We start from the raw sequence: 57,671 nt of genomic DNA on the forward strand, positions 1-57,671 counted from the left end.
TGGTAGACACATGACCTGCTTCACCATGGGAGCACACCATGCATTTAATTCTCCTGAAGATGAAATTTACTGGAAAGATGAGACTGTAAAGTACTGCCATGACTTCATAACCCATCTGGGAATAAAAGGAGAAGAGATCACCTTCATTGAATCATGGTGGGAAGGTGGAGGGAACTCCGGACCCTGCTATGAAGTCTGCGTGAGGGGAGTGGAACTGGCTACCCTGGTTTTCATACAGTACCGCACCTTACCTGGAGGGGAAAAGGAAGAAATACCCCTGAAGATAGTGGATACAGGTTATGGTCTGGAAAGGTTTGCCTGGATAAGCCAGGGTACACCCACTGCCTATGATGCATCATTTGGACCAGTTATAAAAGAACTTCAGGAAATGGCCAGTGTTGAGCTTAACCATCATATCCTGGGTGAAAACGCCCAGGTAGCAGGGATGATGGACATTGAAGACATTGCTGATTTGAAAGTGCTGCGCAGCAGGGTGGCAGAGAGATTGGGAATCACCGTGGAAGAGTTGAAAGAAGCCACCGAACCAATGGAAGCTATTTACGTTATTGCTGATCACACCCGATGCCTGGCATTTATGCTGGCGGATGGTGTTATACCCTCCAATGTTAAGGAAGGTTATTTAGCTCGTTTAATCCTCCGCCGAACAATACGCTTCATAAAAAAATTAGGACTTAGGGAATCACTGGGAAACATCATGAACATCCAGTTGAACTTCCTCTCCCAGACCTATCCTGAGATCCGCAACCACCAGGAGCACATTTTACGGGTAATTGAACTGGAAGAGAAACGTTACAGTAAAACCATTCGAAAAGGACATCAGATGGTTAAAAAAAGTATCAAATACTTGAAAAAGGATAAGAAGGATGAAATGCCCCTGGACATGCTAATTAAACTCTACGATTCCCAGGGACTGCCTCCAGAAACTGTGGAAGAAGTGGCCCGGGAACTGGACTTCGCAGTGAATGTACCGGATAACTTCTACACCTTGGTGGCAGCCGAACACTCAGAGGAAGCTGTGGAAGAAAAAGCACCAGTTGAACTGGACTTCCCGGAAACCAGTCTCATGTTCTACGATGACCCACAGCAAACAGAATTCACAGCCCGGTACCTGGGAACGTACCAGAACAACATCATACTGGATCAGACCATATTCTACCCCGAAGGAGGGGGACAACCATCTGATACAGGTTACCTGGATACAGGGGAAGAAAAAATCAGGGTCCTGCATGCTGAAAAGCTGAATGGAATTGTCTTACACCGGGTGGAAGAGGATAAACTGGAAAAACTCAAACACCGCACCGGGTCAACCCTTAAAGGAAAAATTGATTGGGACCGTAGAATTGCATTGGCCCGTAACCACACCGCAACTCACCTTCTGGTGGCAGCAGCCCGTAAAGTTCTGGGAGACCACATCTGGCAGGCAGGAGCACAAAAAGGTGTTAAAAAGTCCAGAATAGACCTTTCACATTACCAACGTATCAGTGAAGAAGAACTCCACCAGATCGAACTCATAGCCAACCAGTGGGTGATGGATAACATTCCCCTCGAGACCCAGTGGATGGACCGTACCGATGCTGAGAAAAAATATGGATTTATACTGTACCAGGGCGGAGTGGTACCCGGAACAAGTATCAGGGTAGTTCAGATCCCTGGTGTGGATGTGCAGGCCTGTGCAGGTACACACTGCAAATATACAGGACAGATCGGGCTGGTGAAAGTCAACAGGACCGAAAGGATTCAGGATGGAGTCGAACGCCTGGAGTTTTCTGCTGGTGTTGCAGCAGTAGAATCAATGCAAAATAATGATGCACTCCTTCATGAAAGTGCTGCTGTGTTTAAAGTAGAAGCAAATCAGCTTCCCAAGACCAGTGAAAGATTCTTCACTGAATGGAAGGCCTTTAAGAATGATATTAAACGTTTGCAAAAGCAGGTTGCTGAGCTTAAAACAGAATCCCTAATTAACCAGACCGAAGAAATCAATTCCTTATCCTTTTTATCAGATAAAGTGGATGCAGATATTGGTGAACTGGTTAAAATGGTCACCCAGCTCACCGATGATGGAGGAGTGGATCTGGTCGTTCTGGGTAACTCGGAAGGGAAAATTGCCGGTGCGGCATCCAAAAAGGCCATAGATAAGGGAATTAAAATCAATGAGATCATCAAGGAAGCTGCTGCTATTATGGGCGGTGGCGGTGGTGGAAGACCTAACCTGGCCCAGGGAGCAGGAAAAAATGGAGAGAAAATTTCTGAAGCCATTGAATCTGTACGAACTGCTGTGAAGGATAGGCTGGCCCAGAAAAATCTTAATGGATTTTAAGGAAATGAACTAAAACGTTGCTAAATCCATTAAAAGTTATTGAATCCATAAACGTTGTTGAATTTATTAAACGTTATAAAATTCAACAAATCAACTTTAAGGTGTTTTACTGGAATTTTACAGGTGAATTTAATTGAAAAAAAGCATTCCCGATATAAACCAGAAGATCAAAAATGGTGAAGCCACCATCCTCACTGCCGAGGAAGTAACCCGTCTGGTTATGGATGGTGAAGAACCTACAGTGGAAGACGTTGACGTGGTAACCACCGGTACCTGTGGTATCATGTCCGGAACTGCAGCCATATTCCACTTACCAGTTGCAGAACCCGGGTCATTTAAGAAATCCAGGAAAATCACATTAAATGGTGTTCCAGGATTTCCTGGACCATGCCCCAACGAATGGTTGGGTTCTGTGGATCTCATGGTTTACGGAACTTCCCACAGTATCACCGACCCACAGTATGGTGGGGGATTCCTGTTTAAGGACCTTCTCCGTGGCGAAGAAATTGAAATAGATGTAGAAGACATAGATGGAAATATCCTGAAATCATCTGCCACTTTGGATGATTTTGGAACCGCACAAATGATTGGAACTAGATTTGCCTTTAAAAATTATACTGCATTTATAAATCCCACTTCCCAACCAGTTTCATCCATATTTAACGCAGTGGACATGGATGGGCCTTTTAAGGGGATTTCATTCTCGGGTTGTGGTGAGCTCAACCCACTTCAGAACGATCCCCAACTCAATTCAATTCAGAAGGGAACTCGTTTGCTTATAAATAACTCTGAAGGATTGTTCATTGGCCCCGGGACCCGTAGCAGTCCTGAAAAACCGAACATGATGATAACTGCGGATATGAAGGATATGGATCCCCATTACCTGGGTGGTTTCCGTACTGGTGCCGGGCCAGAGGTTTATAACAGTGTGGCCACCGCCATACCCATCCTTGATGATGAAATTCTCAGGAAAACCTTCATCAAAAATGAAGACATTCGTCTGCCAGTTGCAGATATCAGGGGCCGTCACAGTGTCCTGAGCCAGACCACCTACCAAGTGTGGAGGAATGTTGATGAACGTCCAACTTATGAAAAAGAATTATGTCAAAACTGCCAGACCTGCATGGTTGAGGAAAGATGCCCCACCAGGGCATTCCAGAATCAAACCTTAAATCCAGTTCGATGTTTTGGTTGTGGAATGTGCGCCTATTCCTGCCCATTTGGAACATTCCAGATGGAACGGGGGCAGGTCCAGATAGACTGGGAAGGAAAGGTAAAAGAGTTAGAAGTAAGTTGCCGCCAGTCCGATATTAAACGAGCCCGTGAACTAGCCAGAGAACTTAAAAACAGGATTGAAAGAGGAGAATTTTTACTGAACAACAACCTTTAATTAATTCCATCCTCTTTTTCTCTTATTTTACCTATTTTATTCCCCTGTCTTATAATTCTCATCAGATATTCCTTAATTAATGCGTATTATCCTAATTTGTATCTAGATCATTGTCTTGATCATTTCAGAGTATTCGGATCATTTTTCAATTATCCAGATCATCATTCAAGTAAATCATTATCCAATCGATGCTATATTTTGGAGTATTTCATCAGTTAAGGAATCCCTATTCTTTAAGTTTATATCAAAAATCATTGCATCTTCCCTATTTTTTACCTTTAAAATAAATGGGTGCTTGGATCGCTGATGAATGATTGCAATGACTATTTTCTTGCTTTCCATTACTTCCCATACTGTTTGGGAAAAAGAACTACTGGTAAGTTCCATTGGAGCAATTTCATCAATGAAAATGTAATCGGATGTTTTAAGGGCATTTCGAAGGGCTAAAACTCCAATTTGATTGATATCATCTAAATTAACCCTATATTTACCCACACTTGGACCTTTGATGTTATGTGTGCTTGCCAGTAGCCCTTTCTGTTTGGAAGCTATGTCAATGATCTCAAAACCAGTTCGCCGACCCCCTTCTCTTATTTCTGGACAGTACATTCCCCCAGTAGAATAGCCCATATCCTTAATTTTCTTTTTAATTTTGTTTAATAGAGTGGTTTTACCAACACCAGGCGGACCAGTTATTAAAATGTTCATAACCCACAATCCATTGTTTATGGTTTAGTACTATTCTATCCTATCTTATTCTATCATATTCTATTTTCTTATTTCCTATTCTACGATTCCCACCATATAATTTCCTATTCTCTGATTTCACTCTGTAATTTCATTTTAAAAAAAAACATAATGAGACAATCTCTTCTAAAAATAGGAAAGGAATAAAAATGTTATATAATCTTCTGGATTTTGGTTGAAAAGAAAATGAATCCCATTACCAGACCCATAAGCAAAGCCAATATCAAAAATAGAATAACAGTTCTCCATATGGAACTCTTTTTTTCCTCAGTCCCATAATATGCATCCAGATCATATCCTCTTCTCACTGGCTTACCCTTTTTATGGTAATTTTCCTGATTATAATTCCGTTTATAACCTTTACTTTTATTATATCCCTTATCATAACCCCTATCCCCATCATATTTATTATAACTCTTCTTTTTATCATATCTTTTATCGTATTTATTGTGACCCCTTTCTGGATCACGACCCCCACTATACCTTTTATTATCATCATAATCTTGATGGTGAGATTCATCTTTATACTGATCATAACTACCTTTTTTATCATAGTCATGACTATAACCAGTATCTTGATTATTTATTTCATTATCATCCTTAGTTTGAGTATAATCTTCATAGGGATCTTTATTATAATCATCCCAATTTTGATATGGTTCTTTTTGATTTGTGTCCGATGAAAGGTTTTCTTCTTCCAAGTAATATGGTTCTGCTGAGCTTTCATCGTTTTGCAGGTATTCTCCCCTTAGATACTTATTTTTCAGAGGTTTATTCCCAGAATTATATACTTCCTTACCACAGTTAGGACAGTAACTCTTCCCCTTCCCTATTCGAGCACCACAATTTTCACATATCATCCTTAACCTCGTTTAAATATTCCAAATATGTTGAAGTGTTGAATTGCGATTTTCAATTGGGTTTTATTGTACAAATATAAACCATTATATTCAATTTCATAGGATTTGTGATTATTATTTTAGCTAAACATACATAAATCCTTTTCCAGTGGAAATAAAAAGAAGAGAATAGGAAAAATTGTTCAATTAAAGAATTTAAGATAATGTATTCTTGTAGATGTGTATCTGGTTATTCTTTTTAAAAAACTTCCATGCCACAAACCATTTAATAAGATTAACCAACAAATATTATAATTACAAAGGGGGGATCTTAATGGATAATGACAAGAGAAGAGAGATTATTGCCCAGTCACCAATAACCTTTGAGGGGTTGAGAAAACTCAACATAGGAGCAGGTTCATTGCACCTTATACAGGGGTTGATCATGATCGCTTTAGGTTTGTGGTTGACCTGGACCCAGAATATCTACACTTTTTATCTTAAATTTAAAATAATATCACTTTCACCTCCGGCTTTTCAGATTGCACCGGATCCAACTGTTGCATTCACAGTTGGTTATTTAGGAGTGATACTTGCTTCGTTTTTGTTAATTTCAGCCATTGCCCACTTTACAATTGCCTTTGTAAAGACTAAAAATTACAATGAAAACCTGAAAAAGGGAATGAACCCCTACCGGTGGTATGAATACTTTTTCTCCAGCTCTATCATGCTGGTAATAATCGCCACCTTCGTGGGAGTATGGGATCTATGGTCACTGGTAATGATCTTCGTCCTGAATGCCGTGATGATCATGTGCGGCTTTTTAATGGAAAAGATCAACTTTTACACCAAAGCAACTGACTGGTCCGCATATCTAATAGGAGCTCTAGCAGGATTTACACCCTGGGTAGTGTTGGCTGCATATTTCATTGCTGCACTGGGTTCAACCGAAACTAATCCACCCACATTTGTCTATGCCATCCTGTTAATCTACTTCATCATGTTCAACACATTCTCAATTAACATGGTCTTGCAGTACAAGGGTGTGGGGAAATGGAAGGACTATCTCTACGGTGAAAGGGTTTATATCATTCTCAGCCTGATTGCCAAAACTGCCCTGGCCTGGTTGGCATTTATTGGTATATTCGCACCCTAAAAAAGAGTAAAAAGATGTTATAACACTTTGGTACCCGTTTCTAGAGAGAGTTGAAATCAAGAGAAGATTGGAAATCAAGAGAGGGTTCAAAATCAAATATTTTTATACAAGACTAAATAAATGGATGGGCTTTGTATGGAAATTCTAAAATCAAAAAAGAAACTACTCCTGATAATAATTTTAGCCATAATCCTGATTGGTGCGGCTTATTTTGCTTATTACGTTTCTGATTATTATCATGCGGATACTAGAGCCCTAGCTGCACTTAACTCAACCGAATCTTACACTGTGTTAAACACTGCCGATTCAGTGACATTCACCCCTACTGCTAATTTGAGTACAACTGGAATAATCTTTTATCCCGGAGCTAAGGTACAGCCAGAATCATACTCGGTAATAGCATCCCAGCTGGCTGCAAATGGTTATACTACCATAATTGTGAAAATGCCATTTAACCTGGCATTTTTTGGTGTTAACCGTGCCGATGATGTTATAAAAAATCATCCCGAGATAAGTTCATGGGTAATTGGTGGTCATTCCCTGGGTGGTGTTTTTGCATCGGATTATGCTGTAAACCACCAGGATAAAATAAAAGGAGTAGTATATCTAGCCAGTTACCCTTCAACCAATGCTTCAAATGCCACATTTAAGGCACTTTCAATTAGGGGCTCACTGGATAACTTGACCAAAGCAGAGGACATCTCCAGTAATCTCGATAAATTCCCTAAAAACACCACCTTCATCACCATTCCTGGTGGCAATCACTTCAACTTTGGAGATTATGGTATTCAATCCGGGGATAACAACAGTACCATTACCCGTGAACAGCAGCAGAATCAAACTGTAAATGCCATACTGGAATTTCTTAAAACCATTTGAAGTCTGACCTCAAACCCCTTTGAATTGATTTTTAATGTTTTTAAAATAGAAAATAAAGGGAAATTGAAGGACATAATTAGAAAATAAAATAAAATAAACTAGAATGAAGTAAAAAGGTAAAAAGAAGTAAGGACTAAAAGGACTAAAAGGACAAAAAAGGATTAATAATGAACTAAGGAACTAAATAACTAAAAATGGAATGAAAATGAAATTAAGGTATTACCTTTAAATAATGTTCTTCATTAGTTCCGGCGTTAAACTCGATACTTGCTACCAGTTCCATCCAATCTTCAAATATTTTCCAGAGAACGTCATCTGAAGCATAAATACAGAAAACTGTTTTCTCCTCGTCTTCCATAACCACCCTTTCCACATCAGGGTAATCCCCTTTAATATCATTGAATATTTCATCAGCTGAAACCGGTTTATTTTCTTCAGTTTTTTCCATTAAAATCCCCTAACCTAATTTAACCCATATTGATAACTTATATGTTAAAGCTTCATAGGTAAACTTCCTAACTAACTTCCCTAACTAACTTCTATCATTTACTGCCCACAACACGCAAACTGGACACATTTATAGGAGGTACGATAAAAGGCCCGAGTTGGCGGGTTTTTTCGGAAGCGGCCTTTGAGTCTTTCAGTATGGAGAATATATTACCTGATAACATTGCATTCTTAACAGGATAAGCGATTTCTCCTTTCTCAATTTTAAAAGCGTTCATCCCTTCCACAGAGAAATCTCCAGATATGGGGTTGGCTGTGTGTGCCCCCAGAACATCGTTTACTAAAAGACCCTCTTTGATTTCTGAAAGTTCTTCAAAATCTTTATAATCCAGGATGAGGTTTGATAAACTCACCGCAGGCATGTCATTGAATGAAGCACGCATTCCATTACCAGTACTTACCACATTCCCCTTGTTAGCTGTTTGAATATCGTATAAAAAGTTCTTGAGAACTCCATTCTCTATTATGGTTGTTTTCTGACTGGGTGTTCCCTCACCATCACCATGAGAAGAGTAAAGGCCCCCTTTGATTGTCCCATCATCGTAGATGCTCAGGGAAGGTGATGAAACCTCGTTATCTATTTTATCAGCATAGATTGACCGGCCTCTTTGAACGTTATCCCCATTGATGGCCTGGGAAAAAGTGGAAAGTAAACTTGCGGTGGCATGATGATCCATTAAAACATTCATGTCACCGGTTTCAATTGTCCTACCACCCCTTGAATTTAAAGCAATTTCACAGGCTCTATTGGCAATCTTTTCTGGATCTATGTCCAGATTTCGGGATGAATCTGATTCACTGGCCGTGGAAACACCTTCACCATCAGCGACATTCACTGCTATAAATCCTGAGAAGTAGGTGGAGATATCTTCACAACTTACACCTTCTGAGTTGATGATCAGTGTTTTAGAGCAGTCTGCTGAGACACCACCTGAGGTTGGCTGGCAAGAATTCTCCAGAACTGTGGCTATCATGGATTTTCCTAATTCAATGGTGTCTTCCAGTTCCAGATTGTTGATTCTTTTATCAAAAACACCATTAATTGTGGGGTAATCTGATTTAGATGCGAATGCAAAGTTTTCATCAACCAAATTGGCTTGGGCATTGGAAATTGCCTTGGCCACTGTTTCGGTTATTTTTTCAGTCTGTGTGGTATATGCAAAACCCATTTTACCATCACAGATGACCCGGATACCCATACCCAGCGAGTATGATTCCTTGGCAAAGTCCACCTGGTCATTCTGAATGGTGGCATCCACACTCTCTGTAATATCAACATATATCTCTGCCTGATCAGCACCCTTAATGGCATAATCCAACGCTTGGTTAGCTAAATCGTTTATCATAATACAAACCTCTCTAACGCTTCTTTAACTCCATCCCCATATGGTTTTTGAGTCACATAATCTGCACTTGCTTTAAGTTCAGGGGCTGCATTGGCCACTGCTACCTTTAACCCGGCAACTTTTAAAAATTCCAGATCATTTTCACTGTCTCCCACTGCCAATATTTCTTCTGGCAGAATACCCATATCCCCAGCCACACGAACCAGTGAGGTACCCTTGTCCACTGCAGGATCGGTGATGTGCAGTGCAAACTTGGTATCGTAAATTTTCACATCAAAATCCTTCAGAGTATCTTTAATCAAATTCACGGGAAGGGTTCTGTAAAATGCAATTTCTGAAACCCTCTGATCTGAAAAATCCACTTTTTCGATGGGTTGTTTGGTTTTTAAAAATTCATAAGCCTCTTGACACTTTTGAATATCTCCAAGTACCATTCTACCCCGGGATGATTCTATAACTCCCCCATTTTCAGCCACCAGACCACCGGAAGTCCCTATAAATATAGAAAGAGTCTTGGTGACCGGGAGAATGTTACCTGTAACTATGATAACTGGTATGCCAAGTTCTTCTGCTGCACGGATTGATTCAATGGCACTGCAGCATAATCTTCTCTTACCATCGGTTATGGTTCCATCAACATCTACTGCTACTGCTTTGATCAAGTTACTTCACCAGATCTTTCCCAATTGTCCTTTGATTTTCAGATTGTCATTTAATTGTTATAAAGTGCCATTGGATTTTAAAATGAACCGTATCTATGGGCTATATTACAGGTTCCTTCCTTACTAACCATACATGCCCCAATAGGGTTAGTAGGGTTACATTCCTTCCTGAAAAGTTTACAGTCTTCAGGACGGGCCATTCCTCGGAGTATGGCTCCACAGATACAACCACTGACCACTTCAGGGATATTACCTACTTCAATGTCGAACTTCTCCCTGGCATTTGAATCACTGAATTCATCTTTTATTTCCATAACTGAATCAGGTATAGGTGGGAAACCCCTCCATTCCTTGGTGGTTATGTAAAAAACATCTTCAAGAAGTTTTTGAGCTTTTAAATTTCCTTCTTCCCGGACTGCTCGTTTATATTCGTTCTGAACCATGGCCTTACCTTCATGAAGCTGTTTTAAAATTAAGTAAACTGCTATTAAAACATCCATCGGATTGAAACCCGTTACGACCTGAGGTATTCCATATTTCTCTGAAAAAATATCATAGGGGCGATTTCCGATGATGGTTGAAACATGCCCCGGCTCTATAAGGGCATTGAGATTCACTTCACCGGATTCTATTAAAAATTTGAGTGCTGGAGGTATCATTCGGTGACAGGAGAGGACTGAGAAGTTTTCTGGTGGACCTGCAACTATTTCTGCAGCGGTGGTGGGGGCTGTGGTTTCAAATCCTGCAGCCATAAAAACCACTTCATTATCAATTTTTTGAGCTAATTCCACTGCGTTATTTACCCCATACACTATCCTTACATCTGCTCCTTCTGCTTTTGCATCGGCCAGGGATCCCGATCCACCCGGGACCCGTAACATGTCCCCGAAGGTGGCTATGGTTACTCCCTGTTTAGCCAGTTGGAGACATTCTTCCACTTCACGTGCTGGTACACAGCAAACTGGACATCCGGGTCCGGCTACCACTTCCACCTCTGGAGGTAACAGGGTTCTTATACCGTGCTGCATTATGGTATGTTCGTGTGATCCACAGACGTGCATTATCTTTACTGGTTGGGCAATGTTTTCAATGCGTTTTACAATTTCCTTGGAGAGATCTTTCATTGAGCTCATGTTGACACCTAAATACTCTGATACTGACCTTTTACGAGTTTGTGTATACATCCATTAAAATTTGGTTAATGATTTTTATGTTAATGAATTTAATAAGATATCTTAATGGATTATAAGATATCTTACTGACTATTTTTTATCATTCAATTGTTTCCCAGTTATGCTGTTTTAAATTATAGTCTGTTGAAATGTAGTCTAGTTTGAAATATAGTCTAAATATTGTTATATGGTTATGGGAAGTATTACAATTAAAATTTTAGTATGTGATCAGGAGTTACAAATTATAGAGTGGGAATACTACACATCTAGCGACAACATCCCATTCTTATCGGGTTTAATGGTTTATTTTCTAAAATTAAAGATTTAAATGAACTATCATTCCAATAAAAATTAATATCTGACCTTAAATAACCTTTTACTCCATTGAAATAAATATTCAAAAGGTATGGGGAGTACTAGAGTTATAGTTATATATGTAAAGTGTCAACTTATTCTTAGGCATACAATAAATGATGCCCTTTTAGAAAATTAGGTAATGGTCGTTAAAATGAATGCTGCTGTGGTTGGGCTGGGCGTAGAAGGTGTTAATGCCGTTGAATCTCTCCTTAATCATGATTATGAAGTTTATGCTTCTGATATTAACCGCGATGTTGAATTAAACTCCAATAAATCTTTGGAAGTAGATCTGGGATTTCATGATTTTTCAAAAATAGAAAGAGCAGACACAGTTGTTTTAAGCCCAGGATTATGGAATAACCCTATTTTTCAAAAATTAAAGTCTGATAAAAAACTTTTATCAGATATTATTACTTCTCATCGCTCATTATTTACCATAGGAGTTACTGGCACCAATGGTAAAACAACCACCACTATGATGATTGCCAGTATACTGAAAAAGGCGGGTATGAAAGTACTCATTGGTGGAAATGCAGGGGGAGGTTTTAAGGGTTATACTGAAGTTATTTTAGAAGCTGCATCAGGTAATTATGATATTCTTCTGGTAGAAGTCTGCGATATGACTCTGGACTTTTGCAGTTATAATTTTGACTTTGACCTGATTGTAGTGACAAATGTTGGTAGAGATCATCTTGAATTTCACCAGTCAATTGAAAACTACCTAAAAACCCTGGGAAATTTCGTGAAAGACAAGAAAGTTGTTTTAAACAGGACCACAGGAAGTTTAGGACCTTTAAGTGAGAAAGCATCTGAAACTCATTTTTTCACCAAAATTCCATATGAATTAAACTTATTCGGTGATTTCAATCGAGAAAATGCAGGTGCAGCATCCAAAACTGCCGAAATAGTGGGAGTTCCTGATGAAACCATTACAACTGCTCTTAAAAAGTTCAGTGTTTTGCCAGGACGGGCTACCATTATCGATCTCCCCCATTCCAGGATAGTGGTGGGTAAAACTGATAACGCCGATGCTACAGCAGCTGTACTTAATGAAGCAGACTTTCCAGTTATAATCCTTGGAACACCACGTAAAGGCGAAGTATGTCGTTTAGAAATTTTCAGAGAAGCTTCAAAGACCAATTCAAAGATCATTGCTATTTTCCCAGGACTGGATGACACCCTCGACGATGCTCGTAAGGTGCTGATGGAAGAAAAATACCCCGGAAGAATCCATAATTTAAGTAATGTGGATGATGTGGTTCAATTCGCAATTAACTGCTCCGAAAAATACAATAACATATTCATCGGCGGTAATGGACAACGAAAGATTATAGAAATAACTGAAAGTCTGAAGGAAGCCCTTTCAGCAAAATAGAATTAAATTATATCGTAATGATAATGATAATTAATATCACAGTGATGATCCCATTACTGGAGGATTAAAAAATGCGCAGATCTTTATTGAATCCTATACTGGCCTTTGGTGCTCTGATAATATTGATAATTGGTATTTCTTATGTTGGCAATACCATTGAAGGTTATGTTCCTCCACAAAAGCCACAAGAAATCACTTCAATATCCATTGGAGACACAGTTACCACGGGTATGGATGTAGTTGATGATTCTAAAATCAGGAAAGTGGCCTTTTTATATCACCCAGATTATTTAAATGAACTATTCCAGACCGGGAACTATTTACAAGCCATAACTGGACTCTTAACTGGATCAATAGAAACACCTGTTTCTGAATTTATTGGTGCCAACATATCACCCCAGGGAATAGCCCAGGGATTTGAAGGTCCTGGTTTTTTAAGTGTTCAGGGCCAGCAACTGGTGGTTACTGCGCCACAAACATTTGTATGGGGTTATAAAACCACTTATACCGTGGGAATCAAGACTTCAAATGGTTTAGAAATCAGAACAGGTGGAAAAAACGGTAAAGTAGTGAATGTAATCTCAGAATCAGATATAAACAATAATACTGTTCCCCATGATTATGTTAGTGTTAGCACCACCAAGAAATGGTATAGCAACGCAGATACAGGGGACTATATTATCATGGATTATTCCCTGAATGGGTTCAACGATGGACGTAACCCAATCACACCGGATAATATAAAGAAATTCTTCGGACAGAGTGTAGTGGATTACATGGAAAATTATCCATCTGGTTCCCCAATAATGGCATATAGTGGTTCTCAAAGTGAAACTACAGTTGCCAGTTACTCCGAATCGCTAGGATCTTACCCTGAGTATGGTGATGCTGCCCGTTCTTACAATGCCAAGCAATTCGCAACAGGATGGAACGGTACAATAATACCTCCAAAAACTTCATCCAGTGGAAAACTCAATATAGGCTACCAGCCAATCGCTGATCCAAACGCCACCAGTACTGGAGGGTATGCAACCCACGGAGTCTGTCCCGCAGGCAGATCACTACGTGGCGCAGTTACATCACTGGGCCTCGGATTACCCAGTGGTATGGCCTGGGGTGAACTGTCAGTTCCATATGGTGTCAGCCCCACCGAAGGAATTAAAATTTATAACAGCCAGAATTATCCTATAAAGATTTTAATGTGGACAGAAGGAAGTGATTCCAGTACTGTTATTTACACCAGAATAGTTAAACTTGGTTAAATTTAAACCCAATTAGATTAGTTAAACCCAATTAGATTAAACTCAGTTTGGGTAGGGTTAATTTAACCTAGTTTATTCCTTTTTAACCTTTATTTCACATTGAGTACAGGAGACTTTCCATGAAAGGAGTATCATGCATTATAACTGCAGCCGGCAAAAACAGACGAATGAGGGAGGACCTTCAAAGTAGGGGAATGGAGATAAAGCATAAATTACTTCTTGAGATCAAAGATGAAGCTTTAATAAGTTTCACAGTTAAAAAGGCCTTACAAACAGGGGCAGATGAATGTATCGTTGTTTTAGGTCATTTCATGGATGAATTGTATCCTACATTGAATGAAATACACGATTCACGACTGCGTATCATTGAAAACTTGGACGTGAATGTGGAATTATCCCAGACAGTTCTAAATGGAGTGGTTAACTCCAGATACGATTACTGTTTGTGTCTGGCAGGGGACCAGCCCACAGTAACCCAAAAAACTATGGAAAATCTCATCAATCAACTTTTAAACAGCTCGGAACCTGAGAATACGATTTCCATCCTGGCTCGTGGGAAAACAGGTTATTTGGATAGTGCTAAGGGTTTGGGAATGCCTTTTGCCTGTCACTCCTCATTATTAAAACGTTACCTTAAGGGTGAAGATGATAACCTGAATCCTATCCTGCGGAGAATGGTAGCAGATGGAGTGGCATTATATGCTGTGCCTGAAGAAAATGAACTGGAACTGGTCAATATAAATAGATATGATGATTATATTTTAGTTCGGGATAGAATTAATGAGTAGTTAAACGTTCAATACCTTAGAATCATTTTATTAAATGATTATTTTATGGAATAAGTGTATTATTAAACAATTTATTTTAATTTATTTTGAATAAAAACCTTTAAAAAAACTAGAATCCATAATAAAACTAGAAATAATAGGGAAAATGTTTTAAGCTCCATTTGTGGAGTTGTTATGTTCACATACGGAGTTTTTCCGTGTTATCGAATCTTTCCCTATTAAAATATTCTTAGTAAAAAATCAATATTTGTTAAATCTTTTCCAGAGCATTAACCACACAGCCAATGTTTTCTCCAGTAAGACCAATTACAACCTCATCTTCTTTTATATCGGAATACTGGCGAGAGCCGCTGCACCCCAGGGTGATGTTGGGTCTGCGACGTAGGAATGGACCCGCAACAGAGTCAGCACATATGGATTGTATGCCTGCAAAGTCCGCTTCCACTCTACCACCCATGGTGTATACAAGAGCTTGTGAGAGTTTCATTGCCTGAGCAGGGTTTCCTATAACTACAATAACATCTGGATCGAAGTTAGCTTTCTCCAATGGAGCATAAGCCAGGGCGTACATTATGGGGTCAATCTTGGGTATGTCTTCCATGGTTTTTCTGGCAGCACCAACACTGGAAAAACGACCCAGCCCATAGTAAAATTCACCGGTCTTTATTTTCTCAGGAGCTTCCATAAGTCCCAGTGCTGCTGCTCCACCTTTACACTGCTGCTCGTTAGATGTTGCATAAAAAATATCCCCACTACTGGCCTTAAAAACAAATTCACAGTGCCTCATATTTTCATCTGATTTAGGTATACCTTCGGGAATGTCTTTCTCATCTAAAATGAATTTAATGGCAACTGGAGATCTTTTAAGGCCCAGATTCTCAATTAATTTCTGTGATATTAAATAATATTCCCCTGATTCGCAACCACACGTATCTTGTTCACTCATAATAGTTCACCTCAAACATAGATTTGAAGGTGCCAACTAAAAATTTTTTCTATATAAAATTCTAACCATGAATTAATTGTCCAGATTATAACAAGAATTAATTGTCCAGATTATAACAAGAATTAATTTGTTTAGATACCAACCTGATAAAATTAAGATAGGAATAACTAATTAAAAACAGAAAATAAGAATAAATAATGAAATGTGGGGAATTAGAATAAAAAACTAAGAATAATGAAAGTTAAATAGTTTTTATTCCTTCTACAATCTCAGAAATCTTTTCTTTGATGTTGGAAGTATTCTCCACCACGGTCCCGGTTACTATGATATCTGCACCAGCTTGAGCTACTTTTTTTGCATCTTCACCAGTTCGTATACCTCCACCAACCAGTACCATGTGGTTGGTGAACATTTTAACCTTCTGAATCATTTCATCAGGAATTATCTGTTCTGCCCCGGAACCTGCTTCCAGATAGAATAATCTCATTCCCAAAAACTCTGCAGCCATGGCATAAGCTGTGGCAATATCTGGTTTGTTACGGGGGATTAATTTAGCATCTCCCACCCATCCTGCAGTTCCACCCGGTTGGACAATCACGTATCCCATGGGGATGGTTTCGATTCCAATCTTTTTAATTTTTGGAGAGCCCAGTGCCTGTGCACCAATAATCCAGTAAGGATTGGTTGAATTGAGTAAGCTCATGAAAAATATGGCATCAGCATAAGTGCTCACCCCGGTGGTGTTACCTGGGAACAGGATGATGGGAACTTCCAGGTTTTCCTGGAGTATTTTTGCAGTTGCGTCCAGATCCTGGGAGTCGGTGGTGGATCCACCCAGCATAATACCATCAGTACCCCCAGCAACCGCTTCTGTAGCAATTTCCAGGGCCTTTTCAGGGTCCTGTTCCTCTGGATCAAGAAGGGTTAGGTGAACCTTCCCCTTCTTCAGGGATTCTCTTAAATATTCTTCAACTTTCATCAAGATCACACCCTAAATTAGTATTAAATGTGTAAAAAACCATGAATATCTCAATCATTTTGAAAATGTATTTAAACACAGTTATTGATTACGTGTGGCTAAACACTCCATGAATGAATAAAATAAATAAAAAAATGGATTTTTACCCCAATTCCGAGAAGAAAAAAATCTCCACAGAATAAGGGGAGAGGAGTATTATCCTCTTGGTTCTTTGGCTTTGAATCTCAAGCCCTTGTATCCACACTTACGACAGGTCTTGGCTGTTGGTGGGTTTCGAGCGTTACATTTGAGACAAATCTTGATCTTGAATATTCTGTTTTCTGCTTCTTCGAATCTAGCCATTATTTAGCCTCCTATGAATTCATTCTGAATATCTACAACTTCCCTGCTACTACGAGCCTGGGAATAAGCCTCTAAGAGCTCATGATTAAGCTCCAGAAAATGAGGTCCCCACTTGAAGTGGGACATAATCTGAATAGCATTATCTTTAAGCCCCACTATATATAAGGTTGCTGCCACAGCCTCAGCAGTGGACAGTATACATGGTTTACCATAGTTGGTGGGATTGGCCGCCACCAGGAAAGGAAGGGAACGGTGGGTCGAAGTGCCCCTGAACATGGCCGATGACTTGTCAATCCGCTTCCATGAGCAATCAAGCCCTACAATACCTTTTTTAACAACTAACTCATGGTCTTCTGGTGACACTGACTTTGTTGAAAAGGGATCCAATACTAAAGCCCCTCGTGGTATCTGGTTAAGACGGCTGACCATCTGGATCTGATTCAACTTGGCCAGTTTACGAGTGGTGCATTTTTTTGGATCGCACTGTTCTGCGTGGTATATAACTACTTTATGAGGCATAGAATCAAAATTTAAAGATTTTAATTGTTATTCAATTGAATTTTTTGGGGTTATTATAATTTCTTATCAGCCAATTTAAGTTAACACTCCACAATAATAACCTTAAATTATCTATTTGAATTTATGGTATTTAGTCTTTTTAGAAAAATTTCAAAATAAAATGTTATTATATAAAAATCCATTATCTCCATTACAAATCCATTAATATAAATATAATTCCATAAATTAATTTTATCATATATTAGATGTTTTCTCGTTCATTGTCCAGTATTCGTGCCATAACCATGCCTGGATTTTTCAGCTCTTCCAGATCATAGTAACGTCCCCCTGCAGCCAGGGCCAGTTCCATATTTATTTCATGACCATAACGCACTGATTGCTCAAAGTTAATTACCAGTGTGTGTATTTCCTTTTCTTTTATTTCCTCAGCAATTTTAAGGGCATCTTTCAAGGGCCCCTCTTCCAGGCCAATATTAGGCATACCATCCGAAAGTACAATGAGTAGTGGTACAAATTCTTCTTTTAATTTCTCCTTTTTAAGAATTTCCAGACCTTTTTTCATCCCTGCCGCCAGTGGAGTTGTTCCTCCCACCTGGATGTTGTCCACCTGCTCACGGAAGGATGTAGCTCTGCTGGTAGTTGGAATAATTATCTCTGCTTCCTGTCCCTTAAATCCAATAACACTTATCCTGTCCTGATGGCGATGTGCATCCTCAATAACAGTGTTTAAAATTCCCTTCAACCGGTTTGCTTTGCGATCAGAGAACATGGACCCACTGATGTCCACCACCATAACAATAGATGCTTTAGCACCATGTTTACGGATTTTATGACGCAAATCTTCACTTTTAACATTAATTTCACCATGAGAACCCAGAGCTGCTGCCCTTAAAGTTGCGTCAATTGCAATATCCCCTGAAGGGTCCTTGGGAAGTTTACTTTTAATATAACGACCTTTTTGAGTTTTTGAATCAATTCGCTTACCGTAAAGACGTTTTTTCTTTTTCCCCTTAATTTTAAGGAGTTTTTTCACGTCAACCTCTTCTTCCTGGGATTCAACAGCCTGTTCATCCTTTTTAAGTGTTTTAAGTTTCATTCCCCTCTTTTTCTGTTCACTTTCTATTTGTTCTGGGGCTTTTTTTTATCATCCCCTTTATTTTCTTCATCAGAAATTTCATTTACAGCATTTTTTATTTGCTTTTTTATTTTATCCTCATCCAATGATTTTTTATGGAACCTTTCCCCCAAAACCAGAGCTGTTGCCTCTTCAACATCAATATATTCAACTTCATGATGTTTATAATATGCTGCCAGTGTTTTTGATGTCTTTAAAATAGCAATATCCGCACGATGACCGTCTACTCCCATATCTACACAGAGTTGAGCTATTACTTTCATCATATCCTGTGAAACCTCAACTTCCTTGAGGAGTTTCCTGGCTTTGATAATATTTTCTAGTATCTGGTTTTGATATTTCTGGAATTCTTCCCGGAAGGTGTTTGGATCTTTCTCAAAGGATTCTCTCCTTTGCATGATCTTAACTCGGTCATCTATATCAAGGATGCTTTGAACCGAAATTTGCAAACCTATCCTATCGGATAACTGCGGTCTGAGCTCTCCTTCAGCTGGATTCATAGTTCCCACCAGTATGAAGTTGGAAGGGTGGACCAGTGAGATGCCCTCACGTTCCACAGTGTTTATTCCATAAGCAGCAGCATCTAATAACACGTCTACCAGGTTGTCATCCAGGAGGTTTATTTCATCAACATACAAAATGTTACGGTTTGCATCGGCAAGTATACCTGGTTCTAATGCTTTCATTCCCTCTTTTAGTGCCTTTTCAATGTTAATTGACCCCACTACCCTGTCTTCAGTGGCGCCTAATGGTAGTTCCACCACCCTCATTTTCTTCTCCTCAACCTGGATCTCTCCGGATTCATCCATCTTACAGGAATCACAGAAAGAGGTTGGATCATCAGGATCACAGTTAAAAGGACACCCTTTAACAACTTTTAATGGAGGTAAAAGATCTGCCAGAGCCCTTACTGCCGTGGTTTTTCCAGTTCCTTTATCACCCTTAATAAGCACCCCACCAATCGATGGGTTGATTGCATTCAATACCAGGGCTTTTTTAACTTTTTCTTGACCAACAATAGCTGAAAATGGGAAAATCAGGTTTTTCAATAGTCTCACCATCGCAATAGAAACATGAATTCCATTAATTAAATTTATGGATTTTTAAAGTGTTTTAAGTGTTATTACTATTATTTTTTATAGAATAAATAGTGTACCATACTGGTTCCAGTAAATCTTTATAGTTATCATCAATTGACATATATTCTGAGAATTACCCGGTTATACACATAAATATCCAGTTTATAATGATAAATATCCACTTATACACATAGATATCCAATTTAGGTGAGTTATCTTGAAAATTTAATTCCAAAAAACTAAATATTATTGATTACATAGAATGTATGGTGATATATAATGTGCACTGTAGGCGGCCCTATGGCTGACATTAAAATGAAAAAACTTAAAACTAAAAAATATCGTTGTTTAGACTGTGATAATGAATTTAAAGGTATTGGAAGAAGAGTTGTTTGCCCTTCCTGCCAGTCAGACAATGTAGAAGAAGTATAATCATCATAATAACTCGAACTCCCATGGTAGAAAAAATTCACCTTAAAAATAATGAAATTATTTTTTTAAAGGGAAGCTCAGGGACAGTTGGAGTGGCCAAGTTTGGAAAAACAGGACATATATTTATCGGAACTCCTGATAAAGAAGAAATTGTCATGTTTTTAGAGCCGGATGATATTATTGCTGTTTCTAGCCTAAAATCTGAGCCACAAAGCGAAGATGGAATAAGATCATTAATTTTTTTATTGAGGGAAATGGGAGCTCCTTTAGTGGTTTTGCCATCTGATCATCCCACTTCACAGAGATTATCCATGGTAGCCAGTTGTGGGGAAAAAGTTCGCCTGGATTGCCAGATCACACCCGGGACCCACCCTGAACAGGACATACTATGCGCATGTGATGATCTTTCAGGAGTAGAGATTAAAGGAGTTAATGGAGGATTAGAGGTTACTGGCCCCCTAAAAGAATTTAAAGTAGAAAAATTTTACAGTAGAAAATTTTCAAGGGGATACCACCATGACTGACTTATCCTGAAGACTAACTTAATATAAATATATGAACAATGAAGTGTTAGTTAATAACCAGTTTAATATAACATAATAAATAAATGGTATGGCACTTGACATCCCTATTTAATTTCCATATTTTCAAAGGATAATTGAGATAATCCATTCTTTGTTAAGGATAGATTCCTAAAATGGTTCCCAAATAAGGATACTTGTTTCAAATGATTTCTAAATAAAACTAATACACATATTAGCGAATTGAAATATTCATTTCAAAACTTTTAACAAGAGATAATATTTAGATGATTAACATGACTATTGCTGAATTTTACCAGATATTTGGCCAGGTTGTTTTCGCGGCTGGAATTCTTCTTCTGATTTTATTATCAGTCACCCTTATACTGGGCCGAATGCTAATTGAAAAAGACCGCCTGGTCTTCCCTAAACTATTATTATTCACCATCGACGTTTTCTACGGACTATTTAAAAAATTCTCAGAAAACCTGGGAGTAGATGCCAAGATCGTGGATCAAATTGGTGTTGAAGTCCGTAACAAGGTAAATGAAAAAATTTTCAGGAAAACAAAACCCAAAGACAAGATACTGGTCCTTCCACACTGCTTAAGACATAAAGATTGTGAAGCCACCCTCGAATCATCAGGATTAGTGTGTAAAAGTTGTAATCTCTGCGTAATTGGTGTCTTAAAGGATAAAGGGGAAGAAATGGGTTATGAAGTTTTCATAATACCAGGTTCCACTTTCCTCAAAAAGATAATCGAACAAAATCGTTTCAAAGCAGTTTTAGGGGTTGCCTGTTATCAGGATCTTAACCTGAGTATGATGAAACTCTCCAAATTTTCATGCCAGGGTGTGCCCCTATTAAAAGATGGTTGCGTAAACACCAAGGTTGACGCCCGCGTGGTTCTGGAAAAAATGGGAGTTGAACTGGGTAATTCCCCAAAAAAATCAGGAAGTTCCTGCAGTAATGAACCAGAACACCGTGGATCACTGTAATCCTCAAATTAACCCCTTTTTAGTGGATCCTATCAATCCTCAAACTTTCTCCTTTTTAAGTGGATGCTATAATTCTCAACTAAACTTTTTTTCTCCACTATACTTTTTTCAGGGATTGCTTAATCTTAAACTAAACTTTTTTTAAATTTTAAATCTGACTTTTAATATCCGATTTTTAATTAGATGCTTAAACCTCACAGATTATCTCTACAACAGTAGATTCTCTCATGTTCAGGGTGCAAAAACATTCCATAACCCATGGAAGATAATTGAAGCATAAGTTTTACCAGTTTTAAGGCGCAGATATCCAACTATTAATCCCAAAACAAGACCTATTCCCATTTTTGAGATCATGATCATGGCCAGATTACCCTTAGCCAGAGGGTGGAGCATTAGAACATCCACATATCCCAGGTGCCAAACCATGAATAGTATAGTCACGGTGATAAGTGTTAATCCGTTGGGATTAACCATTCCTCCAGATTCAGAGATCTTACCCCAGATATAACCCCTAAATAAGAGTTCTTCAAATACTGGAGTTATGATGCCAAATAGTAGGCCCATAACCAGGACATGGATCTCCCATTCAAATGTGTAGGGACTCACTGCCATGATTACCAGCAACGTTAACCCCAAACTATAAAATATCCTGGTTCTCAGGCGAATATCATCCCAATTAAGCCCCAAATTCTTTAAAGACGGTTTAAAGTATAGAAAAAGAATTATTCCCATGATTATATAAGCCGAACCATTTAATAACTGGAACAGAACTATGTTAGTTCCAGGTTGGACAACAGTCCAGAGGCCACAAAATATAACTGCTCTTAAAGCTTGTATAATGATCAATACTAGAATAATTCTTAGTACAAGTTTTAAAAAGTTGTTTCTGTCTGTTAAAGAATTAAAAAATTTCATTTAAATCTCCTTTCTCAATATTTTAATATGTTTAAAGTTCATTCTGCAGATTAGTCAGCCTGTAACAGCATTTAATCCGAATTTGATGATATCCAGTCATTTAAATGCCACATATGGTCAATCATAAGAATTCTTCAAATAATAACGATATTCTAAGGGTAAACCCCCAGGCCGGACCAGATTACCTGGTTATTTCATTCATAACTACTTTTTAAAGTTCATTGTTCGTTCATGGTTCAAAAATATTCCATAAACCATGGAAAATAATCGAAGCATATGTTTTGTCTGATTTAAAACGTAAAAAACCCACAATTAGACCTAAAACTAAAGATATTCCAATTTTCAAAATTATTAACATACCTGCATTGCCCATAATCATCGGATTTCGGATGAAAAAATCAATATAACCCAATTGCCATACTCCAAAAAGGAGTGTAACCGTTAAGAATGTTAAAATATCTGGGCTAATAATTCCATCTGATTCATGTAACTTACTCCAGATATAACCTCTAAATAACAATTCTTCAAATATAGGAGTTATTATACCGAATACAATGGAGAAAATAAGAACGCTGAGCTCCCATTCAGATATATACTGGCTTAAAATGAGTGTACTGAGTACTGAAAAACCAGTAATATAAACTATCCTTGTTCTCAGACGGATATTGTCATATTCCAATCCAAGATCATTTAAAGACGGTTTAAAGTATATAAGCAGGATTATGCCCACTATTATAAAACTTAAACCATTCCAAATAATCTTTAATGACACCGATGGTTGGGTAATGGCCGATGAAACTCCGAAAATGATGACTCTTAAAAGTTGTATACCCGCCAGGACCAATATTATCTTTAAAACCAGCTTCAGGAAGTTGTTTCTGGCTTCAGGAGTTTGGAAAATTTCCATGAAAATCCTCTCATCAATCTTCGTTATAAATAAAAATATCCTCAATTTGCACTTTAAAGAACTTAGCTATTTTAAAAGCTAAAATCAGGGAAGGATCATATTTCTCCTTTTCTATTGCAATTATGGTCTGTCGAGTTACGCCCAATCCCTTGGCAAGTTCTTCCTGGGTTAAATCCTGCGTAGCTCGATATACCTTGAGATTATTTTTCATATAAATCAGGACCCATATTTTTTATCGTAATACCCATAGAAGATGTAATATAACATTAAAAGGGCAACTGCTGCATAGGAAAGGGTAAATCCTGCCTGGGTAAAATCAGGGTACTCATTTCTCAGCATGATAAGGAACATTCCAATAAAAGCTATGGAAATGGAAAAAAGTACTATGGCCATCCTAGATGCCTTTTCACTGACTTTAGCTATTCTTTCATCTTCAAGGATTTCATCTGTATTTTTTTTGTAAATATATGATATCATAGTACCAATTACAATTGCCAGGATGGCGAGAAGGAGGTTTTCAGTGATAACAGATAAGCTCACTACAGTTGCAACGAATATGGCAACTATTATTCTTAGAATCTGATAATTTTTCATAATATCACCTTTTATTAGTTTTTACGCCTAAAATTTCCGATTGTAATATGCGCGAGATGTGAAGTACAGGATAAAACAGAATACTGCGGCTATAATCAGTGTATAACCTGCCTGTAATAATTGAGGGTAACTGTCTCTCAGGGCAATGAGAATGATACCAGCATAAATTATTACCGCTACAAAGATTCCGAAGGTCATTGTAGCTGCCTTCTCATTGATTAATTGAGTTCTCTCATCTTCCACAACAACACTGCTGTCTTTCTGGAAAATTTCCTGAAGATTATCTCTGTGGATGTAAAATACAGTGCATAATGCAATTAAAAGGATTATTGCCAGCAGAACAATGTAAATATTGCCCAGTATCAGACCGGCAACCCATAGGCCAGTTACAAACACTGAAAGTATTTTTAAAAATAACCCTGACTCGAATATGGACAGTATTTTTAATACTATCCCTGATTTTTGATTCAAATTATCACCTTCTTTCAAATTATCACATTCTACTATCTTCATCTATTTTTTATCCATCAATACTATCATCTTTTTTAAATAATCTCCATAGAGCCACGTTTGAAGCAAAAACTGTGGTAAGTAGCTGTAGAAACGGAGATATAAATATCATCAGAATCATCCATCCCATGAAGCTTAGTTTAGGGTCATAAAGGATCATTGGAATCCCCGTATTTACAAAATCTGCACCAGGATCAAGGAGTATTGTGCTTAGGGGCACCCAAATACACAGCATTAAGATAAATGTGAAAAGGACAGTATACAGTGAATATTTTAAAATTTCATTTAAGATTGTGCTTACATCTTTCTGATTGAACGCGGATTGTTTAGCTATGTACCAACCTACTGGAAATCCCAACAGTATGCAAAAAAAGGGAACACCCATCCCCACTCCAACAAAGAACATGTCAAAAATTATATAAATTACATAAAATTTCTTTTTGCTCATTTTAAGGAGTTTATTCATATTTTTCCCACCAATTCCCAATTTAATCGCATTATTAAAGATTTCCAAGATTTTATAGAAATTTTTTAATGATCACGATCCTTTAATTACCACAATCCATTTCTTAGATCACAATTCATCCCATGTAAAGTAAACTATACATTATGTTATATAAACTTTACTAAAAGTAATGGGTAATTTACACTTAGATCTTCCTAAATTTAGATTAATAATGAGCAAAAAAGAGATATAACCCCACATAAAATGACATTCCAATGGATGATACATTAAAATTTAGTATGGACTACAAAAGTGAATAATTGGAATTTACACTCATTTTATGACAAAAATAATCCGTTAAATTTTAAATTTGTTAAATTTTAAATCCTTAAATTTTAATCATGAAAATCAGTTGCAAATGCACTAAAATGAGCAACAAAAATAATAAAAACGTTTATGGTACAAATAGACAAATTTATCGTAGATAAACATAATAAAGTCCACAATTTGAATCTGGAAAAAAAGTTGTTTAAAAATAGATGTAGTTAGAACCAATAGATTTTTAGAACCCATTAGATTTTTAGAACCATTATTATCAGATTAAATTAACTTAATTAGTCGGACTTACTTAACTCATTCAATATCTCATTAGAAAGACGTAAAACTTTTTCTATTAATTTACGATATTTTTCTTCACTTTCTTTTAACTTCTTCTCCATTTGATGTTTGTATAAAGCCATTTCTATGGCACTTTGAATTTCACGGTCCTCAAATGGTTTCAGGACATAACCAAACGGTTCAGTTATCTTGGCCCTTTCCAAAGTTTTTTCATCAGAGTAAGCAGTTAAATAAATGAGGGGGATGTCAAAAAGTTCATGTATTTCCTGAGCTGCATCTATTCCATCCATCTCTCCTTTGAGCACAATATCCATCAGAATCATGTCTGGTTTCATTTCTCCTGCTTTTTGAATGGCTTCCTCACCTGTATCAAAAATTCCCAGAACATCGTACCCCATATTCTCCAGTCGATTTTTAACATCCGCGGCAACGATTATCTCATCTTCCACCAGCATAATACTTGTATTAGTCATAAAATCCCCCTCTATTGAAAGTTTAATTATAACATAATTTATCCAGTTAACTTTATATTCCATTATAGTTTAATTTTTACCTTAATGATTAGTTTTATTCTCCATTAACTTCCAGAGATCAATTTAAAGCGTTTATCTCATTAGTTCTTAGACTTATGGAAAATATTACATTCACCAAAATTCAAATACAGTGTTATATTTATCATTAATATAAATTATCAATTTCGATTACCGTACAGTGTTTGTAATTTATAATTTAAAAAGTTCCCATCATAATGCCTTAAAAATTATGAAAATGGGGTTTAAAATGATACAGTTAATCCAAATTATTTCAAATTAAATTGATTTCAAATTAAATTACTCATTTCAACAGAAGAAAATACTTTATTTAAAAAAAAATAAGGTGTTCAGAAGATGAATAAAGATGTTGATGACTTGCTTAAACTTATAAAAAAGCAGTTATACTCAGAAAAAGGTGATCTAGCGAAAGTTCGCCGGGATTTTGATGAATTTTATCTTTCTTTTAGTTCAAGAGGTCCAATGAAAATTACTTCCGAACCCGACTCACCAGTGCCCTCTTACTGGATAGTAACTCCCCACAGCAGTTACCAGAAGGTAATTTTATTCTTCCATGGAGGTGGTTTCAACCGGGGATCCACCTATGGACACCAGGATCTCTGTCAGAGGTTATCCAGATACACTGGTTTCTCAGTGTTCAGTGTTGACTACAGTTTAGCTCCTGAAAATCCATTCCCTGCCGCAATTGAGGATTGCATTCAGTCATATCTCTGGTTGCTTGATGAAGGTTTCAAATCCAGTGATCTGGTGATTGCAGGGATATCTGCCGGGGGAAATCTAACTTTATCCACTCTTCTTGCCCTGAAAAAGATAGGTGAAAAAATGCCTCTGGGCGGAATTTGCATGTCACCAGTTGTTGATTTTACATTTCCAGTAACATATACTCATTTAAAGGATGTTAACGATTGGATCAACTACGAACAACTTGATAAAATTCGAAACTCGTACTTAAATGGACAAAAACCCACTAATCCCCTGGTTTCACCAATATATGGTGACTTGAAGGGACTTCCACCACTTATGATGCAAGTAGGTAGTCATGAACTTCTCCTTTGTGATATCAATCGTTTCCGAGATTTAGCAGTTGAAAATGAAGTTAAAGTGAATTTAGAAGTCTGGCAGAATATGTTTCACTCCTGGCAATTGTTTTATTCCCATTTACCCGGAAATGACGGACCTTTAAGAAGCATTGGTGAGTTTGTAAAGGATTTAAAAGGCAAATAAGGATTTATAAACAAATAAGATTTAATAGGTAACTGGAGAGTTAAAAGGCAAATAATGGATTAATCAAGGGATTAAGTGCTAATAAATGAATGAATTAAAAATGTTTTTTAAATAAATCACTTATTATGATTACTTTTTAATAAATCACTTATTTTTACGATACACGCATATAATGACTGAGTATCCCCTTAATCTTAAATTTCACTACTTGATAGTTTTGTTTTTACCCCTCTTCAAATATTTTCACTATCTTATTATTTAATTATGTTTTACGTTTTTGAATCTAAGTTGATTGTTAGTACAATTATTTTGATAATTAAAAGTTTGATAAATAATAAAATCTAACTGTAATAATACTCACAAACAATACTAACTGAATACTGCAAAAAACTAACTGAACAAACTATCAGGGACTCAATTTGGTAGGTCCATATTGTTTTTTAGAAAGTTCTAGTTAGGAGGTACCATATTATGAGTAAAGTACTAATGTTATGTGCCAGCCCCCGGAAAGAAAGCAACACCATGCATGTCCTGGAAGAATGTGCTAAAACTATAGAAGAAAATGGTTTGGAAACCGAAATAATATCTCTACGCAAGAAAAAAATTCGTTCATGCATTGCCTGTGGAAAGTGCTCCCAATTACACCAGTGCGCTCTAAAGGATGGTCTCAATGAAATAATAGAAAAATTAAAGGACTCAGATGGCTTCATCATTGGATCCCCAGTGTACTTTGGAACTGCACGTGGAGAGTTAATGTCTGCACTGCAGAGGATTGGAATGGTGAGCATGTCTTCTGGTAATTTCCTATCCTGGAAAGTGGGAGGCCCCATAGCTGTGGCCCGTAGAGGAGGACACACCGCCACAATACAGGAGATGTTGATGTTCTTCTTCATTAATGACATGATAGTTCCAGGAAGTACATACTGGAACATGGTCTTCGCACATCAACCCGGAGAAGCAGAAAAAGACACAGAAGGAATGAAAACCGCCATCAAGTTTGCAGATAACGTTGCCAAATTGATATTAAAGATAAAATAAATGAATAATGAATATAAAAACCCTAAAACATCTGAAACCATAATAATAATCCAAAACCAGGATAATATTATAAAAACCCTTTAAAATAATAAAAACTCCTCAAGTAGGAAAGGATCCATTAAAATGGCCAAACAAGAACTTTATCGCAAATTTGCCCAATATTACGACCTCATCTACAAATGGATGGATTATGAGGGCGAAGCAGAATTTGTTGAAGAGATGGTGGAACTTCACAAGTTTTCTCCTGGAAATAATCTCCTGGATGTGGCCTGTGGTACTGGTAACCATGCCCAGTACCTTACACATTCATTCCAGGTGGTGGGTTTAGATATTAACCCAGAAATGATGGAGATAGCTCATGAAAAAGTCCCAGAAATGGAACTTGTCACGGGGAACATGCAAGATATGGACTTTGAAATGGATTTTGATGTTATTATCTGCCTTTTTTCAGCCATAAACTATAATACCAATTTAAATGATCTAAGTGAAACTCTTGAACGATTTTATAAGCATTTAAAAGTGGGTGGCGTTTTAATATTTGATTTAGGATTTTGTACTGAAAATTGGGATGAAGGCAGAGTTTTTGTGGATGCAGTAGCTGAAGAGGATATTCAACTGGCCAGAATATCACAAAGCCACCTGCGTGATGGAGTTTTCAATGCCAATTTCGTCTTTCTGGTGAAAGAAGATGGTATAATGGATTTTGAAGTGGACCAACATGACATAGGTGTGTTTTCAACCCCCGATGTCTGTACTATCCTTGATGCTCTTGGATTCGACTTTAATATCTATGGGGATTATGAAAACATATCATGGGATGAAAATTCTGGAAAAAGACCAGTTTTTGTCTGTGTTAAATCATGACCATGGGTTAATGAGTTTTCATCTTGAACGCCATGAATTTAGCAGATGTAATATGTTATAAGCTCTAAATATTAGGAGAATAGTGTAATTAATATGGGAATAGTGTATTGAACCACCATATAAGCAATACAATATATCTATGCTTCTAAATGAATAATATTTGAAAGGAATACTCGAAAATCAGCCTATAAGTTAAATCAATTTCCATAGGGGGATCATTATGAAGATTGCAATTGCAAGTTCAGACAGAGTAAACACTGATCACTTCGGAAGGGCCAGGGGATTTGCCATATATCAGTGGAATGGTGATGAAGCAAAATTCATGGAGTATATTAAAACCAACATCAATCCTGAAGAAAAACACCAATGGCAGGAAGGTTTGAGACTTTTAGAGGACTGTGAAGTTATAATTGCAGTTCAAGCAGGCATGAAGGCTAAATATGGAATCACAAAGGCTGATTTAAAATTAGTTGAGGATGAAGGGACTGTTGAAGAAGTTTTAAACCGTTTCATCAAACATGAAAAGTTCATGAGTAGCTTATGAAGTTTCGATTCAGAAGTTATCTCATGTCTAACATATTTTAAGATATGATGTGGAATTAGAATAAATAATAGAATTAATGCGAAAGTATAGAACAGGTGAAGGTTAATATAAAAGGTGGATGAAAGGTATGTTAGAACCTCAATATTTCTCATGGTAAGCTTATGAGGAATGATTTTTTATCTACTTTCAACCTTTGGCAATATTTATAAACCATGAATGAGATTTATAATAAATGATTCTAAACTTTTAGACTGATTGTGATTTTTCGAATTTATCTAGAACTGTGAGTTCTATAAAAATAGAAATCTTACGAGATAACACGCGAATATAATACGTAATAATAAGTGATTAATATGGCTAAAGCAAGACGCAGAAGAGTACGAGATACATGGAAAGATAAACAATGGTACACTATTACTACTCCTAAAGAATTCGGAGATGCTGAGATAGGCACCACCCCTGCAAGGGAACCAGAAATGCTCCTCAAAAGAAGGGTTGAATCTACCATGAGGGAGCTCACCGGTGATTTCAGTAAACAGTACGTGAAATTAAAATTCCAGATCAGTGAAGTTGCCGGAGACACCGCCACCACTAAATTCATCGGTCATCAGGTTACCAGTGATTACGTAAGAAGTATGATCCGGAGAGGAACCAGCCGTATCGATGCTATAGTTAAGGCTGAAAGTAAAGACGGGCAGAAAATGAAGATCCACGTCCTGGCAATCACCATCAAACGAGCCAAATCATCCCAACAGCGTTACATCCGGGAAACCGTGGAAAAACTGGTAGTGGATGCAGCATCACAGAAAAACTTCGTGGAACTGGTGGAAGACATTATAGGTGGAAAACTGGCCTCCTACGTTTACCATGAAACCAAGAAGATCTACCCTCTCAAAAGGGTGGAAGTAATTAAAACCAAAGTAATTGATGAAAAAAAATCCTAAATCTGGGAGATAGATGATTATCTGGGAATATGTGATCCTCCTGGTGATCATGGGGCTGATTACCTACAAGAGAAAGGCCCTGGATCTCCTTGGATCCATCTTCATGATCGTAATGGGTGTGATCATCATCTTCGCTGCCGGTGTAAACTGGCTTTTATTAATATTTTTATTTCTCATTCTGGGAGTTGGATTCACCCGATATAAACACGATTACAAAAAAGAGATCGGAGTTTATGAGGGAACTCGAACCATTAAAAACGTAGTCTCCAATGGAATTGTGGCCTTTGTAATGGCTGCCTTTGGTAACTACGCAGGATTCATTGGTTCCATTGCCACCGCCACTGCTGACACCATGGCCAGTGAGGTAGGAGTGGCTACCACCCCCCGTCTTATAACTAACTTTAAAAAAGTTCCTCCAGGTACTGATGGTGGAATTTCTGTTCTGGGAACATTTGCAGGAATTATTGGGGCAGGATTAATTGGTTTAGCTGCCTACATCTTAGGAATTTACCCGGATCTGGTGAGAACCATGGCAATAGCTCTGGTGGCAGGGACTTTTGGATGTTTCATAGACAGTCTACTGGGAGCAGTGCTGGAAATTAAGGGTTACTTATCCAATGAACATGTTAATCTTTTAGCTACCCTAGCCGGAGCTTTACTGGGCAATATCATGGTATGGCTGATATGGTGATAAAAATGAAGGGAATTATAATGATAATAGATGGGATGGCAGACCGCCCCCTGGGAGAATTAGGAGGTAAAACCCCCTTAGAAGCAGCTCAAACCCCCAACATGGACCGCATGGCAAAGTTAGGGGTTAATGGAATTATGGACTCCATAAAACCGGGAATAAGACCTGGGAGTGACACAGCCCACCTATCCATTCTGGGTTATGATCCCTACGAGGTTTACACCGGACGAGGACCCTTCGAAGCAGCAGGAGTGGGAGTGGAAGTGAGGCCGGGTGACATAGCCTTCCGCTGTAACTTCTCCACTGCAGATGAGAATGGTATCATCACTGACCGAAGAGCTGGAAGGATCAGGGAAGGCACAGCCCAGCTGGCAGAGACCCTTAACACCATGATATTAGAAGAAGATATTGAAGTCATATTCAAAGAATCCACCGGTCACCGGGCAGTTTTAGTTTTAAGAGGAGAAGGTTTATCAGACCAGATCTCTGATGCAGACCCCAAACACGATGGCAAAAAGGTTAAAAATGTAATCGGTTTGGATGACTCTCCAGAGGCTGAAAAAACCGCCATTATTCTTAACAAGGTAATCCAGAAATCTTATGAACTGTTGAAGGATCATCCCATTAATCTTAAACGCAAACAAAATGGAGAACCCCCTGCAAACATCGTTTTACCTCGAGGTGCGGGTGCTGTACCAAATGCTGACCCATTTAATGAGAAATATGGCATTAAATCTGCATGTATAGCCGAAACAGGGCTTATTCAGGGCATTGCACAGATAGCAGGTATGGACATCATAGAAGTGGAAGGGGCAACTGGTGGCGTGGATACCAATCTGGAAAATATCACCAGCAGCATCTTACAGAATGCTTCACTGGACTACGATTTTCTACTCATTAACATAGATGGTGCGGATGAAGCAGGTCATGATGGTAACCTAGAGGAGAAGGTTGAATTTATTGAAAAAGTTGATGCAGTTATTGGGAAGGTAATGGAACTGGAAGACGTTTACTTCATCCTAACTGCAGACCACTCCACACCTATCGCTGTAATGGATCACACTGGAGATCCAGTTCCTCTGGTAATTAGGGGCCCGGATGTTAGGGTGGACCAGGTAAACCAGTTCCATGAGCGTGCTGCTGCTAATGGTGGTCTTTGTAGGATAAGGGGTAGCGATATCATGAACATTCTTATGGATCTTATGAATCGATCCACCAAATTCGGAGCTTAGATCATGGGCCTAGATATTCCCAAACTCTTTGGCACCTCTGGAATACGGGGAAGAGTAGAAGAAGAAATAACTCCTGAACTGGCCCTGAACGTTGGAAAAGCCATCTCCACATATATTGGTAAAGGAAATAAAGTAGTGGTGGGATATGACACTCGAACTTCTAACCTGATGCTGGAAAGAGCAGTCAGTGCAGGTATCCTTCAGGGCGGTTGTCATGTTTTGAGTGTGGGAATGGTACCCACACCAGTGGTGGGTTACGCCACCATGAAATTAAATGCAGATGCAGGAGTGATGATCACCGCATCCCATAACCCCTCACCGTATAATGGGATTAAACTGTGGAACCCTGATGGAATGGCATACCTGCAGGAACAGGAAAGGACCATAGAAAAAATAATCCATGAAAATAACTTTTATAAAGCATCCTGGGAAGATATTGGGCAAATCACCGATATAAGTCCAGTTGTGAACAATTATATTGAAGATCTCTTGGGTTTAATGGATATTGAACCTGGTTTGAAGGTAGTTGTTGACTGTGCCAATGGTGCGGCAGCTTACCTGTCCCCACTCATTCTTAGAAAGGCTGGTTGCAATGTTGTTAGTTTAAATGCTCAGCCAGACGGTTTTTTCCCAGGGAGAAAACCAGAACCCTCAGAGGCCAATCTAACCGAACTGATGAAAGTGGTGAAGGTCACTGGAGCAGACTTAGGAATAGCCCATGATGGTGATGCCGACCGAATGATAGCAGTGGATGATAAGGGACGAATGGCAGATTTTGATAAATTATTAGCCCTGGTATCAGCAGAAATAGGGGGCTGTGTGGTTACCACCGTGGATGCTTCTGCCTGTATTGACCGTGCCCTGGAAGAAGTGGGAGGCACCGTAGAACGAACCAAAGTGGGTGACGTGCATGTGGCCGAGATGATCCACATGTTGGGTGCAAACTTTGGTGGTGAACCTTCCGGCACATGGCTACATCCCCAGTTCTGCATGTGTCCCGATGGAATATTATCCGCTCTACGGGTAATTGAATTAGTTCAAAATAAAGGACCCCTATCTCAGCTTTTAGACGATATTCCCAGTTATCCTACCATAAGAGATAAAATTGACTGCCAGGAAGATCAAAAGAACCCTATTATGCGCAAAGCAGAGACTGATCTTTCCCTGATTTATGAAGATGTGGCAGATATTAACCTTAAAGATGGAGTTAGAATATCATTTGATGATGGTAGCTGGGTTCTGGTAAGGCCTTCTGGAACAGAATCATTCGTCAGGATAACTTTAGAGGGAAAAACTGAAGATAAAGCCAGAATGATACATGAAAAAGCAGCAGAGTTCATCCATGATTTACTGTAAACTCTAATCTCTGAAAACTTAAAATAGACTCTCAATCCACCTGATATCCCAAATAAGTTTTTGGCCTACCTGAAAACTTAAAATAAACTCTTAAGCCATGGATTCTAAAATAAGCTCTTATGCCATGGAAAATCCAAAACAAGCTCTTAGTTTATTTAAAACCTAAAATAAACTCCTAATTTCTATAAAATCCTAAAATTTAAAAAAATAAATATATTAACGATTCATAATCCTATTTTAACAATAAAAAAATAATGTATAAAGAGGAATTAAAATGAGGGCAGTTATACTTACCGCAGGTGAAGGGACCAGGATGCGACCCTTAACACTCACCCGGCCAAAAACAATGCTTCCTGTAGGGGGAAAACCTCTCCTGGAGTATAATGTAGAAGCATTACGGGATGCAGGGATAAAAGATATTACCATGATAGTGGGTTACCAGATGGAAGCTGTGATGGAACATTTTAAGGATGGAAAAACCCTGGGAGTTAACATCACCTACATAACCCAGGAAGAACGTCTGGGAACTGCCCACGCCATAGGACAGGTAGCGAGTATTGCAAAAGAAGATAAAGATGCCATCATCGTTACCAATGGAGACATAATCCTGCAAAATAAGTTGATTAAAAGCTTGATGGATAAATATCACAATTCACATGCACAATCCATTCTGGTTCTCACCGAAGTTGATGATCCTTCTTCCTTTGGAGTGGTAGAACTGGAAGGGGATCACATCAAGGATATCGTTGAAAAACCAAAACCTGGTGAGGCCCCCAGTAACCTTATAAACGCTGGAATTTACCTCTTTGACCCCAGTATTTTTCAGGCCATAGAAAAAACAGGAAAATCTGAACGAGGTGAATACGAAATAACCGATTCCCTTAAAATTCAGATCAAAGAGGGTAAAATGGTTTTAGGTCTGGTGTCCCAGGACAAATGGATCGATGTAGGACGTCCCTGGGAATTCCTGGAATTAAACGAACACTACTTAGAAGTATCCGAAACCCAGATTGATGGTGAAATTGAACCAGGTGTTACTATTCACGGTCCAGTAATAGTCAAAGAAGGAAGTATCATTCGTTCCGGAACTTACATCATGGGACCGGTTTACATTGGAGAAAACTGTGATATTGGCCCCAATACATTCCTGCGTAAACACACCTCAATTGGTAATGATGTTAACGTTGGAAACGCAGTTGAAATTAAAAATTCAATAATTATGGATGGAACAAATGTAAACCACCTCTCATATGTTGGAGACTCCATAATTGGGGCAAATTGTAACCTCGCCGCAGGAACCAACATTGCCAACCTACGTTTCGACGATGGTGGGGTGAAAGTAACAGTTAAAGGAGTAAGGGTCAACAGTGGCAGGCGTAAGATGGGAGTTATATTCGCTGATGGAGTTAAAACTGGTATTAATTCCAGTTTCAATCCCGGAGTGACCATTGGTTTAAATTCTTCAGTAGGATCTGGTGCCATAATCTATCGAGACATAGAGGACAATAAAATCGTTATACATCACCAAAAACAGGAAATGAAGGATAAAAAATAGTTAAAAATTATCAATAACCCCTTTTTTAGTTTGTTTGTATATTTTATTATTTTAATTACTTCAATTTTCCATTCATTTTAATTTTCCATTCAGAAAATATGTTTCTTATTCCAAGAAATGATTCCTATTCCGAGAAAATGATTCCATTTCAGAAGAGTATGAATTCTAAAATGAATGAATTTTAGTATATTTTCAGTGAATTTTAATTAGGATTTGGATATTACGGTCTTGGTGAAATGTTTTTATGAATGGAAATCATAATTAGGACTATGATTCATCCCAGTGTCCAGATTTTCCAGGGTGTTCACACCATTGGAAATGTTATTATAGGTAAGAATTCCTCCCTATGGTATAATGCAGTGATAAGGGGAGATATAGAAAGTATAACCATTGGCAGTTTTTCCAATGTGCAGGATAACTCTGTACTACACTCTTCAAAAGATTTCCCCCTGAAAATAGGAGATTATGTTTCAGTAGGCCATGCAGCTGTACTCCACGGTTGTAAGGTTGATGATAACTGTATTATTGGCATGAACTCCACTTTACTAAATGGTAGTCATATCCAAAAAAATAGTATAGTGGCTGCAGGATCTGTGGTTCCTGGAGGAAAGGTTTTCCCAGAAGGCCATCTGATAATGGGCGCCCCTGCCAGAGCAGTGCGCGAATTAGGTGAAGAGGAAATAAAAGATATAAAAAATACTGCTTTACGCTATTTAAAGCTTGCAGACCAAAATAAATAAACAATGACGGATTGATTTAATGGTTAAAATAAAAAATACAGTTAATGAACTTGATCCATACGTTCCAGGCAGGTCAAATGCAGATTTGGCCCGTGCTTACGGTCTTGATCCTGCTAAAATAATTAGAATGGGATCCAATGAAAATCCAATGGGACCTTCCCCAATGGCAATTAAAGCTCTGGAAGAAAATCTTCACACAATTAACACCTACCCTGAATCAAATATTGATGATCTAAAGGACAAAATCGCCTCTTATGCCGGTACGAGTCCTGAGCAAATAATTGTAGGAGGAGATGGAGCTGATGAGATCCTGGATGTACTGGCTAAAACCCTCATTGAACCAGGTGATGAGTACATTGTCCATCCACCATCCTACATGTACTACGAGTTCACCTTCAACATACACGGGGCAGTTCCAGTTTACGCACGCTGGGATATCGAGAACAACCAGCTGGACCTTAACTCGGTACTGGAAGCAATTTCCCCCCGTACAAAGGTTATTTTCCTCTGTACACCCAACAATCCCTCCGGAGGGTTGATTGATAAACAGGATATTCGAACCATTCTAGAAAGCACTGATGCCCTGGTAGTGGTTGATGAGGCTTACTGGGAGTTTTCCGGTGTTAACAACCTGGAACTCCTGGCAGAATATGACAATCTATTCATCCTCCGAACTTTCTCCAAGGTAATGGGGCTAGCTGGTATGAGGATCGGCTATGGGATATGTCACCAAGATTTCATCCAGTACATGCACCGTGTTAAACCCGTTTTCAGTCTTATTAAACTTTCTTACCTGGCAGCAGTCACCACTTTAGATGATCCAGATTACATTGAAAAATCCACCCAGTTATCCATCCAGAGCAGAGATTATCTGTACAGGGAAATGTCCAAATTCCCAGAGTTGAAGGTTTATCAGTCCTGGGCAAATTATATCCTGGTGGATGTCCGTGGTACCGGAATGAATTCCAAAGAGATCTCTGAAAAACTCATGAAAAATGGTATAATAGTCAGGGACTGCAGTTCTTTCCGTGGTTTAGATGAATTCTGGATACGAGTTAGTGTAGCGACCATGGAAGAAGATGAACAGTTTATTAATGTTCTGAAGAGCATCTTACAGTGAACATTTACTCAAGCAGATCTACAAACACAAGAATATCAAAGAACTCAAGCATATCTCAAATTCAATAACATCTGCAAGAATATTAAGGCTATCAAAAACGTTAGAATTACCATAACGTTAAAATTGATTTAAATTTAATAAACAAACTAACTGGAGGGTGTGAAATACCGATCCTGCTATTTGGAAGTCGTCATTTAGACCTTATAACTGGGGAAAAAACCACCACCATCCGAAAGATATGGAAAAATCCATTATCCCAAGGAGATCGCCTGCACTGTTACTGGAATCTGGTCTCAAAAGAGCGAAAAAAACTCTTTGAAGCAGAAGTAACTGATGTAGAAGTGGTTAAGTTTGCTGATCTTATCAATAATGATGAACTGGCCCGTGAAGAAGGTTTTAATGATGCTTCAGAGTTAGAATATGAATTCAGGAAGATGTACCCAGAACACACCAGTGATGAGTCACTTTTCCAGGTCATAAGGTTCTTTAAACTTCCCATGGAGGAATGGGAAGGGGCTAAAATAGATGAAAAGTCCATGATCACCAAAAGGGCAGACATACTCTTTGATGTGGGGAAATTCGACAAATCAGTGGTATGTTACAACGCCGCTTTAAAAATCGATCCAGACGATGTTTACATCCTGAACCGTAAAGGAGATAACCTTTCACGCCTGGGACAATTCCAGGAAGCCTTGAAATGTTATGATCAGGCCCTGAAACTGGAGCCAGATAATGAATATCTGCTGAATAACAAAGCAATAGCGCTTTTAAACTCCAACAGACCAGAAGAAGCACTTAAAACCAGTGACAAGGCCCTGAAGATCAATGACAAAAACTTGTTGGTACTGTACTGGAGAGGTTTCATTCTGGAAATGCTGGGACGTTTCCAGGAAGCATTAACCTGCTATGATGAAATCTTAAAACTGAATCCACAGGATTCAGAAGCATGGAATGCCAAAGGAAACCTTTTATCCCAAATAGATCAGGCAGAAAAAGCTCTTGAATGTTATGATCGTTCCCTGGAGTTATGTCTGGAAGATGAATCTGATTCTTCCACATGGAATCGTAAAGGCAATGCACTCATGGAACTAAACCGGTTTGATGAGGCTGTGGAGTGTTATGATAAATCACTTTCATTAGAACCCGACAATGAGATATTTTTGAGTAACAAGGGAGTGGCATTCATGGAATTGAACCAGTTCGAGAATGCAGTGCTGTGTTTTAGAAAGGCCCTGATCTTGAATCCGGAAAATGAAGATGCACAGATTTTGATGGATGAATGTCTGGAAAATCTTTAATCATCCTATAATTAACAAATGCAACTCACTAACCGGAGTTAAAAGAAATAGATGAAATAGATTAAAAAAATAAAAAGAATAAATTAATTGATTCTTTTTTTAATTGATTTACTGTTTTTAATCACTGCCACTGAGCATACCACCAATGGCTCCTCCAACACCCATAAAGACTATGTTGGCAATTAAAGAAACTATTACTATGGTGAAACCAGTTACTACTCCGGCTGCAAGACCGGCTGCACCACCAAAGATAGTACCACCCACAATCAGCAAAATTGCCAGTACTATGGACCCGAATGCACCAGCTACTGTAGCATTCCACAGGCCTCCAATTATTCCTTCATGCACCCAGTATCCAACTATGAATCCTGCAATGAACAGTCCCAGGTTTACACCCCAGTACTGATTCACGTAAATCCCGAATAGATTACCCAGGATGACTGCTAAAATAAATCCCACAATTACAGGTCCCCATTTCACCATTTCTATCGCCCCACATGTTCATTTTTTTTAAATGTTTTTCCAAACTTTTTAGTATTTTCAAGATTCTTTTTACTAAAAAAATCTCTTTACTGAATTTTATATTTTATCACAGTAATTATTATCGATATTTTTTGCAAAATATTTTTTCATTATTTTTCTTTATAAAAAAATTCATATAAATCAGTTATAAAAAAATATATCAATCTAATTTCAATCACAATTATCCTTAAAAACCCTAATCAACCTTAAAAACCCTAATCAACCTTAAAAACCCTAATCAACCTTAAAAACCCTAATCAACCTTAAAAACCCTAATCAACCTTAAAAACCCTAATTAATCTACCATATTAAATCCCAATATCTTCATTCCATAATTTAAGGTTGCTTTCGATAAATGTTCCCAATATCTTTTTACAGGAATCCAAATTAAGGTTTAACAATTTCACACCGTTATCCTTCAAATATTGTTCCTGGCCCTTGAAGTTTTCATTTTCTCCCATAACCACCATAGGGATTTTGTATAGTATTATTGCCCCTGAACACATGGCACAGGGTGAGAGAGTAGTGTAAATTATACAATTTTGGTAATCTAATGATTTCATCCTGCCAGCGTTTTCCAGACAATCCATTTCAGCATGAAAAATGCTGGAGCCAAGTTGAATCCTTTTATTATGTCCCCTTCCTATTATTTCACCATTTTTAACCAGAACAGCCCCAATAGGAATTCCCCCATTATTTAAACTTTTTTCAGCCTCTTTCATAGCTTCGGTCATGAATTTTTGGTGTTTAATCCCCATATTTTACCTCTTTCATTATCATTATTAATTTCAGTATTCCATAAGTTGCAGTAAGACCATTAGGCCTGGAGTTATTTTAGTCTGGGTTATTTTAGTAATCCCCATCTTATTATTCCTAAACCTTATTCCTGAATTTTATTCCTGAATTTTATTCCTGAGTTTATTCCCTAAACTTATATTTTCTAAGTTAGTATTCATGTTAGGATATTATCAAAAAGCATAAAATAATCTGTAGGATGAAAAATTTAGTATTAAACTTAAGCAGTGGGACGTGTTAAACTTAAAGGACATGGTGTAAATTAACATACAGTACAGTTAAAAATTAGGGATATTATTTACTTGAAAATTTTTTAGTTCAAACATTTTTCCTGGAAATAAAGACAATCCTCCCTCCAGCTACAGTCTCCGCATATTTTTTGAACTTTTTTGGGAGATAAACTTCTCGCTAAATTTTTAAGCTGCACAGAGGAGATCACAGATCCTGATTCCAGATTCAAACTTTTAAGAACCAATGAGTCCATAGAACTAATAAGTTTAAGGGAGTCCATTTCGAGGTTACACACCCCATCTGAAAGATTAGGACAATATTCACAGATAGAATCAGCTTCAATGATAATTTTAATAAAAAAAGAAGGGTTTTTTTGGATTTTTTCTGTTATCAGGGTCATGTTTCTGGTGAATTCCTCACTGTAACCAAGTCCCTGAAAACCCTGCATACAGAGAATATGATGGGCTCTGATCCTTAAGGGTTCAGAACCGTCATCATCCTGGTTTTTTACCATGTGAAAAAATCCATAGAGATTTTCTTAATTATATAAAAATCTTTTCTGGTTTAATATTCTTCTTTGGGAGTTATTGCCTTGGTAAGGGCTGCTACACCACCTATCTTCACCATGTCTCCAATAATAAATGGCAAAAGACCCATGGTTATCAGGGTTAAGAAGGTGGGGAATGTTCCGTTAACCATATACATCCATAATCCAAGTCCCAGGAGACCTGGGATGTAGATAAAGGCAAAATTTACCAGGAATGTCAGTCCTAACATTGGGCGGAAATTTCGAGACTGAACATATTTATCAGTAACGTAGCCCATTACAAATGCCGTTAGAATGAAACCCAGGAAATATCCTCCGGTAGCACCTAAAAGTATTGCATAACCACCAGTGAGTCCTGCAAACCAGGGTACTCCCAGTAATCCAACTGCCAGATACATTACCTGGCTAATTCCACCCCACCTACGGCCAAGAACTACCCCTGCCATCAAAACAGCAAATGTTTGCGCTGTTACAGGTACCGGAGTCCAGGGAAGTGGTATTATTATTTGAGCCATTAGTCCAGTGATACAGGCCATGAAAAATGCCAGGATCACCTTGTTTACCACAGAAGTATTAGAACGCCAGGCGAAAAGTGAATATCTCTTCTGAAAATAATTATCAATGCTGATTTCCATTTTTATCACTCTTATAGTACAAATTTTGAATCTGTATACTGTAATTAAACATTCATAGAGCAGATATTGCTTATTTGCTTAATCTGCATACTTTAATATTTTAAAAATCTTCAGAAAGTTAGGTAAAGCTCCATTTAAGCTCCTTTATTTATTAGATTCAATGTTAAATATAAAGTTATCCTAATGAGTAATTATCTAACTACAATTTTTCACACCCATATCCTGCCAGGAATGTAAAAAGATGGTACTTTTAAAAAGATCATGGCATCTGTATTCAGTTATCATCATTAATATCACAAATATATTCACCCTTTTTATATTTAAGAATCCATTAATTTAAGCCACATCTCAAGTATCATCATAAATTTGGTAACAGAAAGAACATCAAAAATTGCCCATTAAGTCAAATACAGAGAATGCAGATCATTATATGCACATCTAATCACATAATCCCCTTAAATTTATAAAAAAATTCTTCGGTTTGCATATACTTAAAATATGAAATAAAAAAGATTATGGTGGATATGAAATGGATTAGATGATTGGATTATGTGAACTAGGCAATAAACTGAGGTTTTAGATAATAAATGGATGTATTATATGAAGGTTATTTCCATTAATTCCTCGGGATACGGCTCAAAAAAAGTTTGATCCTTTAGATATTTATTATTAAAGCGAATAATCCATGATTTGAGTAAATTCTGGATTAATAATAGGGGTAGCCGTCCCTGGCGATATTTTTCAAGGGATTCCAGGAAAAATGCCTTCTCTTGAGGAGAGAGATCCTTGGAAAAATAGCCAAACGCATGCATCAAAACATTGACATTGGATGAGGGTAGGGGATCGTTAAGAAGCATATTTTTCATATGATTTTCATATTTTTCAACTAAATCAGTTAAAATTGTCTTCTTTCTATCGGACACAACTCTTCCCAGTTTTTTAGATTGTATCTGGTTGTATGATGAAAATAAAAGCTTATTTTTTCGGTGAAACTCAATTAAATCACCAAAATTGCCATATAAAACATTTTCCCTGAAATCAGCCAGGGTATAAATTCTGGTGAGGAAATTTTCACGCAGATGATAGTTACGCAACCGACCCTCATCTTCCACTGGAGTGGAAGGGAAACATCTGAAAACCGCTGCCGCAAATAATCCAATACCATCAGGCCATGGTCTTGATATTTCACCTTTAGGATATACTTTAACTGCTTTTACACCACATGAAGGGGATTTGTTTTTTAAAATAAAACCATCAACCCCCTCAACTGACTTTAAAAATGAATCTGCAAATTCTAACATTTTGTCAGTGAAATTGTAGCCAGTAGACGGTTGGATCAGTTCTATTCTCTCTGGATCTTTTTCCAGGTGAATGGGATCCCTGGGTATTCCCAGTCCAATTCCCACCTCAGGACATACTGGAGTAAAATCAACGAATTTTTTAAGTTTTTCTACCAGGCTACTTCTTATAATAAGACCATTATAACGGCAGGGTTCAAATTCTATGCATTTACTTGAAACCAGATGTGGCCGTGGAAACTCCCTTGAAAACAAAAAACCACCCCCTAAGTTAATTAATTTTTATCTTTGCCCATTAATTTTTATCTTTGCCCATGGTTGTGAATTTATACGTTCACTATTTATCCTGGGAATAATCAGTAAATCCAATAATTTATTTTTTATAAATCAATCTTTATGTTTTTTTAGAATTTTACCATTAACTGTTATAGAATGGGTTTCCCTGTTTGGTTTCCAGTTGAAATTCATTTAAAAATCCTTAAGATTCCTTAAGATTCCTTAAGATTCCTTAAGATTCCTTAAGATTCCTTAAGATTCCTTGAAATTCCCCATTTTAGTTCAATCCTTAAGATATTTACACACCCATTAATCATTATTTCTTAGTTCATAACTTCACGGGTGAGTTCAGCTGCCTTCTGCCGGGATTGAATAAGAATCTTTTTACCTTTGGAAGTTATCTTATAATATCTCCTGATTTTTCCTCTTACATTTTCTTTTCTACTTTTTAGATAACCTTCATTCTCCAGTGAATGCAATATGGGGTACATAGTCCCCGGACTAATATCATAGCCGTGTTTTTCCAATTCATCCATCATTTGCACACCATAAATTTCCTCTTGGCTTGCATGATGGAGTATGTGTATCCTGATAAACCCCAAAAAGAATTTCCGATTTAAAGTCATTTTATACCTCTTTTGATTATTTGATTTTTCCATTAGTACAACTACCCATTACTATCGATAATCGATATCTAAATTAAATATCTAATTACAATATCTGCTTCCTATATTTGATATCAATATCTAATTACAATATCGTATCTAGATCTTGTGATTAAATATTTTTCCAAAAATTTTTTAAAAAAAATGAAGAGAATAATTTGAAAAAATAGAAATAAACATGATTTAAAAACACAATGACTTATTCGTTTTATTCCACTCAAAATGATATCTAATTAATTACAATAGTATTAAAATAGTATTCAAAGTTAATAAATAACATTGGAAGAATAAGACCATGCCACCATTTTACCAGACTAAGGGATGTAAATAATGGGATTTTAACAAAGTTATGATAAAACATTAAAGAAATAATAAAAAATAAAGAATGTAAATAGTTACAGGACCCCATATAAACAATTAATGGAGTTTAGCACGGTCATAAACGTTTTTAAGAGTTTCCATATCCACACTGGTATAAATTTGGGTTGTAGATAAGTTAGAGTGGCCTAAAAGCTGTTGAATAGCTCGAATATCCACACCATTTTTGAGCAGGTGAGTGGCAAATGAGTGTCGCAATATATGCGGAGTTACCTTCTTTTTAATGCCTGCCACCCGTGCATAATCCTTGATCATCATCTGCACATATCTAGGTGTTAAGTGGTTACCAGAGCGATTCACGAAAAGATACTCACTGTCACTGGTTCTTTTCTCCAGGAAATCCTCAATCATCACTTTGGTGGTATCGTCAAACAGGACAATTCGGTCTTTTTCTCCTTTTCCCCTGATCCTGAGGGTTCGCTCTTCCAGGTCCACATGGTTAATTTGAAGTGTGACCAGTTCCGATACCCTTAATCCCGAAGAATATAATAAAGCCAGTATTAACTTGTTTCTCAGCTTTAATGATTCAGATGTGGTTGAAGAGGAGTCCACTGGATCTTGAGTATCTAAAGCGTTGATAAGACTTTTAACCTCCTCTTCATTAAGAGATTTAGGAAGAGATTTGGTTCTTTTTGGAGTTTTAACTTCTTCCAGGAGGTGTATTCCACCAAACTCAAAGAATTTTTTGACCACTACAGTGACCAGGTAAATGTAATTCTGGGAGACGTTTTTTTCACGCTTCAGGTAACGTATGTAACGTTTGAAGCCCCTTAAAACCTGTCTTTCATCATATAATTCTTTTTCATCCATTAAGAACTTGTGGAAATTGTTTATTATTGATCTATATGTTTTAATTGTGTTACGGGAGTAGTTACGTATTTCCAGTTCGAATAGATAGTCTTCTATCATTTCAGGAATGTCAAAGGCTTCCAAAAAGTTTTTTTCCTGAGGGTAATCAGAAGCATTTCCCACGAATCTTTTGATTTCAGTGGGATCCCCCTGGGATGATTTCCAGTTTCCGTTGGAATAATGGTTCATAGTATCAATAATGAATTTTGTTATTGCTTAAACTAAAATCCGGGCTATTTTTATAACACTATTGCCCTTAGAATAATTAAATCTTTTCATTTTAGAACTTAGTATTGGATTAGTAGTATAAATTTCATAATAAAAACAAAAAAATAAACCCATAGAATAATGGGTTCTTAAAGGTAGCTACGGTCCACATGGTCGTTGGGGACACCTTTTCTAACCGAATGCATCTTCTGGGAACTGGAAAGATCATTATTCATTGCCTGTTCAAAGGATTGATAACGTTCCAGAATCTGGTCTTCGATTGATATGGCATTTTTAACTGCAAAGTTTATGTGTTTATCCTCAATTAAAGTACTTCCATCCATAACTGCCATATCTCCCGCCATTCGTACCAGACCACCCAGATCTCTAAGTCTTAAAGTTAATGCATTTTTCTGGTCATCAATGATACTGGCTCTTTTTTTAGCCTCTTCCACAATTATTTCAACGGCACTTTTGGTGGCATGGGGTATCTTCCCGTCCATTTCAATTTCCTGAGCCACAAACTGAGCTATTTTTGCCTGGTTCTCATCAGTATCCGGCATGGTAGTGCGCATCAATATTTCATATCCTTCTCCCTGGATACGGGAACGCAATGGGGGTAATATGTATTGAATATCCCGAATATTACAGGCAGCTACAAATATGAAGTCACAGGGAACATCTGCTACCTTCACCGAGCTTCCTGCACTCTGGGGATTTCTGCCCACAATGGGAAAGACCTTGTCCTGCATGGCACTTAAGATATAACGCTGCAGGGGAGCTAAATGAACGATTTCATCAATGAAAAGCACCCCTTCATGTGCTTCATGAACCGCACCCGGAACAACTCGCTCATATGGTTGTGTTCCTAGATCAGGGTGTCCTCCATATGGATCATGACGTACATCACCCAGTAACTCTGTTTCACTGGCACCGGTAGCCTGTATGAAACTCTTACGATCTAAGGGGACAATGATGTTTTTGGGTTTTTCTTCAACCATTTCCCTTCTTTTTTCAAGGGCGTGCTGATCCAGTATCTTGATTTTATCTCCATCGGCACGTTCATAAATCACCACTTCTTCCCTACCCTGATTCATACGGGTGGTGGTAACCCTCTCTTGGGGAATGTTTACCGGTCCGTTGTTCACCTCAAACATTCCTAAAAGATCGCCTAAATTTTTTCTGCGGGCGTTAATATGAGAATATTTGTCTGCTCCACATTGGGGGCATATACTTTGATAGGCGTTGGTGTAACTTTCACAGTTAGGGCAACGGAATCCTAGACGTTCTGCTACCAGTTCTGGAACTTCTTGAGGAGAGACCAGATCCCCTTCTGCTCTTTGTAAATCCTTTATCTCACTTTCTCTTTCTTTCCGGGTTTTAATTTCTACGAAAGGCCTTTCTGGCCTTTCAGGATTGTGAACAACTGTTATTTCTTCTTGTGGTTCGGCCAGGTGAACTGAGATAGCCTGAGCAATGAGAGATTTTCCTATACCTGGTGGACCCACCAGGAGGAGATTTCTACGTTGTTTAGCAGCTATTTTAACAAATTTTATAATTTCATCATGACCAATTACTCTTTCCATGGGATCTTGAGGTATTTGAATATCTGCTGTGCTCTCGATATCTCTTAAAAATTCTTTTTTCATGTTTATGTACATGATCTCCCCTCAAATTTTTTTAATCCATTGGGTTCAAGTGAAGTCTAACTGAATTTAAAATAAATGAATTATTTATAATAATTGAATTTATGATAACTAAAATAAACGATTTGAATGAAAATAAATGTTTGATAGCAACCGGTTGATTTGTCCGATTAGCTATCTTTAAGAGGGTAGTTTCGTAAGTTGATACTCATTATTACCCATTACTGTAAATTTTATTAGTTTATCTGGTAATGGGTTTAGCGGGTGATGATTTTAAGTGGGCTGGGTTTTTTTACAACTTCACTCATGCGTACTGCTACAACCTGCTTTAAACCTTTTTCTTTGGCAACATCAATGAGTCTCTGACTCACCACTCCATCAAATACCACAGCATAGGCACCCTCATTTTGCAAAGATTTTATCTCATCGTATAAGGATTCCACTTTAACTTCTTTGAGGATGTTCAAAGCATCATCCAGGATCTCAGCATTGCCTGAGCCTTCCACATCTTTGAGTATTCCCTTGAGTAATTTAACTTTATCCGGGGTTTTGTCTACCTGTTTTTTTTCTGGTTTATCCAGTTTTATTCCCAAGTCATGGTAAATCTGTTCCACTGGTATTTTATCCCTTAAAGCTACCATAACTTCATCTTTGGTGAGGTCTTCCACTTCTTTACCCCGTGGAGCACGGGTCACGTAATCAAGTTCCCCTACCTGGAGCAGCTCCTTGAGAATAAGGTCGCCACCACGGTCACCATCTAAAAAGGCGGTTACTGTTTTTTTCTTGGTGAGTTCTGCCACTGTTTTGGGTACGCTTACTCCTTCCACTGCTATGGCATTTTTTACACCGTATCGGAGCAGGTTTAAAACATCGGCACGTCCTTCTACCACCAGAATTGCATCGGAGGATGCTACATTGGGACCTGCTGGGAGTTTGTCATGGCCAAAGTCAGTGATTTCATGGATGCGCATGGCCTCTTTAACCTCTTCAATCATTTTGAGGCTTTCAGGGGTGACTTCTTCCATCATTCCCTTGTATAGTTCTTTGGCACGGTCCACTACTTTCCTTCTTTTAACAGCCCGGACATCTTCCACTTTGTTGACCTGTATGTAGGCTTCGCAGGGTCCAACTCTGTTTATGGTTTCTAGGGATGCAGCCAGGATGGCGGTTTCCACACGATCTAGACTGGATGGGATCACTATTTCTCCTTTGGATCTGCCTGCTTTGGAGTTTATATTTACTTTAATCCGACCAATCCTACCAGTTTTTTGTAGTTCCCTTAAATCTAAATCATTACTTAACAGTCCTTCAGTTTGTCCGAATATAGCACCCACCACATCCGGTTTTTCCACAATTCCGTTAGCATTTATTTGAGCATGAATAAGATATTTAGTTGTACTGATTTCTTCTTTAGTTCCCATTTTTGGGCCTCCATCAATGTATAGATACTGCTGATAAAATGAGGCTTAATCATGCAGCCTGAAGTATCAGTATCTGGATAATACTACTAATGATAGTAATACCATTGCCCACCAGATGGGTTTTCTTCAAGTTCCAGCTGTTCCAGGTGCCGAGGGAGGCTCTCGATATCCTTAATAAAACGACGGGTAATTCCCATCAGAGTGTTCCTGAATCGGAGGTCTGGATGGGAACCGAGGCTTTGAATATCCTCTGATAATCTTTTGGCAAGTTGATTGCCTTTTCGATCAAAGTCAGTTAATATAACTACTCTTGATGATGATTGAGCTGCTATCTCCGCTATTTCAAAGAGTTTAAGACCCGAACCGGAAACTTTTATGAAATTACCATTTACCCCTAGTTCTCTCAAGGCCTTTTCATCCTTTTGACCTTCAATCAGAACTGGAATTCCCTGTTCCCCACAGATTTTAAGCTCTTCAATTAAACTGGACAACTTTATAAAACTCATGTTAAAGCCCTTTTGATGGTGCTAATAAGTATCTACAGAATAATATAACCCATCTCCTATATAAAATTAGAGTAATCAACAATACTTCTTTCCCACTAAAATTGTTTAAGCACTATTATATGGCTTAATATAATTAACAGTAACTTTTTTACTGATTTCAGGTTTTTTTAAATCATTATAGTAATTTTAGATATGTCATGTTAATTTTAGAGTGTTTATGTGCATAAAGTTTTATAATATTCCCAATAAAGAATTTATACATGGAGTTACACATGAAATTTAAAATAAAAAATTGTACTACAAATAACTGGAGGGCCTAAATTGGCAAAAGGTCTCATTAGAATAGTTTTAGACATATTAAAACCACATGAACCAACTTTACCCCATTTTGCTAAATTTTTAAGCGAAGTAAGTGGCGTGGAAGGGGTTAATGTTACTCTCATGGAAATTGACAAGGAAACAGAAAACATTAAAGTCACTATGCAGGGCAACGACCTGGACTTTGATGAAATAAGTAAAGCCATTGAACAGTACGGTGGTTCCATACACAGTGTAGACGAAGTTGTAGCTGGAAGAACTATGGTTGAAGAAGTAACAACACCTCAGGACTGATTTAATGGTCAGAAAAATGGAAATTTCTGCTGAATCATTGCTGAGAGATTTTTCATCCCATAAGATGGAAAAAAATATGGATTTTAATCTGAAAGATTTGGGTATCAGCACCTCCAACATTTCAGATGCCCTGAAAAATTTAACCGGCGAATATGGAGTTATTCCGGGTGTTAAACCAATCAAGGACGATCTGAAAATAAGTGGTAAGGTTGTTACTGTTAAAACACAACAGGATGATTGGGGAACCTCATTAAAAGCTGTTGAAACTGCTGAGGAAGGGGAAATAATTTTCATATGTTGTGATGGGGATGAAATTGGGGTTTGGGGCGAATTATTCAGTAAGTACGCTCAGGAAAAAGGAGTTCAATCCACAGTGATCTACGGCGCCATGCGCGATGTAGAAGCAGTGAAACAACTAGATTACCCTGTTTTTTCACGTTCTATTGTTCCCCATGCTGGAAAACCCCGTGCTGAAGGAGAAATTCGCATCCCCACAGAATGTGGAGGAGTTAAAGTTAACAACGGAGACTGGATCTTCGGAGATGATGGTGGAGTAGTAGTGATAGCTGAAGAAATTTTACAGAAGGTAATTTCAAAAGCACTTAAAATTAAAACGAATGAAGATGAAATACTCCATCAAATTGAAGACGGAAACTCTTTATCCGATATTTTAGGTATTTGATTGTTACGAATTAAACTTGTGAAATTTTTAGATTTGACCTTGTCTGATTAATTAATCATTTGCTTAATTTGATTTAAAGTGGTGATTAAATTCAAAAGCAAATTGTTTGATTATATCAGATTTAAGGATCGATTAATTTTTATAGAGGGTGTTTAATGCAGGATACTTATGAAATCATTCTGAAACATAAATGGAAGATCATTGCTACCTTTGCAGTAGCTGCTTTTTTGATATTCGCCATGACATTTCTCATAGGTTTCAATGATGTCATTACAACCCTTGAAAAGGCTAAATGGGATTGGATTGCCCTAAACTTTGTTCTGGAAGCAGGTATTATTTTGGTATGGGCTTGGAGGTGGAAGCTTATTCTGGATGTGGTGGACACTTCACCTAAATTCACCACCCTTTTAATGATGCTCCTGGCCAGTTTGTTTGGTAACAACGTCACTCCCAGTGCTGCAGGAGGAGAACCATTACGGGCTTATCTTCTAAGGGAAGTAGAAGGAGTGCCATTTGAAATTGGATTTGCAACCTCCACCGCAGACAGGGTATTTGAATTTCTTCCTTTCGTTTTAATATCCATTATCGCTGCTCTGTTCTTGCTCAGCTGGGACATACCTCCATTAACTCGAATATTCGTCATCGCCATGATTATCGTGTCCATAATAATATTCGGGATACTCATCTATGCCGGTTTCAGGAAAGAAATCACTCAAAGAATTATCATATCCCTTGCTAAATCCATTTACCCAACTGCGCTTCGTTTAAGTAAAAAAGACGTTTCATTTAATGAAATTAGAGAAAAAATAATATTTTACATTAACCGATTTTCTACTGGTTTTGTTACCGCATTACAGGATCGAAATGTGTTCTTCATAGCTTTCATTCTATCCTTTGTCATGTGGGGTTTGGATATGCTGAGAATGTACGTGTGTTTCGGAGCGTTAGGAGTATACCCTCCAGTATTGGCCCTGGTGATAATATACACCATTGGAATCTTGATCAGCCTCTTACCCTTACTCCCGGGTGCCTGGGGAATACGGGAAGCTACTTTAATCGGGCTTTTTGCAGTGGTTGGTGTTTCAGCAGACGTTGTGCTGGCAGCCAGCTTAATAGATCGTTTAGCCAGTTATATTATTCCCACCATACTGGGTGCTCTTGCAGCACTCTACTATGGACGTAAGGTTAAAAATAGAAGTGTTAACTTACCATCAACTGATTCTTAGAGCATAGATTAGTGAAAAGTAGGATACTTTTAGTGATCTTTTTTATAAATTTTTATAAAGCTATCGAAAGATTTATATAGGATGTTCTGAAGAATAAGGGTATATAAGATTTTCGGTTTAGTGCATGAAGAAACTTGGAAGCATACTACATTTGTCAAACAGAGAGCGAGTTATACTCCGATCGAACCAAACACCCGCTCTAGGATTGTCTGTTTTTAACTCCCGTAAGGAGAAAATAGGATTTATTCACGATGTCTTCGGACCCACCAAGGATCCCTATATCTCAGTGAAGATCCTTGCATCAATTTCTAAAAATTTTGAAAACAGAGTTGGAGATACACTTTATGTGCCTAAACAAGCCAAGAAGAAATGGGGGCGACGGAAACGAAGCAAGAAGTAGTTGAAAAAGTTCCTGAAACTGTCAAAGAAAAGGTAGAAGTTTCAGGGAAAGAACAGATGAAGCAGGATATGTCTGAGATTGAAAAGATCGAGACTAAATGTCCAGAATGCGGATCTGAGAAACTTATAAATGATCATGAACGTGGAGAAATCGTTTGTGGGGCATGTGGTCTGGTTATCGACGACAACCTGGTGGATATGGGTCCAGAGTGGAGGGCCTTCGACCATGAACAGCGTGATAAGAGGACCAGGGTAGGTGCACCTATCACTTACACCATACACGACAAGGGTCTTTCCACCATGATCGACTGGAGAAACAAGGATATCTACGGTCGGGACATTCCAGCCAGGAACCGGGCCCAGTGGTATAGGCTCAGGAAATGGCAGAGGAAAATCAGGATTTCCGGTGCAACTGAACGTAACCTGGCATTTGCATTAAGTGAACTGGACCGTGATTCATCCCGATTGGGACTTCCCAGAAGTGTGAGGGAAGCTGCATCAGTAGTATACCGTAACGCTGTGGAGAACAAACTCATCAGGGGAAGAAGTATCGAAGGAGTGGTGGCGGCATCACTTTACGCAGCATGCAGACGTTGCAATGTTCCACGAACCCTGGATGAAATTGCAGAAGTATCCCGGGTGAGTAAAAAAGAAGTGGGTAGAACCTACCGTTTCCTGACCAGGGAACTGAACATTAAACTACCACCCACCAGTCCAGTAGATTACGTACCCCGTTTTGCCAGTGAACTCAACCTCTCAGGAGAAGTTCAGTCCAAAGCCATAGAAATCATTGAAAAGGCCATGGAAAAAGGTTTAACCTCTGGAAGAGGACCTACAGGAGTTGCTGCCGCTGCATTATACATTGCATCAGTTTTACTCGGTGAGAGAAAAACTCAGCGTGATGTGGCTGATATAGCTGGAGTTACAGAAGTTACCATCCGTAACCGGTACAAAGAACTCACAGAACAGTTAGATATGGGTGTAACACTCTAATAGTGTAACACTCCCTAATTTGTTAACGTGAAATAGAGAAAGACCGAGATTAATACAAATATTTCTATTCTCCTCTATTTTCACAAAATTTTTATTTTCAAAATTAACCTATACCATTATATAAACTAAACTGCAAAATGAATAAAACACCAACAGATTCATGAACAATTTTTAATCAAATGAAAAAAGGAGACCTATTATGTCAGTAGACTTTTATAAAAAAATAATGGAAATATCAAAGGTAATGGAAGAAAAAGGTGACGGAATTAGTTACATCCGTAATAAAAGCGATGCTTACACCATTGGAACCAAAAAATACAGTGAAGAAATTGCCAAATACCTTGATGAAAACGTTGAATCATGGGAAGGTAGTGAAGCCCAGTTAACCAAAAAGAAAGGTAAAAATAAACAGTTAAACGGTAAAAAAGTAGGTTACCTCTGGAAAATCCCAGTTAAACAGGAAGAATAACTTCCTACTACCATACTTTTTTAAATTATTCTTTCTGATTTAATATTCTTAATTAATTCTAATTTCTTAATTAATTCTAACTAATTATTTCTTGAACCCTTCCTACTCTTCCGTCTTCAAGCCTAACCTTGATTCCATGAGGATGAGTGGAAGAACGAGTTAATAAATCTTTAACTATCCCTTTTGTTCTTTTTCCACTGCGTTGATCCTTTTTAAGTACAATGTAAACTTCAGATCCTACTTTAATATCTTTCCTGTTTTTACCGTTCTTTTGACTCATATTTACATCTCTAAATATTGTGATAAACTATCATAATTTAAGTGTCATAGCTTAATTAATCATGAACTAATAGTTTATAACCTAATTCATAACCTAATCCTTCTAAAGCCAATCATATAACCAATTGTATCCTATTTTAATTAACATGTGAAATAAAAATATTTAAATACTGATTTTTTTAAGTACTGAATTTTCTTTTAAATCAGGGCCATTAATATTTGGAATTATTGCAGGTGTTTCAAGTGTTTTTTGAGGACTTTATGTAAATTTTCTGCCCCTACTATCTCTTCAGAACCCATATCCCACTGTGAGGGGTATAGAATGAAAGGTTGGGTTTGTTCACCCCCTAACCCACCGTGACTACCCACTAATTCCTCAAAAGCTGCAACTTCATTAGATTCAGGATCATAAAAACTGTTAACCAGGATATCCGGAGCATACCTGAAACCATCAGTGCGCAAAAGATGTTTAAAGGCTCTTGGTCCAAATGGGGTTAATGGATCTTCCCCTTCAATGGTTCCATCTTTAAGATAATGAATTCCATCCTTCCCCACTGCCATTGGTCCTTGTTCCTTTGAATTGACCATTACAAATCCCACACCTTGGTGTTGAACCAGGCCCGGAATCAGATCAGGGTAGGTAGCCTTTATCTGTTCAAAAGTTAACCTTTCCAAATGTTCGGTTAAGTAGATTAATCCCAGATTTCCTGATGCCAGTACAATAACCTGAGCATTCTCAGAAGATATCTTCTTTTTGGGATGAATTTCCCCAATATCGTGACGTTGCAGGTAATCCAGAACTTTTCCCTTAATTACTGGAGCTTCATCAACCTTTTTTACTGCTGTATCAAACAGATATCTGCTTTCATCCACCACATGGTCGCTTCGATCCATTATATAACGTTTACTATCTTCTATGGGGCTCTGGAAAGCCTGGCCAAAGTGGTCTTCATTGGAGGAAAGTTCACTGTAGATCAGGGTTTCTGGGGGCATTAAATCCCGGACCAGATCCTCCAGACTCTGACCATACCTTTGCAGGAAAGTGGCTCCATTGGTTTGACCATGATCAGATTGAACCACCAGGTGGTAGGGGCGTGGTGCGTATTTTCGGGCGTTATCCAACCGATGAAACTGCATGTCCAGTTTTTTAAGAGCATAAAAAGCATCCCAATCCCGGGTTCCAGAGTGATGGGCTATTTCATCATATCCCAGGTAAGTTACATATGCAACATCAACTTTACCCTCAAGCATGTCCCCAATGACCACAGCTGTGGTTACTTCGCGTAGGAATACATTGGCTCCTGCTCTTACAAAGGGATAAATAAGACCTCTCTTTATACGGGGTTGGATATTTTTAATCCAGTGAACCAGCTGGGAGGCAAAGTCCAGTATAACATCCCATAGAAACAGGGCGACTATGCGGGCGAAATTTGATGGATAAGAGTAAACATAATACCATGCACGGGTATAGAATCTTCCCAGGTTTTTCAGCTGGCTGTAAGTGAAAATAACATCAACTGCATCTCCAGAGAACAGGTTTGTTCTGCTGGCCCCGTGGCAGGCTAAAAGTCCGTTTCCATCAGAGATTCTTTTTTCAATAACTGGGGCGTCAGATAATCCTGTTGAAACCATGATCTTATTGTTTTTATCTTTTTCCACCCACCTGAAAGCGGGAATATCCTGATTATTTCCGTGGAGGATTCCGGCCTGGCTGGCCCCTGTTTGACTCGAAAGGTCTGTTTCCCATGGTATCACTTCATGGGAGTCATCTTCTAACCACTTTTTAAGAGTGGGCATGGTCCCATTTTTAATGGCTTCCTTTAATATAGGGAAGGCCAGTCCATCTATTTCCAAGAAGATAACTCCAGGTTTTTCATTGAATTTGATTTTTCCCTTTTTTATCTTTCGGATAACATTCCGGTAATAAGTGGCATCATCATCAATGGTTAAAATTGCAGATAGGACCGCGGTTACTGCAGCCATGGCAATAGGGGCCAGTATTAGGGCAGGTCCCTGGATGGTGAATCCAGTTATTAATTCACTGGCCAGCCATATTAGGAATGCATTTAACAGCAATGCACCTATGCCCACCGTGAATACCATAAATGGTAGTAATATCCGTGCCAATAATGGCCAGAACAGGGCATTTAAAATTCCCACTACTCCTGCAGCGATAAATGCCGTAACCCAATCATCAAAATACAAGCCAATAGATAAATAATCAATGAACATGAATCCCAGAAATCCACCTAGCCACATAACCAGGGTTCTGCCTAACCAGTAGAACCTGGAATGGCCTTGAATCTGATCATACCAATCGATTGATTGTTTTTCTTTATCTTCCACTGGACTGATCCCCCATGTTAACTTCTCCCCAGACTGATCCTCAAGACATAACTTAACATTTCACCAACAAAATTTTCAAATAAAATTTATAGGAATATTTTCCATTACAGATTTGTGTATAAATATCACAATTTTTATCACAATTTTTCATTCAACCCCTTTTCATCACAAATTTAAAAATATATTCCCCTAACCTTAACTGGAATGATTTCTGATTACAGATATCTTCTGATTTCTGATTACAATACATCTTCTGGACATTTCAACGTGAATACTGTTATTTCAGGGGCACAGTTGATCCTCAACCAGAATACATTGGTCCCCAGGCCCCTGCTGGTGTACTGAACCATATCCCCCACCATATATTTACCAGCAGGATATTTAAAGAAATGGGGGCCACGGATGAATGTGCCCAGCCCGGGTATGAGGAATTGTCCCCCATGGGAGTGTCCAGATATTTGCAGGCTGAAACGTCCGGTGGTGGAGCTTATGTCTGCAAAGTCAGGTTCATGGGCCAGGAGTATGGCTGGTCCTTCTTCTGGGAGTTTTTCCATCACCAGATCAAGACGCTGTTTTCCTAACATCACACTATCCACTCCAGCTATGTGCAGAGGAGATTCATCATGATAGATAGTATGGAGATCATTGCTGACATCAATTATATCACACCGTCGCAATATTTCCCGTATTCTTCCAGCGTTCAGCCAGTGATCATGGTTCCCTAGAACTGCAAATGAGAATTCTTTAGGTTTTAACTTTTTTAATGAGTTTTCAAGGTCCTCGGCCACATCATCCAGTATGTAAGAAACGAAATCACCAGTTATAGTTACAGAATCTGGTTTTTCATTATTTACCATATTTATCACACCTTCAAGGTGTTCTGGTGTGATCCACTGGCCAAGATGTATATCCGAAAGATTTAACAGCCGATAATTGTGAAAAGCAGGATCAAGGTTGGGTATTGTAACTTCCACCTGTTCTATCTGGAAGTCTTTGTGGTCAAATTCTGGGTTGCCTATTTTATGACGCCAGTATGTCATTCCCCTCTGTAACTTCTGCCTGTATTTCAGGGCATTGGGATCTTTTTCTTCCATGTTTATACCTTTTTGTTAATTATATACTATTTTTGTTTTGAAGGACGGATAAATAGGGATGTTAAAAATCCTATAAAGAAAATAAGTGATACTGTGTCGAAAGCTGTTTTCATTGCATTGGCAAGTGTGGAATTGACAATTTTAAATGTGGTGGACGTTGGATTTAAACCCTTCAAATCTGTAGTTTGCATTTTATCTACCCACCCTACCAGGTTCTGGTGGATTTCTTCTGTGGTCACTCCAGGATAATTCTCCTGAACGGCAACAGCCAGCCCACTGAATGTTCCCAGTAAAAATACAACTCCTATAAGAGCAGTTCCAATAGAAGAACCTAAGTTTGCACCTGTGGAAATAATACCAGATGCATCTGACTGTTTGTCCTGACCGGCCGAGGATAATACTAGATTACCGGTAACTGGTAGGGCTAAGCCTAACCCCACACCTAACAAGGTGGTTCCAGGGATCAAATCAGTGATTTGAGTGTCTAAATTGAACTTGAATCGCAACAGAATACTTCCAGCCATGGCTACTAAAAATCCAATTGAAATCAGGTATTGGGGAGCAATTCGAGTTGATAATCTGGAGGAAGCTATCGAGAATATTAAAAGTCCAACTGTTAACGGTAACAGGGCTAAACCAGTAATGAATGCATTTGCACCGGTTACTATTTGCAGGAAAAC

General features: G+C 38.1%; 61 protein-coding genes (2 of these 61 cut by a window edge). 28 read left to right on the forward strand and 33 right to left on the reverse strand.

Translation table 11 applies throughout. The features are described 5' to 3' along the window. Together alaS and A994_RS09940 are read left to right on the forward strand one after the other, a co-directional pair. On the forward strand, window positions 1-2,338 hold the 3' portion of the coding sequence (alaS, locus tag A994_RS09935) for an alanine--tRNA ligase (protein ID WP_048204203.1). The gene continues 398 nt to the left of window position 1, outside the view; only the last 2,338 of its 2,736 coding nucleotides appear in the window; its start codon lies off the left edge, out of view; it ends in the stop codon at window positions 2,336-2,338. Window positions 2,339-2,471: 133 nt separating this feature from the next. After that, the gene (locus tag A994_RS09940) at window positions 2,472-3,728 is read left to right on the forward strand and encodes a methanogenesis marker 16 metalloprotein (RefSeq protein WP_004031417.1); all 1,257 of its coding nucleotides are present in this window, start codon (window positions 2,472-2,474) and stop codon (window positions 3,726-3,728) included. 177 nt (window positions 3,729-3,905) lie between these two features. Here A994_RS09940 and A994_RS09945 read toward each other — a convergent pair whose 3' ends face one another. Together A994_RS09945 and A994_RS09950 are read right to left on the reverse strand one after the other, a co-directional pair. Next, window positions 3,906-4,436, reverse strand: a complete 531-nt coding sequence (locus A994_RS09945; protein ID WP_004031419.1) for an NTPase — start codon at window positions 4,434-4,436, stop codon at window positions 3,906-3,908. A 191-nt stretch (window positions 4,437-4,627) separates the two neighbouring features. Further along, window positions 4,628-5,335: a zinc ribbon domain-containing protein gene (locus A994_RS09950; RefSeq protein WP_004031421.1), complete on the reverse strand. Its 708-nt coding sequence runs from the start codon at window positions 5,333-5,335 to the stop codon at window positions 4,628-4,630. A gap of 313 nt (window positions 5,336-5,648) precedes the next feature. Between A994_RS09950 and heR the strand changes: the two genes are divergently transcribed. Both heR and A994_RS09960 read left to right on the forward strand, forming a co-directional pair. Then, window positions 5,649-6,470, forward strand: coding sequence for a heliorhodopsin HeR (heR, locus tag A994_RS09955; protein WP_004031422.1), 822 nt, complete (start codon window positions 5,649-5,651; stop codon window positions 6,468-6,470). A gap of 135 nt (window positions 6,471-6,605) precedes the next feature. Beyond that, window positions 6,606-7,349: an alpha/beta hydrolase gene (locus tag A994_RS09960; RefSeq protein ID WP_004031424.1), complete on the forward strand. Its 744-nt coding sequence runs from the start codon at window positions 6,606-6,608 to the stop codon at window positions 7,347-7,349. Between the two features lie 211 nt (window positions 7,350-7,560). Here the strand turns inward: A994_RS09960 and A994_RS09965 are convergent, their stop codons facing one another. From A994_RS09965 to hypD, 4 genes are all read right to left on the reverse strand, one after another. Further along, window positions 7,561-7,797, reverse strand: a complete 237-nt coding sequence (locus A994_RS09965) for a hypothetical protein (RefSeq protein WP_004031425.1) — start codon at window positions 7,795-7,797, stop codon at window positions 7,561-7,563. 94 nt (window positions 7,798-7,891) lie between these two features. Then, entirely contained in the window at window positions 7,892-9,202 is a 1,311-nt protein-coding gene (locus A994_RS09970) for a TldD/PmbA family protein (protein ID WP_004031426.1), read from the reverse strand. After that, on the reverse strand, window positions 9,199-9,864 hold the full coding sequence (locus A994_RS09975) for a phosphoglycolate phosphatase (RefSeq protein ID WP_004031427.1): 666 nt from the start codon (window positions 9,862-9,864) through the stop codon (window positions 9,199-9,201). The genes A994_RS09970 and A994_RS09975 overlap by 4 nt, the downstream gene beginning before the upstream one ends. Window positions 9,865-9,941: 77 nt before the next feature. Beyond that, entirely contained in the window at window positions 9,942-11,048 is a 1,107-nt protein-coding gene (gene hypD, locus A994_RS09980; protein WP_081580338.1) for a hydrogenase formation protein HypD, read from the reverse strand. Between the two features lie 484 nt (window positions 11,049-11,532). On the opposite strand from hypD, the gene A994_RS09985 reads away from it, so the two are divergent. The 3 genes from A994_RS09985 (at window position 11,533) to A994_RS09995 (ending at window position 14,818) form a co-directional block, all read left to right on the forward strand. Beyond that, window positions 11,533-12,768, forward strand: a complete 1,236-nt coding sequence (locus tag A994_RS09985; protein WP_237739728.1) for a Mur ligase family protein — start codon at window positions 11,533-11,535, stop codon at window positions 12,766-12,768. A 71-nt stretch (window positions 12,769-12,839) separates the two neighbouring features. Further along, window positions 12,840-14,030, forward strand: a complete 1,191-nt coding sequence (locus A994_RS09990) for a hypothetical protein (protein WP_004031431.1) — start codon at window positions 12,840-12,842, stop codon at window positions 14,028-14,030. Window positions 14,031-14,149: 119 nt separating this feature from the next. Beyond that, window positions 14,150-14,818 (forward strand): nucleotidyltransferase family protein, encoded by a 669-nt coding sequence (locus A994_RS09995; protein WP_004031432.1) that lies wholly within the window; start codon window positions 14,150-14,152, stop codon window positions 14,816-14,818. 250 nt (window positions 14,819-15,068) lie between these two features. Here A994_RS09995 and A994_RS10000 read toward each other — a convergent pair whose 3' ends face one another. From A994_RS10000 to A994_RS13555, 6 genes are all read right to left on the reverse strand, one after another. Then, the gene (locus tag A994_RS10000; protein WP_004031434.1) at window positions 15,069-15,764 is read right to left on the reverse strand and encodes a DUF169 domain-containing protein; all 696 of its coding nucleotides are present in this window, start codon (window positions 15,762-15,764) and stop codon (window positions 15,069-15,071) included. A gap of 241 nt (window positions 15,765-16,005) precedes the next feature. Beyond that, the gene (locus tag A994_RS10005; RefSeq protein ID WP_004031436.1) at window positions 16,006-16,743 is read right to left on the reverse strand and encodes a phosphoglycerol geranylgeranyltransferase; all 738 of its coding nucleotides are present in this window, start codon (window positions 16,741-16,743) and stop codon (window positions 16,006-16,008) included. Window positions 16,744-16,938: 195 nt separating this feature from the next. Beyond that, entirely contained in the window at window positions 16,939-17,085 is a 147-nt protein-coding gene (locus A994_RS10010) for a 50S ribosomal protein L40e (protein ID WP_004031438.1), read from the reverse strand. Between the two features lie 3 nt (window positions 17,086-17,088). Further along, the gene (locus tag A994_RS10015) at window positions 17,089-17,604 is read right to left on the reverse strand and encodes a DUF367 family protein (protein WP_004031439.1); all 516 of its coding nucleotides are present in this window, start codon (window positions 17,602-17,604) and stop codon (window positions 17,089-17,091) included. Between the two features lie 241 nt (window positions 17,605-17,845). Continuing rightward, window positions 17,846-18,700, reverse strand: a complete 855-nt coding sequence (locus tag A994_RS13550) for a vWA domain-containing protein (RefSeq protein ID WP_004031441.1) — start codon at window positions 18,698-18,700, stop codon at window positions 17,846-17,848. A 23-nt stretch (window positions 18,701-18,723) separates the two neighbouring features. After that, on the reverse strand, window positions 18,724-19,797 hold the full coding sequence (locus A994_RS13555; RefSeq protein WP_237739729.1) for an ATP-binding protein: 1,074 nt from the start codon (window positions 19,795-19,797) through the stop codon (window positions 18,724-18,726). A 300-nt stretch (window positions 19,798-20,097) separates the two neighbouring features. Here A994_RS13555 and A994_RS13410 point away from each other — a divergent pair, with 300 nt between their 5' ends. The 3 genes from A994_RS13410 (at window position 20,098) to A994_RS10035 (ending at window position 21,769) form a co-directional block, all read left to right on the forward strand. Beyond that, window positions 20,098-20,250, forward strand: coding sequence for a hypothetical protein (locus tag A994_RS13410; protein WP_004031444.1), 153 nt, complete (start codon window positions 20,098-20,100; stop codon window positions 20,248-20,250). Between the two features lie 23 nt (window positions 20,251-20,273). Then, window positions 20,274-20,774, forward strand: a complete 501-nt coding sequence (locus A994_RS10030) for a hypothetical protein (RefSeq protein WP_004031445.1) — start codon at window positions 20,274-20,276, stop codon at window positions 20,772-20,774. A 293-nt stretch (window positions 20,775-21,067) separates the two neighbouring features. Continuing rightward, window positions 21,068-21,769, forward strand: a complete 702-nt coding sequence (locus A994_RS10035; protein WP_004031446.1) for a DUF116 domain-containing protein — start codon at window positions 21,068-21,070, stop codon at window positions 21,767-21,769. Window positions 21,770-22,000: 231 nt separating this feature from the next. Here the strand turns inward: A994_RS10035 and A994_RS10040 are convergent, their stop codons facing one another. The 7 genes from A994_RS10040 to A994_RS10070 all read right to left on the reverse strand — a co-directional run bounded on the left by A994_RS10040 (window position 22,001) and on the right by A994_RS10070 (window position 26,231). Beyond that, complete coding sequence (locus A994_RS10040; RefSeq protein ID WP_004031447.1) at window positions 22,001-22,684, reverse strand: CPBP family intramembrane glutamic endopeptidase; 684 nt, start codon at window positions 22,682-22,684, stop codon at window positions 22,001-22,003. 229 nt (window positions 22,685-22,913) lie between these two features. Then, window positions 22,914-23,591 (reverse strand): CPBP family intramembrane glutamic endopeptidase, encoded by a 678-nt coding sequence (locus tag A994_RS10045; RefSeq protein ID WP_004031449.1) that lies wholly within the window; start codon window positions 23,589-23,591, stop codon window positions 22,914-22,916. Window positions 23,592-23,604: 13 nt separating this feature from the next. Beyond that, on the reverse strand, window positions 23,605-23,802 hold the full coding sequence (locus tag A994_RS10050; protein ID WP_004031451.1) for a helix-turn-helix transcriptional regulator: 198 nt from the start codon (window positions 23,800-23,802) through the stop codon (window positions 23,605-23,607). A gap of 5 nt (window positions 23,803-23,807) precedes the next feature. Further along, window positions 23,808-24,185, reverse strand: a complete 378-nt coding sequence (locus tag A994_RS10055; protein ID WP_004031453.1) for a DUF2178 domain-containing protein — start codon at window positions 24,183-24,185, stop codon at window positions 23,808-23,810. A 27-nt stretch (window positions 24,186-24,212) separates the two neighbouring features. Further along, window positions 24,213-24,698: a DUF2178 domain-containing protein gene (locus tag A994_RS10060; RefSeq protein WP_004031455.1), complete on the reverse strand. Its 486-nt coding sequence runs from the start codon at window positions 24,696-24,698 to the stop codon at window positions 24,213-24,215. 7 nt (window positions 24,699-24,705) lie between these two features. Then, window positions 24,706-25,161 carry a hypothetical protein gene (locus A994_RS10065; RefSeq protein WP_004031457.1) on the reverse strand — a complete coding sequence of 152 codons (456 nt, stop codon included), beginning with the start codon at window positions 25,159-25,161 and terminating at the stop codon, window positions 24,706-24,708. Between the two features lie 593 nt (window positions 25,162-25,754). After that, window positions 25,755-26,231 (reverse strand): response regulator, encoded by a 477-nt coding sequence (locus A994_RS10070; RefSeq protein ID WP_048204212.1) that lies wholly within the window; start codon window positions 26,229-26,231, stop codon window positions 25,755-25,757. A 414-nt stretch (window positions 26,232-26,645) separates the two neighbouring features. Between A994_RS10070 and A994_RS10075 the strand changes: the two genes are divergently transcribed. The 12 genes from A994_RS10075 (at window position 26,646) to A994_RS10130 (ending at window position 38,915) form a co-directional block, all read left to right on the forward strand. Next, entirely contained in the window at window positions 26,646-27,533 is an 888-nt protein-coding gene (locus A994_RS10075; RefSeq protein ID WP_004031459.1) for an alpha/beta hydrolase, read from the forward strand. 471 nt (window positions 27,534-28,004) lie between these two features. Further along, window positions 28,005-28,571, forward strand: a complete 567-nt coding sequence (locus tag A994_RS10080; protein WP_004031461.1) for a flavodoxin family protein — start codon at window positions 28,005-28,007, stop codon at window positions 28,569-28,571. A gap of 123 nt (window positions 28,572-28,694) precedes the next feature. Continuing rightward, on the forward strand, window positions 28,695-29,435 hold the full coding sequence (locus A994_RS10085; RefSeq protein WP_004031463.1) for a class I SAM-dependent DNA methyltransferase: 741 nt from the start codon (window positions 28,695-28,697) through the stop codon (window positions 29,433-29,435). A 220-nt stretch (window positions 29,436-29,655) separates the two neighbouring features. Further along, complete coding sequence (locus tag A994_RS10090; RefSeq protein ID WP_004031465.1) at window positions 29,656-29,979, forward strand: NifB/NifX family molybdenum-iron cluster-binding protein; 324 nt, start codon at window positions 29,656-29,658, stop codon at window positions 29,977-29,979. Between the two features lie 353 nt (window positions 29,980-30,332). Further along, window positions 30,333-30,923, forward strand: coding sequence for a 30S ribosomal protein S3ae (locus tag A994_RS10095; protein WP_004031466.1), 591 nt, complete (start codon window positions 30,333-30,335; stop codon window positions 30,921-30,923). 13 nt (window positions 30,924-30,936) lie between these two features. Further along, entirely contained in the window at window positions 30,937-31,614 is a 678-nt protein-coding gene (locus tag A994_RS10100) for a TIGR00297 family protein (RefSeq protein ID WP_004031467.1), read from the forward strand. A 5-nt stretch (window positions 31,615-31,619) separates the two neighbouring features. Then, window positions 31,620-32,846 (forward strand): 2,3-bisphosphoglycerate-independent phosphoglycerate mutase, encoded by a 1,227-nt coding sequence (locus tag A994_RS10105; RefSeq protein ID WP_004031468.1) that lies wholly within the window; start codon window positions 31,620-31,622, stop codon window positions 32,844-32,846. A gap of 3 nt (window positions 32,847-32,849) precedes the next feature. After that, window positions 32,850-34,202, forward strand: a complete 1,353-nt coding sequence (glmM, locus tag A994_RS10110) for a phosphoglucosamine mutase (RefSeq protein WP_004031470.1) — start codon at window positions 32,850-32,852, stop codon at window positions 34,200-34,202. 274 nt (window positions 34,203-34,476) lie between these two features. Then, window positions 34,477-35,757 carry a bifunctional sugar-1-phosphate nucleotidylyltransferase/acetyltransferase gene (gene glmU / locus A994_RS10115; protein WP_004031471.1) on the forward strand — a complete coding sequence of 427 codons (1,281 nt, stop codon included), beginning with the start codon at window positions 34,477-34,479 and terminating at the stop codon, window positions 35,755-35,757. Between the two features lie 248 nt (window positions 35,758-36,005). Then, window positions 36,006-36,497 (forward strand): gamma carbonic anhydrase family protein, encoded by a 492-nt coding sequence (locus A994_RS10120; protein WP_004031472.1) that lies wholly within the window; start codon window positions 36,006-36,008, stop codon window positions 36,495-36,497. Window positions 36,498-36,516: 19 nt separating this feature from the next. Next, window positions 36,517-37,617 carry a histidinol-phosphate transaminase gene (gene hisC / locus A994_RS10125; protein WP_004031473.1) on the forward strand — a complete coding sequence of 367 codons (1,101 nt, stop codon included), beginning with the start codon at window positions 36,517-36,519 and terminating at the stop codon, window positions 37,615-37,617. A 164-nt stretch (window positions 37,618-37,781) separates the two neighbouring features. Further along, on the forward strand, window positions 37,782-38,915 hold the full coding sequence (locus A994_RS10130) for a tetratricopeptide repeat protein (protein WP_081580339.1): 1,134 nt from the start codon (window positions 37,782-37,784) through the stop codon (window positions 38,913-38,915). A gap of 117 nt (window positions 38,916-39,032) precedes the next feature. Here the strand turns inward: A994_RS10130 and A994_RS10135 are convergent, their stop codons facing one another. The 10 genes from A994_RS10135 to A994_RS10180 form a co-directional block, all read right to left on the reverse strand. After that, complete coding sequence (locus tag A994_RS10135; RefSeq protein WP_004031475.1) at window positions 39,033-39,398, reverse strand: DUF5518 domain-containing protein; 366 nt, start codon at window positions 39,396-39,398, stop codon at window positions 39,033-39,035. A gap of 347 nt (window positions 39,399-39,745) precedes the next feature. Further along, a complete protein-coding gene (locus A994_RS10140) occupies window positions 39,746-40,195 on the reverse strand; it encodes a nucleoside deaminase (RefSeq protein WP_004031477.1) in 450 nt (149 codons plus the stop codon). Window positions 40,196-40,545: 350 nt separating this feature from the next. Further along, entirely contained in the window at window positions 40,546-40,977 is a 432-nt protein-coding gene (locus tag A994_RS10145; RefSeq protein ID WP_004031478.1) for a DUF1284 domain-containing protein, read from the reverse strand. A 50-nt stretch (window positions 40,978-41,027) separates the two neighbouring features. Continuing rightward, on the reverse strand, window positions 41,028-41,645 hold the full coding sequence (locus tag A994_RS10150; protein ID WP_004031479.1) for a biotin transporter BioY: 618 nt from the start codon (window positions 41,643-41,645) through the stop codon (window positions 41,028-41,030). Between the two features lie 596 nt (window positions 41,646-42,241). Continuing rightward, window positions 42,242-43,198, reverse strand: coding sequence for a YbgA family protein (locus A994_RS10155; RefSeq protein WP_004031481.1), 957 nt, complete (start codon window positions 43,196-43,198; stop codon window positions 42,242-42,244). A 344-nt stretch (window positions 43,199-43,542) separates the two neighbouring features. Then, complete coding sequence (locus A994_RS10160; RefSeq protein ID WP_100222297.1) at window positions 43,543-43,845, reverse strand: PadR family transcriptional regulator; 303 nt, start codon at window positions 43,843-43,845, stop codon at window positions 43,543-43,545. Window positions 43,846-44,301: 456 nt separating this feature from the next. Beyond that, on the reverse strand, window positions 44,302-45,300 hold the full coding sequence (gene xerA, locus A994_RS10165; RefSeq protein ID WP_004031483.1) for a site-specific tyrosine recombinase/integron integrase: 999 nt from the start codon (window positions 45,298-45,300) through the stop codon (window positions 44,302-44,304). Window positions 45,301-45,467: 167 nt separating this feature from the next. Next, a complete protein-coding gene (locus A994_RS10170) occupies window positions 45,468-46,979 on the reverse strand; it encodes an ATP-binding protein (RefSeq protein WP_004031487.1) in 1,512 nt (503 codons plus the stop codon). A gap of 242 nt (window positions 46,980-47,221) precedes the next feature. Continuing rightward, window positions 47,222-48,385, reverse strand: a complete 1,164-nt coding sequence (gene dnaG / locus A994_RS10175) for a DNA primase DnaG (protein ID WP_004031489.1) — start codon at window positions 48,383-48,385, stop codon at window positions 47,222-47,224. Window positions 48,386-48,471: 86 nt separating this feature from the next. After that, window positions 48,472-48,891, reverse strand: a complete 420-nt coding sequence (locus tag A994_RS10180; RefSeq protein WP_004031490.1) for a toprim domain-containing protein — start codon at window positions 48,889-48,891, stop codon at window positions 48,472-48,474. A 321-nt stretch (window positions 48,892-49,212) separates the two neighbouring features. Here A994_RS10180 and A994_RS10185 point away from each other — a divergent pair, with 321 nt between their 5' ends. The 6 genes from A994_RS10185 to A994_RS10205 all read left to right on the forward strand — a co-directional run bounded on the left by A994_RS10185 (window position 49,213) and on the right by A994_RS10205 (window position 53,272). After that, window positions 49,213-49,503, forward strand: a complete 291-nt coding sequence (locus A994_RS10185) for a DUF211 domain-containing protein (protein WP_004031491.1) — start codon at window positions 49,213-49,215, stop codon at window positions 49,501-49,503. Window positions 49,504-49,507: 4 nt separating this feature from the next. Then, on the forward strand, window positions 49,508-50,185 hold the full coding sequence (locus A994_RS10190; RefSeq protein WP_004031492.1) for an RraA family protein: 678 nt from the start codon (window positions 49,508-49,510) through the stop codon (window positions 50,183-50,185). A 155-nt stretch (window positions 50,186-50,340) separates the two neighbouring features. Beyond that, on the forward strand, window positions 50,341-51,411 hold the full coding sequence (locus A994_RS10195) for a UPF0104 family protein (protein ID WP_004031494.1): 1,071 nt from the start codon (window positions 50,341-50,343) through the stop codon (window positions 51,409-51,411). 124 nt (window positions 51,412-51,535) lie between these two features. Beyond that, window positions 51,536-51,811, forward strand: a complete 276-nt coding sequence (locus A994_RS13080) for an H/ACA ribonucleoprotein complex subunit GAR1 (RefSeq protein WP_004031495.1) — start codon at window positions 51,536-51,538, stop codon at window positions 51,809-51,811. A 56-nt stretch (window positions 51,812-51,867) separates the two neighbouring features. Then, window positions 51,868-52,803 (forward strand): transcription initiation factor IIB, encoded by a 936-nt coding sequence (locus A994_RS10200; protein WP_048204215.1) that lies wholly within the window; start codon window positions 51,868-51,870, stop codon window positions 52,801-52,803. 199 nt (window positions 52,804-53,002) lie between these two features. Next, the gene (locus A994_RS10205) at window positions 53,003-53,272 is read left to right on the forward strand and encodes a hypothetical protein (protein WP_004031497.1); all 270 of its coding nucleotides are present in this window, start codon (window positions 53,003-53,005) and stop codon (window positions 53,270-53,272) included. 76 nt (window positions 53,273-53,348) lie between these two features. On the opposite strand, the gene A994_RS10210 is transcribed toward A994_RS10205, so the two are convergent. From A994_RS10210 to A994_RS10225, 4 genes are all read right to left on the reverse strand, one after another. Beyond that, window positions 53,349-53,552 carry a YwbE family protein gene (locus A994_RS10210; RefSeq protein WP_004031498.1) on the reverse strand — a complete coding sequence of 68 codons (204 nt, stop codon included), beginning with the start codon at window positions 53,550-53,552 and terminating at the stop codon, window positions 53,349-53,351. A 224-nt stretch (window positions 53,553-53,776) separates the two neighbouring features. Continuing rightward, the gene (locus A994_RS10215) at window positions 53,777-55,897 is read right to left on the reverse strand and encodes a phage holin family protein (RefSeq protein ID WP_004031499.1); all 2,121 of its coding nucleotides are present in this window, start codon (window positions 55,895-55,897) and stop codon (window positions 53,777-53,779) included. Window positions 55,898-56,136: 239 nt separating this feature from the next. After that, window positions 56,137-56,991: a metallophosphoesterase gene (locus tag A994_RS10220; RefSeq protein ID WP_004031500.1), complete on the reverse strand. Its 855-nt coding sequence runs from the start codon at window positions 56,989-56,991 to the stop codon at window positions 56,137-56,139. A gap of 26 nt (window positions 56,992-57,017) precedes the next feature. After that, on the reverse strand, window positions 57,018-57,671 hold the 3' portion of the coding sequence (locus A994_RS10225; RefSeq protein ID WP_004031501.1) for an MFS transporter. The gene runs 879 nt beyond the window's last position; the window shows 654 of its 1,533 coding nt (coding positions 880-1,533); its start codon lies off the right edge, out of view; it ends in the stop codon at window positions 57,018-57,020.

The organism is Methanobacterium formicicum DSM 3637 (assembly GCF_000302455.1).
GTDB classification, from domain to species: Archaea; Methanobacteriota; Methanobacteria; order Methanobacteriales; family Methanobacteriaceae; genus Methanobacterium; species Methanobacterium formicicum_A.

What these genes read in the sequence shown, in the direction of transcription:
- A994_RS09945 (WP_004031419.1), bottom strand. Translation starts at nt 4,436, where the DNA reads ATGAACATTTTAATAACTGGTCCGCCTGGTGTTGGTAAAACCACTCTA.
- A994_RS09950 (WP_004031421.1), bottom strand. Translation starts at nt 5,335, where the DNA reads ATGATATGTGAAAATTGTGGTGCTCGAATAGGGAAGGGGAAGAGTTAC.
- heR (WP_004031422.1), top strand. Translation starts at nt 5,649, where the DNA reads ATGGATAATGACAAGAGAAGAGAGATTATTGCCCAGTCACCAATAACC.
- A994_RS09960 (WP_004031424.1), top strand. Translation starts at nt 6,606, where the DNA reads ATGGAAATTCTAAAATCAAAAAAGAAACTACTCCTGATAATAATTTTA.
- A994_RS09965 (WP_004031425.1), bottom strand. Translation starts at nt 7,797, where the DNA reads ATGGAAAAAACTGAAGAAAATAAACCGGTTTCAGCTGATGAAATATTC.
- A994_RS09970 (WP_004031426.1), bottom strand. Translation starts at nt 9,202, where the DNA reads ATGATAAACGATTTAGCTAACCAAGCGTTGGATTATGCCATTAAGGGT.
- hypD (WP_081580338.1), bottom strand. Translation starts at nt 11,048, where the DNA reads ATGTATACACAAACTCGTAAAAGGTCAGTATCAGAGTATTTAGGTGTC.
- A994_RS09985 (WP_237739728.1), top strand. Translation starts at nt 11,533, where the DNA reads ATGGTCGTTAAAATGAATGCTGCTGTGGTTGGGCTGGGCGTAGAAGGT.
- A994_RS09990 (WP_004031431.1), top strand. Translation starts at nt 12,840, where the DNA reads ATGCGCAGATCTTTATTGAATCCTATACTGGCCTTTGGTGCTCTGATA.
- A994_RS09995 (WP_004031432.1), top strand. Translation starts at nt 14,150, where the DNA reads ATGAAAGGAGTATCATGCATTATAACTGCAGCCGGCAAAAACAGACGA.
- A994_RS10000 (WP_004031434.1), bottom strand. Translation starts at nt 15,764, where the DNA reads ATGAGTGAACAAGATACGTGTGGTTGCGAATCAGGGGAATATTATTTA.
- A994_RS10005 (WP_004031436.1), bottom strand. Translation starts at nt 16,743, where the DNA reads ATGAAAGTTGAAGAATATTTAAGAGAATCCCTGAAGAAGGGGAAGGTT.
- A994_RS10010 (WP_004031438.1), bottom strand. Translation starts at nt 17,085, where the DNA reads ATGGCTAGATTCGAAGAAGCAGAAAACAGAATATTCAAGATCAAGATT.
- A994_RS10015 (WP_004031439.1), bottom strand. Translation starts at nt 17,604, where the DNA reads ATGCCTCATAAAGTAGTTATATACCACGCAGAACAGTGCGATCCAAAA.
- A994_RS13550 (WP_004031441.1), bottom strand. Translation starts at nt 18,700, where the DNA reads ATGAAACTTAAAACACTTAAAAAGGATGAACAGGCTGTTGAATCCCAG.
- A994_RS13410 (WP_004031444.1), top strand. Translation starts at nt 20,098, where the DNA reads ATGTGCACTGTAGGCGGCCCTATGGCTGACATTAAAATGAAAAAACTT.
- A994_RS10030 (WP_004031445.1), top strand. Translation starts at nt 20,274, where the DNA reads ATGGTAGAAAAAATTCACCTTAAAAATAATGAAATTATTTTTTTAAAG.
- A994_RS10035 (WP_004031446.1), top strand. Translation starts at nt 21,068, where the DNA reads ATGACTATTGCTGAATTTTACCAGATATTTGGCCAGGTTGTTTTCGCG.
- A994_RS10040 (WP_004031447.1), bottom strand. Translation starts at nt 22,684, where the DNA reads ATGAAATTTTTTAATTCTTTAACAGACAGAAACAACTTTTTAAAACTT.
- A994_RS10045 (WP_004031449.1), bottom strand. Translation starts at nt 23,591, where the DNA reads ATGGAAATTTTCCAAACTCCTGAAGCCAGAAACAACTTCCTGAAGCTG.
- A994_RS10050 (WP_004031451.1), bottom strand. Translation starts at nt 23,802, where the DNA reads ATGAAAAATAATCTCAAGGTATATCGAGCTACGCAGGATTTAACCCAG.
- A994_RS10055 (WP_004031453.1), bottom strand. Translation starts at nt 24,185, where the DNA reads ATGAAAAATTATCAGATTCTAAGAATAATAGTTGCCATATTCGTTGCA.
- A994_RS10060 (WP_004031455.1), bottom strand. Translation starts at nt 24,698, where the DNA reads ATGAAGATAGTAGAATGTGATAATTTGAAAGAAGGTGATAATTTGAAT.
- A994_RS10065 (WP_004031457.1), bottom strand. Translation starts at nt 25,161, where the DNA reads ATGAATAAACTCCTTAAAATGAGCAAAAAGAAATTTTATGTAATTTAT.
- A994_RS10070 (WP_048204212.1), bottom strand. Translation starts at nt 26,231, where the DNA reads ATGACTAATACAAGTATTATGCTGGTGGAAGATGAGATAATCGTTGCC.
- A994_RS10075 (WP_004031459.1), top strand. Translation starts at nt 26,646, where the DNA reads ATGAATAAAGATGTTGATGACTTGCTTAAACTTATAAAAAAGCAGTTA.
- A994_RS10080 (WP_004031461.1), top strand. Translation starts at nt 28,005, where the DNA reads ATGAGTAAAGTACTAATGTTATGTGCCAGCCCCCGGAAAGAAAGCAAC.
- A994_RS10085 (WP_004031463.1), top strand. Translation starts at nt 28,695, where the DNA reads ATGGCCAAACAAGAACTTTATCGCAAATTTGCCCAATATTACGACCTC.
- A994_RS10090 (WP_004031465.1), top strand. Translation starts at nt 29,656, where the DNA reads ATGAAGATTGCAATTGCAAGTTCAGACAGAGTAAACACTGATCACTTC.
- A994_RS10095 (WP_004031466.1), top strand. Translation starts at nt 30,333, where the DNA reads ATGGCTAAAGCAAGACGCAGAAGAGTACGAGATACATGGAAAGATAAA.
- A994_RS10100 (WP_004031467.1), top strand. Translation starts at nt 30,937, where the DNA reads ATGATTATCTGGGAATATGTGATCCTCCTGGTGATCATGGGGCTGATT.
- A994_RS10105 (WP_004031468.1), top strand. Translation starts at nt 31,620, where the DNA reads ATGAAGGGAATTATAATGATAATAGATGGGATGGCAGACCGCCCCCTG.
- glmM (WP_004031470.1), top strand. Translation starts at nt 32,850, where the DNA reads ATGGGCCTAGATATTCCCAAACTCTTTGGCACCTCTGGAATACGGGGA.
- glmU (WP_004031471.1), top strand. Translation starts at nt 34,477, where the DNA reads ATGAGGGCAGTTATACTTACCGCAGGTGAAGGGACCAGGATGCGACCC.
- A994_RS10120 (WP_004031472.1), top strand. Translation starts at nt 36,006, where the DNA reads ATGGAAATCATAATTAGGACTATGATTCATCCCAGTGTCCAGATTTTC.
- hisC (WP_004031473.1), top strand. Translation starts at nt 36,517, where the DNA reads ATGGTTAAAATAAAAAATACAGTTAATGAACTTGATCCATACGTTCCA.
- A994_RS10135 (WP_004031475.1), bottom strand. Translation starts at nt 39,398, where the DNA reads ATGGTGAAATGGGGACCTGTAATTGTGGGATTTATTTTAGCAGTCATC.
- A994_RS10140 (WP_004031477.1), bottom strand. Translation starts at nt 40,195, where the DNA reads ATGGGGATTAAACACCAAAAATTCATGACCGAAGCTATGAAAGAGGCT.
- A994_RS10145 (WP_004031478.1), bottom strand. Translation starts at nt 40,977, where the DNA reads ATGGTAAAAAACCAGGATGATGACGGTTCTGAACCCTTAAGGATCAGA.
- A994_RS10150 (WP_004031479.1), bottom strand. Translation starts at nt 41,645, where the DNA reads ATGGAAATCAGCATTGATAATTATTTTCAGAAGAGATATTCACTTTTC.
- A994_RS10160 (WP_100222297.1), bottom strand. Translation starts at nt 43,845, where the DNA reads ATGACTTTAAATCGGAAATTCTTTTTGGGGTTTATCAGGATACACATA.
- xerA (WP_004031483.1), bottom strand. Translation starts at nt 45,300, where the DNA reads ATGAACCATTATTCCAACGGAAACTGGAAATCATCCCAGGGGGATCCC.
- A994_RS10170 (WP_004031487.1), bottom strand. Translation starts at nt 46,979, where the DNA reads ATGTACATAAACATGAAAAAAGAATTTTTAAGAGATATCGAGAGCACA.
- dnaG (WP_004031489.1), bottom strand. Translation starts at nt 48,385, where the DNA reads ATGGGAACTAAAGAAGAAATCAGTACAACTAAATATCTTATTCATGCT.
- A994_RS10180 (WP_004031490.1), bottom strand. Translation starts at nt 48,891, where the DNA reads ATGAGTTTTATAAAGTTGTCCAGTTTAATTGAAGAGCTTAAAATCTGT.
- A994_RS10190 (WP_004031492.1), top strand. Translation starts at nt 49,508, where the DNA reads ATGGTCAGAAAAATGGAAATTTCTGCTGAATCATTGCTGAGAGATTTT.
- A994_RS10195 (WP_004031494.1), top strand. Translation starts at nt 50,341, where the DNA reads ATGCAGGATACTTATGAAATCATTCTGAAACATAAATGGAAGATCATT.
- A994_RS13080 (WP_004031495.1), top strand. Translation starts at nt 51,536, where the DNA reads ATGAAGAAACTTGGAAGCATACTACATTTGTCAAACAGAGAGCGAGTT.
- A994_RS10200 (WP_048204215.1), top strand. Translation starts at nt 51,868, where the DNA reads ATGAAGCAGGATATGTCTGAGATTGAAAAGATCGAGACTAAATGTCCA.
- A994_RS10205 (WP_004031497.1), top strand. Translation starts at nt 53,003, where the DNA reads ATGTCAGTAGACTTTTATAAAAAAATAATGGAAATATCAAAGGTAATG.
- A994_RS10210 (WP_004031498.1), bottom strand. Translation starts at nt 53,552, where the DNA reads ATGAGTCAAAAGAACGGTAAAAACAGGAAAGATATTAAAGTAGGATCT.
- A994_RS10220 (WP_004031500.1), bottom strand. Translation starts at nt 56,991, where the DNA reads ATGGAAGAAAAAGATCCCAATGCCCTGAAATACAGGCAGAAGTTACAG.